Source organism: Saccharomonospora sp. NB11, assembly GCF_015910535.1.
Taxonomy (GTDB): Bacteria; Actinomycetota; Actinomycetes; order Mycobacteriales; family Pseudonocardiaceae; genus Saccharomonospora.
Map to the genome: position 1 here is coordinate 228,392 of NZ_JACBJG010000008.1, position 45,032 is coordinate 273,423.

Annotated in this window: 47 protein-coding genes (1 of these 47 cut by a window edge); 36 read left to right on the plus strand and 11 right to left on the minus strand. The window is 70.7% G+C overall.

What is annotated here, in order from left to right; all coding sequences use genetic code 11:
- Nucleotides 1-122, minus strand: partial view of a YibE/F family protein gene (locus JAV51_RS14465; protein ID WP_307845890.1) — the beginning only. Its footprint begins 1,558 nt before the window's first position; the window shows 122 of its 1,680 coding nt (coding positions 1-122); the start codon lies at nt 120-122; the stop codon falls past the left edge of the window.
- Between the two features lie 311 nt (nt 123-433).
- Here JAV51_RS14465 and JAV51_RS14470 point away from each other — a divergent pair, with 311 nt between their 5' ends.
- From JAV51_RS14470 to JAV51_RS14530, 13 genes are all read left to right on the plus strand, one after another.
- Complete coding sequence (locus tag JAV51_RS14470; protein WP_307845891.1) at nt 434-2,188, plus strand: thiamine pyrophosphate-requiring protein; 1,755 nt, start codon at nt 434-436, stop codon at nt 2,186-2,188.
- A 59-nt stretch (nt 2,189-2,247) separates the two neighbouring features.
- Complete coding sequence (locus JAV51_RS14475; protein WP_197321237.1) at nt 2,248-3,021, plus strand: IclR family transcriptional regulator; 774 nt, start codon at nt 2,248-2,250, stop codon at nt 3,019-3,021.
- A 199-nt stretch (nt 3,022-3,220) separates the two neighbouring features.
- The gene (gene aspS / locus JAV51_RS14480) at nt 3,221-4,996 is read left to right on the plus strand and encodes an aspartate--tRNA ligase (protein WP_197321238.1); all 1,776 of its coding nucleotides are present in this window, start codon (nt 3,221-3,223) and stop codon (nt 4,994-4,996) included.
- Between the two features lie 97 nt (nt 4,997-5,093).
- Complete coding sequence (locus tag JAV51_RS14485; RefSeq protein ID WP_197321239.1) at nt 5,094-6,296, plus strand: phosphotransferase; 1,203 nt, start codon at nt 5,094-5,096, stop codon at nt 6,294-6,296.
- A gap of 93 nt (nt 6,297-6,389) precedes the next feature.
- On the plus strand, nt 6,390-7,760 hold the full coding sequence (locus JAV51_RS14490; protein WP_197321240.1) for a replication-associated recombination protein A: 1,371 nt from the start codon (nt 6,390-6,392) through the stop codon (nt 7,758-7,760).
- Nucleotides 7,761-7,827: 67 nt separating this feature from the next.
- Nucleotides 7,828-8,232: a DUF948 domain-containing protein gene (locus tag JAV51_RS14495; RefSeq protein ID WP_197321241.1), complete on the plus strand. Its 405-nt coding sequence runs from the start codon at nt 7,828-7,830 to the stop codon at nt 8,230-8,232.
- A complete protein-coding gene (locus JAV51_RS14500) occupies nt 8,229-8,564 on the plus strand; it encodes a hypothetical protein (protein WP_197321242.1) in 336 nt (111 codons plus the stop codon). The genes JAV51_RS14495 and JAV51_RS14500 overlap by 4 nt, the downstream gene beginning before the upstream one ends.
- A 100-nt stretch (nt 8,565-8,664) precedes the next feature.
- On the plus strand, nt 8,665-11,331 hold the full coding sequence (gene alaS / locus JAV51_RS14505; protein WP_197321243.1) for an alanine--tRNA ligase: 2,667 nt from the start codon (nt 8,665-8,667) through the stop codon (nt 11,329-11,331).
- A complete protein-coding gene (gene ruvX, locus JAV51_RS14510; RefSeq protein ID WP_197321244.1) occupies nt 11,328-11,822 on the plus strand; it encodes a Holliday junction resolvase RuvX in 495 nt (164 codons plus the stop codon). Before alaS ends, ruvX begins: the two co-directional genes overlap by 4 nt.
- Before the next feature lie 356 nt (nt 11,823-12,178).
- A complete protein-coding gene (gene mltG / locus JAV51_RS14515) occupies nt 12,179-13,831 on the plus strand; it encodes an endolytic transglycosylase MltG (RefSeq protein WP_231642203.1) in 1,653 nt (550 codons plus the stop codon).
- Nucleotides 13,821-14,687 carry a shikimate dehydrogenase gene (locus JAV51_RS14520; protein WP_197321245.1) on the plus strand — a complete coding sequence of 289 codons (867 nt, stop codon included), beginning with the start codon at nt 13,821-13,823 and terminating at the stop codon, nt 14,685-14,687. Before mltG ends, JAV51_RS14520 begins: the two co-directional genes overlap by 11 nt.
- 80 nt (nt 14,688-14,767) lie before the next feature.
- Complete coding sequence (locus JAV51_RS14525; protein WP_197321246.1) at nt 14,768-15,955, plus strand: endonuclease/exonuclease/phosphatase family protein; 1,188 nt, start codon at nt 14,768-14,770, stop codon at nt 15,953-15,955.
- Between the two features lie 44 nt (nt 15,956-15,999).
- Nucleotides 16,000-16,944 carry a D-2-hydroxyacid dehydrogenase family protein gene (locus tag JAV51_RS14530; protein ID WP_197321247.1) on the plus strand — a complete coding sequence of 315 codons (945 nt, stop codon included), beginning with the start codon at nt 16,000-16,002 and terminating at the stop codon, nt 16,942-16,944.
- A gap of 1 nt (nt 16,945) precedes the next feature.
- Here JAV51_RS14530 and JAV51_RS14535 read toward each other — a convergent pair whose 3' ends face one another.
- From JAV51_RS14535 to JAV51_RS14565, 7 genes are all read right to left on the minus strand, one after another.
- Nucleotides 16,946-17,764, minus strand: coding sequence for a serine hydrolase (locus JAV51_RS14535; RefSeq protein WP_197321248.1), 819 nt, complete (start codon nt 17,762-17,764; stop codon nt 16,946-16,948).
- A 58-nt stretch (nt 17,765-17,822) separates the two neighbouring features.
- Nucleotides 17,823-18,467 carry a dienelactone hydrolase family protein gene (locus JAV51_RS14540; RefSeq protein WP_197321249.1) on the minus strand — a complete coding sequence of 215 codons (645 nt, stop codon included), beginning with the start codon at nt 18,465-18,467 and terminating at the stop codon, nt 17,823-17,825.
- Nucleotides 18,464-19,156: a phosphoribosyltransferase gene (locus JAV51_RS14545; protein WP_197321250.1), complete on the minus strand. Its 693-nt coding sequence runs from the start codon at nt 19,154-19,156 to the stop codon at nt 18,464-18,466. Before JAV51_RS14545 ends, JAV51_RS14540 begins: the two co-directional genes overlap by 4 nt.
- The gene (locus JAV51_RS14550) at nt 19,153-19,446 is read right to left on the minus strand and encodes a DUF6343 family protein (protein ID WP_197321251.1); all 294 of its coding nucleotides are present in this window, start codon (nt 19,444-19,446) and stop codon (nt 19,153-19,155) included. Before JAV51_RS14550 ends, JAV51_RS14545 begins: the two co-directional genes overlap by 4 nt.
- A 75-nt stretch (nt 19,447-19,521) precedes the next feature.
- On the minus strand, nt 19,522-19,788 hold the full coding sequence (locus JAV51_RS14555) for an HPr family phosphocarrier protein (RefSeq protein WP_197321252.1): 267 nt from the start codon (nt 19,786-19,788) through the stop codon (nt 19,522-19,524).
- A gap of 4 nt (nt 19,789-19,792) precedes the next feature.
- A complete protein-coding gene (locus JAV51_RS14560) occupies nt 19,793-21,088 on the minus strand; it encodes a PTS transporter subunit EIIC (protein WP_197321253.1) in 1,296 nt (431 codons plus the stop codon).
- The gene (locus JAV51_RS14565) at nt 21,085-21,909 is read right to left on the minus strand and encodes a GntR family transcriptional regulator (protein ID WP_197321254.1); all 825 of its coding nucleotides are present in this window, start codon (nt 21,907-21,909) and stop codon (nt 21,085-21,087) included. Before JAV51_RS14565 ends, JAV51_RS14560 begins: the two co-directional genes overlap by 4 nt.
- A gap of 153 nt (nt 21,910-22,062) precedes the next feature.
- Here JAV51_RS14565 and JAV51_RS14570 point away from each other — a divergent pair, with 153 nt between their 5' ends.
- Nucleotides 22,063-22,299: a glucose PTS transporter subunit EIIB gene (locus tag JAV51_RS14570; RefSeq protein ID WP_197321255.1), complete on the plus strand. Its 237-nt coding sequence runs from the start codon at nt 22,063-22,065 to the stop codon at nt 22,297-22,299.
- Nucleotides 22,296-22,751, plus strand: a complete 456-nt coding sequence (locus JAV51_RS14575; protein ID WP_197321256.1) for a PTS glucose transporter subunit IIA — start codon at nt 22,296-22,298, stop codon at nt 22,749-22,751. Before JAV51_RS14570 ends, JAV51_RS14575 begins: the two co-directional genes overlap by 4 nt.
- A gap of 10 nt (nt 22,752-22,761) precedes the next feature.
- Here the strand turns inward: JAV51_RS14575 and JAV51_RS14580 are convergent, their stop codons facing one another.
- A complete protein-coding gene (locus tag JAV51_RS14580; protein ID WP_197321257.1) occupies nt 22,762-23,193 on the minus strand; it encodes a ubiquinol-cytochrome c reductase iron-sulfur subunit in 432 nt (143 codons plus the stop codon).
- 253 nt (nt 23,194-23,446) lie between these two features.
- On the opposite strand from JAV51_RS14580, the gene JAV51_RS14585 reads away from it, so the two are divergent.
- From JAV51_RS14585 to JAV51_RS14610, 6 genes are all read left to right on the plus strand, one after another.
- Complete coding sequence (locus JAV51_RS14585; protein WP_197321258.1) at nt 23,447-24,115, plus strand: prepilin peptidase; 669 nt, start codon at nt 23,447-23,449, stop codon at nt 24,113-24,115.
- A 34-nt stretch (nt 24,116-24,149) separates the two neighbouring features.
- Nucleotides 24,150-25,349 (plus strand): chorismate synthase, encoded by a 1,200-nt coding sequence (gene aroC, locus JAV51_RS14590; protein ID WP_197321259.1) that lies wholly within the window; start codon nt 24,150-24,152, stop codon nt 25,347-25,349.
- The gene (locus tag JAV51_RS14595) at nt 25,346-25,876 is read left to right on the plus strand and encodes a shikimate kinase (protein ID WP_197321260.1); all 531 of its coding nucleotides are present in this window, start codon (nt 25,346-25,348) and stop codon (nt 25,874-25,876) included. The genes aroC and JAV51_RS14595 overlap by 4 nt, the downstream gene beginning before the upstream one ends.
- 10 nt (nt 25,877-25,886) lie before the next feature.
- On the plus strand, nt 25,887-26,990 hold the full coding sequence (gene aroB / locus JAV51_RS14600; protein WP_197321261.1) for a 3-dehydroquinate synthase: 1,104 nt from the start codon (nt 25,887-25,889) through the stop codon (nt 26,988-26,990).
- Complete coding sequence (gene aroQ, locus JAV51_RS14605; protein WP_197321262.1) at nt 26,987-27,418, plus strand: type II 3-dehydroquinate dehydratase; 432 nt, start codon at nt 26,987-26,989, stop codon at nt 27,416-27,418. The genes aroB and aroQ overlap by 4 nt, the downstream gene beginning before the upstream one ends.
- Nucleotides 27,419-27,499: 81 nt before the next feature.
- Entirely contained in the window at nt 27,500-29,026 is a 1,527-nt protein-coding gene (locus JAV51_RS14610) for a beta-xylosidase (RefSeq protein ID WP_197321263.1), read from the plus strand.
- Here JAV51_RS14610 and JAV51_RS14615 read toward each other — a convergent pair.
- The gene (locus tag JAV51_RS14615) at nt 29,020-29,475 is read right to left on the minus strand and encodes a hypothetical protein (protein ID WP_231642305.1); all 456 of its coding nucleotides are present in this window, start codon (nt 29,473-29,475) and stop codon (nt 29,020-29,022) included. The two genes, JAV51_RS14610 and JAV51_RS14615, sit on opposite strands and share 7 nt — an antisense overlap.
- Nucleotides 29,476-29,591: 116 nt before the next feature.
- Between JAV51_RS14615 and JAV51_RS14620 the strand changes: the two genes are divergently transcribed.
- Genes JAV51_RS14620 through nusB form a run of 3 tightly spaced genes read left to right on the plus strand, consistent with a single transcriptional unit; the run spans nt 29,592 to nt 31,763 of the window.
- Complete coding sequence (locus JAV51_RS14620; protein ID WP_197321265.1) at nt 29,592-30,689, plus strand: aminopeptidase P family protein; 1,098 nt, start codon at nt 29,592-29,594, stop codon at nt 30,687-30,689.
- Between the two features lie 38 nt (nt 30,690-30,727).
- Nucleotides 30,728-31,285 carry an elongation factor P gene (gene efp, locus JAV51_RS14625; RefSeq protein WP_197321266.1) on the plus strand — a complete coding sequence of 186 codons (558 nt, stop codon included), beginning with the start codon at nt 30,728-30,730 and terminating at the stop codon, nt 31,283-31,285.
- Nucleotides 31,286-31,301: 16 nt separating this feature from the next.
- Nucleotides 31,302-31,763, plus strand: a complete 462-nt coding sequence (gene nusB, locus JAV51_RS14630) for a transcription antitermination factor NusB (RefSeq protein ID WP_197321291.1) — start codon at nt 31,302-31,304, stop codon at nt 31,761-31,763.
- 115 nt (nt 31,764-31,878) lie between these two features.
- Here the strand turns inward: nusB and JAV51_RS14635 are convergent, their stop codons facing one another.
- Nucleotides 31,879-32,367, minus strand: coding sequence for a transcriptional regulator (locus tag JAV51_RS14635; protein ID WP_005437450.1), 489 nt, complete (start codon nt 32,365-32,367; stop codon nt 31,879-31,881).
- Nucleotides 32,368-32,626: 259 nt separating this feature from the next.
- Between JAV51_RS14635 and pyrR the strand changes: the two genes are divergently transcribed.
- From pyrR to metK, 12 genes are all read left to right on the plus strand, one after another.
- On the plus strand, nt 32,627-33,205 hold the full coding sequence (pyrR, locus tag JAV51_RS14640; protein WP_197321267.1) for a bifunctional pyr operon transcriptional regulator/uracil phosphoribosyltransferase PyrR: 579 nt from the start codon (nt 32,627-32,629) through the stop codon (nt 33,203-33,205).
- The gene (locus JAV51_RS14645) at nt 33,202-34,137 is read left to right on the plus strand and encodes an aspartate carbamoyltransferase catalytic subunit (RefSeq protein WP_197321268.1); all 936 of its coding nucleotides are present in this window, start codon (nt 33,202-33,204) and stop codon (nt 34,135-34,137) included. The genes pyrR and JAV51_RS14645 overlap by 4 nt, the downstream gene beginning before the upstream one ends.
- A gap of 134 nt (nt 34,138-34,271) precedes the next feature.
- Nucleotides 34,272-35,576, plus strand: a complete 1,305-nt coding sequence (locus JAV51_RS14650; protein ID WP_197321269.1) for a dihydroorotase — start codon at nt 34,272-34,274, stop codon at nt 35,574-35,576.
- Entirely contained in the window at nt 35,576-36,067 is a 492-nt protein-coding gene (locus JAV51_RS14655) for a transporter (protein WP_197321270.1), read from the plus strand. Before JAV51_RS14650 ends, JAV51_RS14655 begins: the two co-directional genes overlap by 1 nt.
- Nucleotides 36,064-37,200, plus strand: a complete 1,137-nt coding sequence (gene carA / locus JAV51_RS14660) for a glutamine-hydrolyzing carbamoyl-phosphate synthase small subunit (RefSeq protein ID WP_197321271.1) — start codon at nt 36,064-36,066, stop codon at nt 37,198-37,200. The genes JAV51_RS14655 and carA overlap by 4 nt, the downstream gene beginning before the upstream one ends.
- On the plus strand, nt 37,184-40,519 hold the full coding sequence (carB, locus tag JAV51_RS14665) for a carbamoyl-phosphate synthase large subunit (RefSeq protein WP_197321272.1): 3,336 nt from the start codon (nt 37,184-37,186) through the stop codon (nt 40,517-40,519). The genes carA and carB overlap by 17 nt, the downstream gene beginning before the upstream one ends.
- Complete coding sequence (pyrF, locus tag JAV51_RS14670) at nt 40,516-41,358, plus strand: orotidine-5'-phosphate decarboxylase (RefSeq protein ID WP_307845892.1); 843 nt, start codon at nt 40,516-40,518, stop codon at nt 41,356-41,358. Before carB ends, pyrF begins: the two co-directional genes overlap by 4 nt.
- 271 nt (nt 41,359-41,629) lie before the next feature.
- On the plus strand, nt 41,630-41,947 hold the full coding sequence (gene mihF, locus JAV51_RS14675; protein WP_005437476.1) for an integration host factor, actinobacterial type: 318 nt from the start codon (nt 41,630-41,632) through the stop codon (nt 41,945-41,947).
- The gene (gene gmk, locus JAV51_RS14680; protein WP_197321273.1) at nt 41,944-42,612 is read left to right on the plus strand and encodes a guanylate kinase; all 669 of its coding nucleotides are present in this window, start codon (nt 41,944-41,946) and stop codon (nt 42,610-42,612) included. The genes mihF and gmk overlap by 4 nt, the downstream gene beginning before the upstream one ends.
- Entirely contained in the window at nt 42,585-42,884 is a 300-nt protein-coding gene (gene rpoZ, locus JAV51_RS14685; protein ID WP_231642209.1) for a DNA-directed RNA polymerase subunit omega, read from the plus strand. The genes gmk and rpoZ overlap by 28 nt, the downstream gene beginning before the upstream one ends.
- A gap of 7 nt (nt 42,885-42,891) precedes the next feature.
- Nucleotides 42,892-44,130, plus strand: a complete 1,239-nt coding sequence (gene coaBC, locus JAV51_RS14690; protein ID WP_197321274.1) for a bifunctional phosphopantothenoylcysteine decarboxylase/phosphopantothenate--cysteine ligase CoaBC — start codon at nt 42,892-42,894, stop codon at nt 44,128-44,130.
- Nucleotides 44,131-44,176: 46 nt separating this feature from the next.
- On the plus strand, nt 44,177-45,032 hold an 856-nt coding region (metK, locus tag JAV51_RS14695), incomplete at its 3' end, for a methionine adenosyltransferase (protein ID WP_197321275.1).

Genomic DNA, 45,032 nt, shown 5'->3' on the forward strand with positions numbered 1-45,032 from the left:
GTGGTCCGGGTCGCCGCACGCGGTCCCGAGGCGGTCGGGCGGGCTCGGCGACGGGCGGGCGCGGGGTGTTCGGGTCTCACCCGGGGCAGCGGCTCGGTCGGATCGGAGTCGTCGGGGCGCACCCGGTCATCTTGCCCGGTTCGCGCTCACCCGCTGTCGACAGCCGGAGGGGCCGGATTCGGATTGGTCTGGATCTCGACGGAACCGGATGGGGGTTCTCCACGTCACAGTGAGCGAGAACGTGCAGAGGCGGCGTGCCGCTCGTCGCGGTGTCCGCACGTCCGGCTGGGGGTCGGACGTGCGGGGCCCGGGTGCGCCGCCCCGTTCTCGCCGTCACGGTGTTCCGACGGGCGAAACGTCGTCGTTGCGTTTCCGCCCGTCGCGGGTGAGGCTGCGGGGAACCGACCGGGAAGGACCGACTGTGGGTTCCGACGTGACGACATCCGAGGTCTCGCCGACCTCCCAGGCCGACACTGGCCACACGACGAGCAGGGCGTTCCTCGAGGCGCTGGCCGAGGGCGGGGTTCGCTACGTCTTCAGCAACCTCGGCAGCGACCACCCGGGTGTGCTGGAGGCGTACGCGCAGGCGCGTGTCGAGGGCCGCGAGGACACGCTGCCGGAACTGGTGATCTGCCCGCACGAGAGCGTGGCGATGGCGGCGGCGATCGGGTACGCGCAGGTCAGTGGCACTCCTCAGGCCGTACTGGTGCACGTCGAGTGCGGCACCCAGAACATCGGCGGAATGCTGCACAACGCCGCGAAGGGGCGGGTCGGCGTGCTCATGTACGCGGGCGCGTCGCCCTTCACTCAGGAGGGCGAGCTGTTCGGCAGCCGCAACGAGTTCATCCAGTGGATCCAGGACGTCCACGACCAGCGTGGCATCGTCCGTGGCTACACGAAGTACGACAACGAGATCCGCACCGGGGCCAACGTCAAGCAGCTCGTGCACCGGGCACTGCAGTTCGCGAAGAGCTCGCCGCAGGGGCCGGTGTATCTCGTGGGCCCGCGCGAGGTGATGGAGGCGGAGGCGCCGAGGGAACAGGCCGACGCGGCGCACTTCCCGGCCGTGGCGCCGGAGGCTCTGGCGCCTGCGGCGGTGGAGCGCATCGCCACCGCCCTCGCCGAGGCGCGTCGGCCGGTGGTCGTGACCTCGTACCTGGGCCGCGACCCCGAGGCGGTTCCCGCGCTCGTCGAGCTCTGCGAGGCCGCGGGCGCCGGGGTGCTCGAATCGGTGCCCTCCTACGTCAACTTCCCGGCCGACCACCCGCTGCACTGGGGCTTCCAGTGGAATGACCAGAAGCACAACCCGTTGCTCGAAGAGGCCGACGTGGTGTTGGTGCTGGGCAGCGACGTGCCGTGGATCCCGACGAAGAACCGCCCGAATGCGCAGGCCCGGATCTTCGTGGTCGACGAGGACCCGCTCAAGGAGCAGATGCCGCTGTGGCACGTGCCCGCGGAGCTGTTCGCCAAGGCCGACCTCGGCACCGCCGTACGGCAGGTGCGGCAGCGGGTGGCCGAGCTGGCCGACGCCGACGACGTCGCCCGGCGTCGGGAACGGGCCGCGGCCGAACACGACCGGCTGTTCGCCGACAAGGCGTCGCGGGAGACCCCCGACGACGACGTGATCACTCCGGAGTACCTCGTGGCGTGCGTCCGGGAGGCGATCGACGACGACACCCTCGTGCTGACCGAGGCCATCACTCAGTACCCGACGGTGAGCTGGCACCTGCGGCGCAACCGGCCGGGATCGCTGCTCGGGTCCGGCGGCGGGTCGCTCGGCTGGGCCATCGGCGCGGCGCTCGGCGCGAAGCTCGCCGAGCCGGACCGCACGGTCGTCTCGCTCGTCGGGGACGGCTCGTATCTGTTCGGGGTGCCGTCGTCGGTGTTCTGGATGGCGCGCCGCTACCAGGCGCCGTCGCTCACGGTCGTGTTCGACAACAACGGCTGGAACGCGCCCAAGGCGTCCGCGCTCAGCGTGCACCCGGACGGCACGGCGGCCCGTCGTGACGACTTCGGCGTCCACTTCGACGAGCGGCCCGACCTCCCCGGCATCGCCGAGGCGGCCGGTGGCGCGTGGGGTCGGACGGTGACGGCTCCGACGGAGCTGAAGGACAGTCTCGAAGAGGCGTTGGCCGCGGTGCGGTCGGGACGGTCGGCGGTCCTCGCCGTCCGAGTTCCCGGACTGTGACGTCCTTTTCGGCCTGAACGTGCCCGCTCGCCGCGGTGAGGCTCGTACTATCTCGCACCGTGGATGGGGAGACGAGACAGCCCGCGGAGGCGCGGTCCCGGTCGGTGCTCGCTCGTGGGTTGTCGTTGTTGGACGCGTTCGGGTCGGGCGAACCGGAGCTGACCCTCGCCGAGATCTCCGCGCGGACGGGCCTGCCCAAGCCGACGGCCCACCGGCTGCTCGGCGACCTCGTGGAGTGGGGCGCGATCGAGAAGTCCGCGCCCGGTCACTACCGGCTGGCCACGAAGTTGTTCTGGCTGGGGCAGCTCGTCCCCGTGCACCGCGTGTTGCGCGATGCGGCGTTGCCGCATCTGGAACGCCTGCACGAGGTGAGCGGCGAGAACGTGAACCTCGCCGTCCCGGACAGCGCCTACTCGCTGTTCGTCGAGCGCGTCACCGGACGTGACGCGATGCCGCTCGCGGTGCGGGTGGGCGCGCGCATGATGTCGCACTGCGCGGCGACCGGGAAGGTGTTCCTGGCCTGGGGAGGTCGGGAGCGGTTCCGGCAGCTCATGAGTCTCGGGCTGACGCGGTACACCGCCCGCACCATCGTGGCGCCGGGCCTGCTCCATCGGGAGCTGGAGCGGGTGAAGGAGCGGGGCGTCGCCATCACCTATGAGGAGGCCGAGCCCGGCGTGGCCGCCGTCGCCGCCCCCGTGTACGGCAGGGGCGGCCGGGTGGTGGCGGCGTTGTCGGTGACGGGCCGTGCCCAGACACTCGACCTCGAACGCTTCGGACACGCCGTGCGGGCCGCCGCCACCGCGGTGTCGGCCGGTCTGCCCAGCGGAGTGTGACGCCGACCCGGCTCACCCGGTGGGAGTAGGGACTCCGCGGCCGGGAAGCCTGGTGGCGACCGCACCGGTTGCATTGGCTAACCTGTGCTGTCGGTGGCTGACGCCTTCGGCGACGGGTGCCGGGCACCGTGTCCCGGCCCGCGAGAAGCACCGCCGACCACCACCGCACCCGAACCACCACTCGAGAGGATCTCGCGAAGTGCTTCGCACTCACGACGCCGGCGCGCTGCGCGCCGAGCACGTTGGCCAGACAGTCACCCTGACCGGTTGGGTGGCCCGGCGGCGCGATCACGGCGGTGTGATCTTCATCGATCTCCGGGACGCGAGCGGCGTCGCGCAGGTGGTCTTCCGCGAGGGCGAGATGGCCGAGCGGGCTCACGCACTGCGTTCCGAGTACTGCCTGAAGGTCACCGGCGAGGTCTCCCGGCGTCCCGAGGGCAACGAGAACCCGGACATTTCCACCGGCGACATCGAGGTGCTCGTCACCGAGCTGGAGGTGCTGTCGGAGTCGGCGGTCCTGCCCTTCCCGATCGACGAGCGGCTGGAGGTCGGCGAGGAGACGCGCCTGCGCTACCGCTACCTCGACCTGCGGCGCAACGGCCCGGCTCAGATCATGCGCCTGCGCAGCGAGGTCAACCGCGTCGCCCGTGAGGTGCTGCACCGGCACGGCTTCCTCGAGATCGAGACGCCGACCATGACCCGCTCGACGCCCGAGGGCGCCCGTGACTTCTTGGTGCCCGCTCGGTTGAAGCCCGGCTCCTGGTATGCCCTGCCGCAGTCGCCGCAGCTGTTCAAGCAGCTGCTCATGGTCGGCGGCATGGAGCGCTACTACCAGATCGCCCGCTGCTACCGCGACGAGGACTTCCGCGCCGACCGGCAGCCCGAGTTCACCCAGCTCGACATCGAGATGAGCTTCGTCGAGCAGGACGACGTCATCGCGCTGGCCGAGGACGTGCTGTCGTCCCTGTGGAAGCTCGCCGGGGCCGAGGTCACCACCCCGTTCCGCCGCATGACCTACGCCGAGGCGATGAGCAAGTACGGCTCCGACAAGCCCGACCTGCGGTTCGGGCTGGAGCTCGTGGAACTCACCGACTTCTTCGCCGACACGCCGTTCCGTGTCTTCCAGGCCCCGTACGTCGGTGCCGTGGTCATGCCGGGCGGCGCCGACCAGCCGCGCCGCACGCTCGACGCGTGGCAGGAGTGGGCCCGGCAGCGTGGCCACAAGGGCCTCGCGTACGTGCTCGTGGGCGAGGACGGCACGCTCGGCGGTCCGGTCGCCAAGAACCTGTCGGAGACCGAGCGCGCGAACCTCGCCGAGGCCGCGGGCGCCAAGCCGGGCGACTGCATCTTCTTCGCCGCGGGCAAGCCGAAGGACGCGCGTCAGCTCCTGGGCATGGCGCGGGTGGAGATCGCCGAGCGGCTCGGCATGATCGACGAGAACGCCTGGTCGTTCGTGTGGGTCGTCGACTTCCCCCTGTTCGAGGCGGCCGAGGACAGCGACGACGTCTCCGTCGGCGGCGGCAAGTGGACCGCGTTGCACCACGCGTTCACCTCGCCCACGCCCGAGTGGATCGACAAGTTCGAGCAGGACCCGGGCAACGCGAAGGCCTACGCCTACGACATCGTCTGCAACGGCAACGAGATCGGTGGCGGCTCGATCCGTATCCACCGGGCCGACGTGCAGAAGCGCGTGTTCGAGGTCATGGGCCTGTCCGAGGAGGAGGCGCAGGAGAAGTTCGGCTTCCTGCTCGACGCCTTCCAGTTCGGTCCTCCGCCGCACGGCGGCATCGCCTTCGGGTGGGACCGCATCGTCATGCTGCTGTCCGGAGCCGAGTCGCTGCGTGAGGTGATCGCCTTCCCGAAGACCGGCGGCGGCTACGACCCGCTGACGGGCGCTCCCGCCCCGATCACCGCGCAGCAGCGTAAGGAGGCGGGCGTCGACGCGAAGCCGCCGGCGCCGACGAAGCAGGGCTGAGCAGACCGCAGACCGCACCGCGAGTGGGCGCGACCCCGGCGTGTCAGCCGATTGCCGTGTGGTGGCGCCCACACGTCGACTAGTAGGGTCGAAGACGATGATTCTGGATGCCTCCTCCACCGACGACGCATCGCTCGGTGCAGGAGCCGAGCCGTCTCCGGTCGCGCACGCCGTGGCGACCGCCGAAGCCATTCTCGGACAACGGTTCGGCAGCGCGATCCCTCTGGCGGAGCCGGAGGACCTCGCAGGCAGCGGTCCCGCCGCGGTGGTCAGGGCGCGGGTCGCCGCCTCGGCGTTCTCGCTGCCGCGCACGGTGGTGGTGAAGCACTACCCGGGCGGGCAGGCGGACGACTCGTTCGCCCGGGAGGCGGCGAGCTATCAGCTCTTTACCGCGTTGCCGACCGAGGACCGGGTGTGCCCCGAGCTGTTGGCCCACGACGGGGACAAGCGGGTGCTCGTGATCGAGGACCTCGGGCGCGCGCCGACCCTGGAGGACAAGCTGCGGGGCTCGGACAGCCGGGCGGCCGAGACGGCGCTGCTGTCCTGGGCTCGCTCCCTCGGTCGCATCCACGCCAGCACCGCTAGCCGTGAGGCGGACTTCCACGCGTTGCTGCGGCGTCTCAGCGGCAAGCCGCGTGGCGACGGCGAGGCGGGGTATCTCGACGGCGAGGAGCTGGTGCCGCTCGCGGCGGTGGCGGAGCTGCCCGCCCTGCTGCACGACTCGTTCGGCGTGAGCACGTCCGAGGCCGTGCTGGACGCCGTCGAGCGCGCCGCCGACAACGCGAGGTCCGTCTCGTACCGGGCGTTCTCCCCCGTGGACCTGTGGCCGGACAACAACCTGATCACCGGTGCCGGGGTGCGGTTCCTCGACTTCGAACACGGCCGTATCCGCAACGCACTGGCCGACGTCGCCCACCTGCGGGTGCCGTTCGCGTCCAGTCCGCAGCCGCTCGCGCTGCCCGCCGGGCTGAGTGAGGCCATGATCGCGGCGTGGCGGGCCGAGGTCGTCGAGCTGTGGCCCTCGCTGGCCGACGACGACCTGTTGTCGGCCTACACGTTGGGTGCGCAACTGGTCCTCACGTGGTTGTCGACGTGGCGGGCGCTGCCACGGCTGGGGTCGAAGAAGGCGGGCCCGACGAGCCGGGCCGCCGCTCTCGTGACCTGGTGGCGTGACCTGGCCACTCGTGCGAGTCAGGCCGGGGACGGCGCGGTCGCCGAGCATGCCTCGGACGTGGCGGAAGCCCTCGACGCGCGCTTCGGGCCGGGTCTGCAGCTCGCGCTGTACCCGGCGTTCCGGTGAGGGTCGCTCGGTCCCGGTGACGACCTCGGGGTGCCGGCCGTCGCGCTTCGTGCTCGCTGCCGCCGTGTCCGTCCCTCCGGTTACGGTCGAGGGGTGCACCAGGACGAACTCTTCAGGGTGAATCCCACCGTCTCCGAGCCTGCTCCGGAGGCCCCTGTGGCGGACATTCCGCCGAACGCGCCGCTCGCGGCGCGGATGCGGCCCCGTTCGCTCGACGAGGTGGTCGGGCAGCAGCACCTGCTGGCGGAGGGCGCGCCACTGCGCCGACTGGTGGAGGGAGCGACCCCGGCGTCGGTTCTGCTGTACGGGCCACCCGGGACGGGTAAGACCACGCTCGCGAACCTCGTGTCCACCGCCACGGGGCGTCGGTTCGTGGCGCTGTCGGCCCTCTCGGCGGGCGTGAAGGAAGTCAGGGGCGTCATCGAAGAGGCCCGTCGGCGACGCGCCTACGCCACCGAGGACACGGTGTTGTTCATCGACGAGGTGCATCGGTTCTCCAAGACACAGCAGGACGCGTTGCTCGGCGCGGTGGAGGACCGCACCGTACTGCTCGTCGCGGCGACCACGGAGAACCCGTCCTTCTCGGTGGTGGCGCCTCTGCTGTCGCGGTCACTGGTGCTGCAACTGCGTCCGCTCACCGACGACGACGTCGCCGCGCTCATCAGGCGTGCGGTCGCCGACGAACGGGGACTCGGCGGTGCCGTGCGGGTCGCCGACGACGCGGTGGCGCACCTGGTCCGCCTCGCGGCGGGGGACGCGCGCCGGGCGTTGACCGCGCTGGAGGCGGCGGCCGAGGCCGCCACGGTGACCTCCCCGGAGAACCCCGTCGTCGACCTGGCCACCGTGGAGTCCACCGTGGACAAGGCCGCGGTGCGCTACGACCGCGACGGTGACCAGCACTACGACGTCGTGAGCGCCTTCATCAAGTCCATCCGCGGCTCCGACGTCGACGCGGCACTGCACTACCTCGCCCGCATGATCGACGCGGGGGAGGACCCCCGGTTCATCGCCCGGCGGCTCATCGTCCACGCGAGCGAGGACATCGGACTGGCCGATCCCACGGCCCTCCAGGCCGCCGTGGCCGCGGCACAGGCTGTGCAGCTCATCGGCATGCCGGAGGGGCGGCTGCCCCTCGCACAGGCGACCGTGCACCTCGCCACGGCGCCGAAGTCGAACGCCGTCATCACCGCGGTGGACGCGGCGCTGGCCGACGTCCGCAGGGGTGGGGTGGGGACCGTGCCCCCGCACCTGCGCGACGGGCACTACTCGGGCGCCGCCGCGCTGGGCAACGCCCAGGGGTACCGCTATCCGCACAACGTGCCCGAGGGCGTGCTCGCGCAGCAGTACCCGCCGGACGAGTTGGTGGGCCGCGACTACTACCAGCCGAGTCGCCACGGCGCGGAGCGCACGCTCCACGAGCGTGTGCCCAGGCTGCGGCGCACGATACGGGGAGGCGGTCGGTAGCGATCGACGACGCGCGGTAGCCTGACGGCCAATCCTGGTGGTCACACAATTCTTTCGAGGAGGGCACGTGTCGGCAGGGCAGATCGCCGCGCTGATCGCCGCAGGCGCCTTCGTGCTGCTGGTGTTGTTCCTGGCGATCGCGTTGGTCAAGCTCGGCCGCACGCTGGACGAGGCCACGATCGCGATTCGCAAGGCCCACGAGAACACCGACCCGATCCTCACCGGCGCCAACGAGACGATCACCCACGTCAACACCCAGTTGGAACGGGTGGACGGCATCACGGCCAACGCGCAGGCCGTGTCCGGCAACGTCTCCGCCCTGTCGTCGGTGTTCACGGCCACGCTCGGCGGTCCGCTGGTCAAGACGGCGGCGCTGTCGTACGGCATCAGCAAGGCGCTGCGGGCGCGGCGCCGCAAGGCCGAGGAGGGCAAGCACTCCCGCCGAGCGAGGAAGAAGGGTGGTAGGCGATGAGGCGACTGTTCTGGCTGGGCGTCGGCGTCGCCGCCGGAGTGAGCCTGGCACGCAAGGCCAGTGAGACCGCTCGTCAGGCGACCCCCGCCGGGTTAGCCTCGAACCTGGGTGACGCGGTGCGCGAGCTGGCAGGCGCGATCGGTGCGTTCGGCGCCGACGTCCGCGCCGGAATGAGCGAGCGGGAGCAGGAGCTCAACGACCTCGTGGAACGCCGCTCGGGGTTGCCGCGATCGGCTCGGCCGGGTTCGTCGGCGGTCAGGACGGAGCGGTCGTACGGGCGGCACGCGGCGGCCGAGCCTCGGACACGGCGAGCGCGTCAGGCGGAGTCCTAGGCCGCCACGCCGGTGGCGCGGGAGCTTCGCCGCCTTCGATCGCACCCATCCCGACCGCGCGCGGCACCGCGCCGGAACAGCATCACGCCAAGGACGACCAGTGGAAACTCACGAGATCAACAAGCGGTTCCTCGACTACTTCACCAAGCACGGCCACACCAAGGTGCCGAGCGCGTCGCTCATCCTGGACGACCCCACCCTGTTGTTCGTCAACGCGGGAATGGTGCAGTTCAAGCCGTACTTCCTCGGCGAGGTGTCGCCGCCCTACCCGCGCGCCACGAGTGTGCAGAAGTGCGTGCGGACCGGTGACATCGACGAGGTCGGCAAGACCACGCGCCACAACACGTTCTTCCAGATGGCGGGGAACTTCTCGTTCGGCGACTACTTCAAGCAGGGCGCCATCGAGCGGGCGTGGGAGTTGCTGACCACCTCGCGCGACGAGGGTGGTTTCGGGTTCGACCCCGACCGGCTGTGGGCCACCGTGTACGAGCACGACGCCGAGACCGCGGCGATCTGGCGGGACGTCGCCGGCCTGCCCACGGAGCGGATCCAGTTCCGGGGTGCCGACGACAACTACTGGGACATGGGTGTGCCCGGTCCGTGCGGCCCGTGCTCGGAGATCTACTACGACCGCGGTCCCGAGTACGGTCGGGAGGGCGGCCCCGCGGTGGACGAGGACCGGTACCTGGAGATCTGGAACCTGGTCTTCATGCAGGAGATGCGCGGGGAGCTGAGCCCGAAGAAGGGTCACCCGCCCATCGGTGAGCTGCCGCAGAAGAACATCGACACCGGTATGGGTGTCGAGCGGGTCGCCTACCTGTTGCAGGGCGTCGAGAACGTCTACGAGACCGATCTCGTGCGGCCTGTGATCAAGAAGGCGGAGGAGTTCTCCGGCCGCCGTTACGGCGCCGACCACACCGACGACGTGCGGTTCCGCGTGATCGCCGACCACGCCCGCTCGGGTGTGATGTTGATCGCCGACGGTGTCACGCCCGGCAACGAGGCGCGCGGCTACGTGCTGCGCCGGCTGCTGCGGCGCATCGTGCGGTCGGTGCGACTGTTGGGTGTGCACGAGCCGGTGCTGCCCGAGTTCGCCGCCGTGGTGCGCGACGCGATGGCGCCGTCGTACCCGGAGGTCGCGCGGGACTTCGACCGCATCAGCGACGTCATGCGGGTCGAGGAGGAGACCTTCCTGAGCACGCTGACGAGCGGCTCGCGCATCTTCGACCTGGCCGCGCAGGAGACCAAGCGCTCGGGCGGCACGATCCTGGCGGGCGACAAGGCCTTCCAGCTCCACGACACCTACGGCTTCCCCATCGACCTCACGCTGGAGATGGCGGCGGAGCAGGGCCTCGCTGTCGACGAGGACGGCTTCCGCACGCTCATGGAGCAGCAGCGGCAGCGGGCGAAGGCCGACGCCGCCGCCCGCAAGACCGGGCACGGCGACCTGTCGGTGTACCGCGGCCTGCTGGACCAGCACGGCGAGACCCAGTTCGTCGGCTACACCGACCTCCAGGCGACGGCGCGTGTGCTCGGCCTGCTCGTCGACGGCCAGCCCGCCCGCGCGGCGGGAGCCGGGACGAAGGCCGAGATCGTGCTCGACCGCACCCCGTTCTACGCCGAGGGCGGTGGGCAGATCGCCGACACCGGTGTGCTCGTCGGCGAGGGCGTCGAACTGAAGGTGCTCGACGTCCAGAAGGTGGTGCCCGGACTGTTCGTGCACCGCGTGGAGGTCGTCGACGGAGAGGTGGGTGTCGACACGCGACTCACCGCCTCGGTGGACGCCACCCGTCGGCAGTCCGTCGCGCGGTCGCACTCCGCAACGCACCTGGTGCACGCCGCCGTGCGCGGTGCCTACGGCAACCGCGCGGCGCAGGCCGGTTCGCTCAACACGCCCGGCCGGATGCGTTTCGACTTCACCACGCCCAAGTCCGTGTCGGCGGACGTGCTGACCGAGGTCGAGGAGGAGGTCAACGACTACCTCCAGACCAACGTCGAGGTCCAGGCGTACACCACCACGAAGGACAAGGCCCTGGAGCTGGGCGCGGTCGCGCTGTTCGGCGAGAAGTACGGCGACCAGGTCCGGGTGGTCGACATGGGCGACTACTCGCGTGAGCTGTGCGGTGGTACGCACGTCGAGCGCATCGGTCAGCTCGGTCTGGTCAAGCTCGTCAGCGACGCGTCGGTGGGCTCCGGCGTCCACCGGGTCGAGGCACTGGTGGGCACGGACGCCTTGCGGCACGTCCGCAAGGAGCAGCTCCTGGTGTCCCAGCTCGCGGGCACGTTGAAGGTGCCGACCGACGAGCTGCCCTCGCGCATCGAGGACGTCCTGACCAGGCTCCGCAACGCGGAGAAGGAGATCGAGCAGCTGAAGCTGCGCGAGGTGCTGGGCTCGGCGGACGCTCTGGCCGGTCGCGCACAGGACGTGCGCGGGGTGTCGTTGGTGGCCGAGAAGCTCGACCAGGCCGTCGACGCGGGTTCGCTGCGGGCGTTGACGGGCGAGGTGCGCAACCGCCTCGGCTCGCGGCCCGGTGTGGTGGCGCTCTTCTCGCCCGCGGGTGAGGGCAAGGTGAGCTTCGTGGTGGCCACGACGGCCGCGGCGCGGGACGCCGGTCTCGCGGCGGGCAAGCTGGTGCCGTCTTTCGCCGAGCCGATCGGCGGCCGGGGTGGCGGCAAGCCCGACATGGCTCAGGGCGGAGGAACCCGCCCCGAGGGCATCGAGCAGGCCGTGGAAGCACTGCGTGCGGCGGTGGCGGAGAGCCGGTGAACGACGTCGGACCCGACCGGCCCGGACTGAACGATCCCGGGCCGGGGCGGCGCCTCGCCGTGGACGTGGGATCGGTGCGGGTCGGGGTCGCGGTGAGCGATCCCGCGCCGATCCTTGCTACCCCACTCGTTACCCTGTCGCGTGATGTCGACACCGACACCGACCTCGACGAGCTCGTTCGCCTCGTGGCCGAGTACGAGGTGGTCGAGGTGATCGTGGGACTTCCGAGGACACTGGCCGACCGGCACGGAACCGCAGCCACCATCGCCGTGGAGTACGCGCGGCGACTGGGCGAGCGCATCGCTCCCGTCGCGGTCCGGCTGGCCGACGAAAGGCTGAGCACCGTGAGCGCGAGCCGCATGTTGTCGCAGCGAGGTGTGAAGGGACGAAAGCAGCGAGCCGTGGTGGACCAGGCCGCTGCCGTGGAAATTCTGCAGGGATGGCTTGACGGCCGCGCTGCCGCTGTCGCACGGGAGGCAGGACAGCAGTGACCTCACCCAACGACGGTCCGGACTCACGTCGACGGCGGTCCGGACCGCCCCCACCGTCCTCGCCGCGGCATCAGCGAGAGCCACAGCCGCCACCGCCGCAGGAACCTCCGCGAGGACCCCGACACCAGGCCCCGCCCGGACGGCCTCCGCGGCACGCGGTGAGTGCCGAGAACCCCCTACCGCCGCGACGGCCGACTCCGCCGTCGCGGCGCGCCCGGCCCGAGCCGGACCTTCCCCCTCGTCACTCCGCTCCGGACCCCGAGGCCCCGCCGCGTCGTGCGGAGGCTCGGCACGCGACGCCGGAGCCGGACCTTCCGCCGCGAAGCCCCGAGGCACACGCTCCGTCGCGCCGAGCGATGTCGGAACCGCCGCGGCGACGTGTCGCACCGGATGCCGAACGACCCCCGCGGCGGGCACGGCCGGACTCCGCACCCCGGCACGCCACGGGCGAACACGAACTTCCGCCGCGCCGAGGCCGCGAGCAGGGTGAACTGCTCGACGAGCGACCGGTCGCGCCACCCGTGCCCGCTCCGCAGGCGGACGGCGCGCAGGGCAGGCCGCCCGCGCGGCGCCGCAGGCCCTCGCCCAACGACGGGGTGCCGCCGGACGAGAACCCCACGCAGGTCATCGAGCTCGACGAGCCGTACGACGACCTCTACGACGAGGAGATCGAGGGCGAGTTCGGCGACTACGACGACTACGACGAGTACGAGGACCACGACGACGACCCGCGTGACGACGACCGCGACGACGCGCGCGGTGGTCGGGACCGCCGCGGCGCGACCGACGACGGGCTCGACGACGGCTTCGACGACGGCTACGACGACGACCGCGCCGAGCCCACGTACTTCCCCGACGAGCGGGACGACGACGAGGACGAGACCGAACGGGGCGGTCGTGGTCGGCGGATGCTGAAGTGGCTCGCCGCGCTGCTGCTGCTCGCGGTGGTGGCCGCGGGCGCGTGGTTCGGAGCGCGGGAGCTGTTGGGCTTCGGCTACGAGGACTACGAGGGCACCGGCGAGAAGGACGTGCTGCTGCACGTGGAGGACGGCGACGTCACCGGCGTGATCGCGGCCAAGCTCGTCGAACTCGACGTGGTGGCCAGCGCCGAGGCGTTCGTGCGCGCCGGTGAGGACGACGAACGCATCCTCGGCATCCAGCCCGGCTACTACCAGGTCAAGACCAAGATGTCGGGTGAAGCCGCCGTCAAGGCGCTCGTGGCCGAGGACTCGCGGGTCGGTCACCTGCAGATCCGGGCGGGCACCAAGCTCTTCGACGTCACCCAGCCCGACGACTCCGTGACGCCCGGCATCTTCACCCTGCTGGAGCGCGCCTCCTGCGTCGAACTCAACGGCGAGCGCGATTGCGTCTCCGCCGACGAGTTGCGCGAGACCGCCGACACCGAGGACCTCGCCGAACTCGGGGTGCCGGAGTGGGCGCTGGACAAGGCGAAGAACGCCCCCGAGGGGCGCAAGCTGGAGGGACTCATCGCGCCGGGCGTCTACGACGTGCGGCCGGGCGGCGATGCCAAGGACCTGTTGTCGCAGCTCCTGGAGGCGTCGGCGACGCGCATGGAAGCGGCGGGGCTGCCGGGCGGCGCCAAGGACTACGACCCGTACGACACGTTGGTCATCGCGTCGATCATCGAGTTGGAGAGCGTGAAGGCCGACTTCGAGAAGGTGTCGAGCGTGATCCACAACCGGCTCGACATCGACATGGCGTTGCAGATGGACTCCACGGTGAACTACCCCCTGAAGCGGCCGACGCTCACCACCAAGGAGAAGGAGCGCCAGAAGCTGACGCCGTGGAACACGTACGCGATGACCGGGCTGCCCGAGACCCCCATCGGGGCACCGAGTCCGGAGGCCATCGAGGCGGCGATGAAGCCGGCCGACACCGACTACATCTACTTCGTGGTGTGCGAGGAGAACGGCCTGTCCTGCTTCAACGTGGACTACGACGACCACATCAACGACCGCAACGACGCGAGGAAGCGCGGTGTCTACTGAGGTCGGCGCTCGCCGGGCGGGCGTGCTCGGGTCGCCGGTGCGGCACTCGCTCTCGCCGGTGCTGCACAACGCGGCCTACGCGGCTCTCGGTCTGGACGACTGGCGCTACGACACGCACGAGGTCGACGCCGCGTCGCTGCCGGGGTTCGTGCACGGTCTCGGTGCCGAGTGGGTGGGCCTGTCGGTGACCATGCCGGGCAAGCGGGCCGCGTTGGCGGTGGCCGAGGAGGCGACACCGCGTGCCGTCGCCGTGGGCGCGGCGAACACGCTGGCGCGGCTGCCGTCGGGCGGCTGGCAGGCCGACTGCACGGACGTGGACGGTGTGGTGGGCGCGTTGCGGGCGGCAGGCGGGTTCCAGCCGGGCGATGGCCGGACGGCCGTGATCCTCGGTGCCGGTGGGACGGCCGCCGCGGCCCTCGCGGCGCTGCACGATCTCGGCCTCGCGGAGGTCCGTCTCGTGGTGCGCGAGCCCGCCCGGGCTCAGGAGACCGTGGAGGCGGCGCGGCGTGTGGGCATCGCGGTGTCGGTGCGGCGGTGGGCGGACACCGACTTCGCGGCTCTCGCGGCGGAGGCGGAGGTGCTGGTGAGCACCGTGCCCACGGAGGCCGTGGCGCCGCACGCGGACGCGCTCGCGACGGTGCCGTGTGTGCTCGACGTGATCTACCACCCGTGGCCGACGCCGTTGGCGGAGGCGGTCGCGGCGCGGGACGGCCGGGTGGCCACCGGACTGGACATGCTGTTGCATCAGGCATTCGGGCAGGTGGAGCAGTTCACGGGACGGCCCGCGCCTCGTGCGGTGATGCGGGACGCGTTGCGTGAGGCGACCCGGCACGTTCTGCCCTTGCCACTGGACTGAACCGATCACTCCACCCGCAGGACTCCTGCTGTTCGCCCGCACCCAGTAGGCTTCACCCGATCGAGTGACCTGGGGGTGCGATGCGAGGGAAGGCCGCGGTGCTGGTGGCCGCGTTGATGCTGTCGGGAACCACCGCAGCGGCGTCGGCGGATCCGGGCGAGCGACACCCGGTGCGGTTCGCCACTTTCAACGCCTCGCTCAACCGGGCCGCCGAGGGTGAACTGCTCGCCGATCTGTCCACGGGCGACGACGAGCAGGCCAGGGCCGTCGCCGAGGTGATCCAGCGCAGCAGGCCGGACGTGTTGCTGCTCAACGAGTTCGACTACGTCGGCGGTGGCGCGGCGGTCGACGCGTTCCGGGAGAACTACCTGAGCGTGTCGCAGAACGGGGCGGCGCCGATCGAGTACCCGTACGCCTTCACGGCGCCCGTCAACACCGGTGTGCCGACCGGACACGACCTCAACCGCGACGGTGTCGTCGACGGCCCCGACGACGCGCACGGGTTCGGCGAGTTCCCCGGCCAGTACGGGATGGTCGTCCTCTCGCGGCACCCCATCGACACCGACGAGGTGCGCACGTTCCAGACGTTCCGCTGGAAGGACATGCCGGACGCGCTGCTTCCGGACGACGTGGACACCCCCGAACCCGGTGACTGGTACTCGCCGGAGGTGTTGGAAACCCTGCGGCTGTCGTCGAAGTCGCACTGGGACGTGCCGGTGCGGGTGGGCAAGCGCACCGTCCACGTGCTCGCCGCGCACCCGACTCCGCCGTCGTTCGACGGTCCGGAGGACCGCAACGGCACGCGCAACCACGACGAGATCCGCTTCTGGGCCGACTACGTGACGCCGGGCAAGGGCGGCTACATCTACGACGACGACGGCAACCGGGGCGGGCTGCCCGCGGGGGAGCGGTTCGTCGTGGTGGGCGACTACAACGCCGACCCGTTCGACGGGGACAGCACCGCCGACGCCGCCCGCACGCTGCTCGACGCGCCTCGCGTGCACGACACCCGACCCGCCAGTGTGGGCGCGGTCGTCGCGGGGCTGCTCCAGGGTGGAGCCAATCGCGACCACCGTGGCCCCGCCCAGCTCGACACGGCGGACTTCTCCGACGATCAGCCGGGCAATCTCCGCGTCGACTACGTGCTGCCGTCGCGCGGCATGCCCGTGATCGGCGACGGAGTGTTCTGGCCGGTGCCGGGGACGCGACTGGCCCGTCTCAACGACGCGTCCGACCACCACCTGGTGTGGGTCGACCTTCGACCGTGAGGTGTGTGGCCCACACCTCACGATGATCGCGTTAACGTGAGTCCATGCGTATCGCGATCCTCGACGACTACCAGAACGTCGCGCTGAGCCTGGCCGATTGGGACTCGCTCGACGCCGAGATCCGTGTGTTCACCGAGCACATCGCCGACCAGGACGAGCTCGTGCGCGCGCTCGCGGGTTTCGACGTCGTCGTCGCGATGCGGGAACGCACGCCGTTTCCCGCCGCGGTGTTGTCGAGGCTGCCGGACCTGCGGCTGCTCGTCAGCACGGGGCGACGCAACGCCTCCATCGACGTGGCGGCCGCGCGGCGGCAGGGTGTCGTCGTCTGCGGCACCGGCTACCTGCCGCACCCGACCGTCGAGCTGACGTGGGCGCTCATCCTCGCGGCGAGCCGTCACCTGCCCACCGAGGTGCAGGCGATGCGGAACGGGGGCTGGCAGACCACGCTCGGCACCGGTCTGCACGGGCGCACGTTGGGACTGCTCGGACTGGGACGGCTGGGGTCGCGGGTCGCGAAGATCGGCCAGGCGTTCGGCATGCGCACCATCGCGTGGAGCCAGAACCTCACGGCCGAGCGCGCCGCCGAGCACGACGTCACGGCCGTGTCGAAGGAAGAGCTGTTCGCCACCTCCGACGTCCTGTCGGTGCACCTCGTGCTCAGCGATCGCACCCGAGGACTGGTCGGTGCGACCGAGCTCGCCTCGATGAAGTCCACGGCAGTGCTGGTGAACACCTCTCGGGCACCGATCGTCGACACCGACGCCCTGCTGGCGGCGCTGCGGGACAACCGCATCGCGGGCGCGGCTCTGGACGTCTACGACGTCGAACCGCTGCCCGGCGACCATCCACTCCGGTCGGCGCCGAACGTGGTGCTCACGCCGCACATCGGGTTCGTCACCAGGGAGACCTACGAGGTGTTCTACCGGGACGCCGTCGAGGACATCGCGGCGTTCCAGCGCGGGGAACCGGTGCGGGTGTTGGAGGGCTGACTCAGTCCTGGTCGAGTTCGGCGAGCACGGCGTCGCTGAACTCGGGCCACACCTCGGCGGCCCACGGGCCGAACGGCCGATCGGTGAGCGCGACGCACGCCACGCCCGCCTCGGGGTCGACCCACAGGAAGGTCCCGGCCTGTCCGAAGTGGCCGAACGTCCTCGGCGAGTTGCGCCGACCGGTCCAGTGCGGACTCTTGTGGTTCCGCAGCTCGAAGCCGAGGCCCCAGTCGTTGGGCTTCTGGTGGCCGAAGCCGGGAAGCACTCCGTTGAGGCCGGGGAAGGCGACCTGCGTCGCGGTGTCGAGCGTGGACCGGTCGACGAGACTCGGCGTCTGGAGTTCCGTGGCGAAGCGCACGAGGTCGTCGACACAGGACTCGGCGCCCGCGCCGGGGGAGCCCTTCAACACGGTGTCCCGCATCCCGAGCGGCTGGAACAACGCCTCGTCCTGATAGGTGTCGAACGCGATGCCGGTGCGGTCGGCGAGCGCGTCGGCGAGCTGCTCGTACCCGGCACTGGAGTACAGGCGACGCTGCCCCACGGGAGCGAGCACGCGGTGTTCGTTGAAGCCGAGGCCCGCCGTGTGGGCCAGCAGGTGACGGATCGTGGAGCCCTCCGGGCCCGCGGGCTCGTCGAGTTCCACCGCTCCTTCCTCGACGGCGATGAGGGTGGTGTAGGCGGTGAACAGCTTGGTCACCGACGCGAGGGCGAACACGCGACTGGTGTCGCCGTGGGTGCCGAGCACGGTCCCGTCGGACCGGACGACTGCCACGGCCGCGTTGTCCACGGGCCACTGCTCGATCAACCGCACGCTGTCCATGGCACCACTCTAACGGGGGTCCTCCGAGCTGCCGCGGGCCCGCGCACGAGCGGGGACGTCAGGCGGAGAGCTGCTGGGCGAACCAGCTTCCGGCCAGCTCGGCCACCTGTTCCAACGCGCCCGGCTCGGGGAAGAGATGCGTCGCGTCCGGCACGACCTCCAGCCGGTGCGGTCCCCGGAGTCGAGCAGCGGCATGCTGGTTGAGTCGCAGCACCTGGGTGTCGGCGCCGCCCACGATCAGCAACGTGGGCGCCTCGACGTCGTCGAGTGCGGAACCGGCGAGATCGGGACGGCCTCCCCGCGAGACGACCGCGCGCACCAGTTCCGGTCGGCGGGAGGCCGCGATCAGGGCCGCCGCCGCACCAGTGCTCGCCCCGAAGAGCCCGATGGGCAACGTGCGCGTCGTGGCGTCGGCGTGGAGCCGGTCGACGGCCGCCACGAGGCGATCGGCGAGCAGACCGACGTCGAACCGCAGTTCGCCCGTGGCCGCGTCCCGTCGTCCCTCGTCCTCGGACAGCAGGTCGAACAGCAGCGTCGCCAACCGGTTGTCCTGGAGGCTTCGTGCCACGGCCGTATTGCGCGGGCTTCGACGGGAACTGCCGGAACCGTGCGCGAACGCCACCACGCCGATCGCGTCGGAGGGCACCGTGAGGTCGCCGGGCAGCGTGGTGGAGTCGGTGGCCACGGCGAACGGAACGGTCATCGGCCACCTCGGGAGTGCGCGGCGAGCAGCTCCACGACCTCGTCGTCGCTGGTCTGGGAGAAGTCGGCGTACCACTGGCCGACCGCTTGGAAGTGCGGCGGCTCGGAGACGCAGAACACCAGGTCGGCCTCGTCACGAAGCGCTGCCGCGGCCTGCGGCGCGCACACGGGGGAGGCGAACACGAGCCGACGCGGGTGTTCCCGACGCAGCGCGCGGAGCGCGGCCGTCGCCGTCACCCCGGTGGCCAGACCGTCGTCGATCACGATGACGTCCCGGCCCTCGAGCCGTTCGGGTTCGCGCCCACCCTGGTACACGTCGAGCCTGCGGAGCACCTCCTGGCGTTCGCGGGCGCTCGCCTCGTCGAGGTCGGCACGGGTCATGCCGAGCATCCGGACGCTGTCCTCGTCGACCACTATCGGGCCGTGCGCGGTGACCGCACCGATGCCGAACTCGGGACGTCCCGGGGCGCCGATCTTGCGTGCGACGGTGACGTCGAGTGGCGCCGACAGCTCCGCGGCGACCTCGGCGGCGACCGGAACACCACCACGGGCGAGGCCCAGCACGACCGGATCGACCCAGTCGTGCTCCCGCAGTGCGGCGGCCAACGTACGACCTGCCGCGCCGCGATCGGCGTAGACCCGAGCGGTGTTGCCGGGCGGTGGCGGCGACCCCTGACGCCGATGCCTCACCCCGGCTCACCTCGCCGCTTGCGGTGCACGACCCAGGCGAGGTCGACCAGGCTGCCGAGCCCCACGATCCCCAGGACGATCGTTCCCCACCAGGCGTCGTAGAGGGCGAACAGGATTGCGCCGCCCACGCAGAGCACCACGGCCAGCGACGCGAGCACGATCCGCAAGGTCAACGCGCTGTACGCCGGTGCCGCGCCGCCGAAACCGCCGGTGGGGTCGTGGTAATCGGGGAGGCCCCGCGCGTACTCCTCCCGACTCCGGGGGTGGTGGCGGTGTGTCCGTGCCTGCATACCGACCGGGTACCCCGATCGGGCGGCACACACACGCGGCCCGGGGCGTCGCCGGGCCGCGTGTGCGGCGACGGCTCAGCCGTCGAGATCGCTTGCGATGAGGTCCGCGATCGCGTTCACGGCCGCCTCGGCACCGTCGCCGTCGGCCGCGACGACGACGGTGTCGCCGTGCGCCGCGCCGAGTGTCATCAGGTTCAGCACGCTCGACGCCGCCACCGGGGTACCACCGTCCTTGGCGACGGTGACCGGCACGGGCTGCGCCGCGGCGGCCTTGGCGACCTGTGCCGCGGGCCGGGCGTGCAGACCCACCTTGCTCGCCACCGTCACAGTGCGTTCGGCCACGTCGTCATCCCTTCTTCGTCGAGTCGTCGGTCGTCGAGGCGGTGTCGGTCGCGCTGGTGGTCTCGGCGGTCTCGGTTTTCTCGTCCGCCGAGGCCGCGCCTGCCTCGTCCTCCTCACGGCCGGGGGTGCGGAGGTTCCACTTGGTGATCACCCAACGGAACAGCAGGTAGTAGATGGCCGCGTACACCAGGCCGATCGGGATGAGCAGCCACGCGTTGCTGGCCGCCGGGGCACCCGAGTTCAACAGGAAGTCGATCCCACCGGCGGAGAACGTGAACCCGAGGTGGATGTCGAGCGCGTTCACCAGGGCGAGCGAGATACCGGTGAGCACCGCGTGGATCAGGTACAGCGGCCACGCGACGTACATGAAGGAGAACTCGATCGGCTCGGTGATACCGGTGAGGAACGCCGTGAGCGCCGCCGAGATCATGATGCCGCCGACGACCTTCTTCTGCTTCGGCCGAGCGGTCTGCCAGATCGCCAGTGCGGCGGCGGGCAGGGCGAACATGAAGATCGGGAAGAACCCGGTCATGAACGCACCGGCTTCGGGGTCGGCCTCGACGAAGAAGTTGTTGATGTCGCCGCCGTCGAGCACGAACCACACCGGCACGTTGAGCAACTGGTGCAGGCCGATGGGGATCAACAGACGGTTCAGGACACCGTAGACGCCACCGCCGACGACGGCGTCACTGGTGGCGAGTTCGCCGAGGCTCTGGATGCCGGCGTCGATCACCGGGAACACGAGGCCGAACACCACGCCCAGCACCATGAGCACGATCGAGTTGATGATCGGTACGAACCGTCGGCCACCGAAGAACGCGAGGTACGGCGGGAGCTTCACCCGGTAGAACCGCTGCCACAGCACCGCGGTCACCAGACCGACCACCACACCGGACAGCACGCTGTACGGCCACTTGATCGGGGCGAGGTACCAACCTGGCGTGGGCTCGAAGCCCTCCAGCTCCTCGATGGGGGCGAAGACTTGGACGACCTTGGTGAAGACGACGAAGCCGACCACGGCGGCCACGCCGGTGGAGCCGTCTCCCTTGCGGGCGAACCCGACGGCGATGCCGACCGCGAACAGCAGCGGCAGCCAGTCGAACAACCCGCCGCCCGCGGCGGCGAACACCTTGGCGACGTCGGCCGTGGCGTCCCACCGGCCGAGCATGTCGTCCTGGCCGAGTCGCAGCAGCAATCCGGCGGCGGGCAGGGCCGCGATCGGCAGCATGAGGCTGCGGCCGAACCGTTGCAGCCCCGCTAACTTCTTTCCTTTTCGCTTCTTCGTGTCGGTGGTGCTCACTGGTGTCCTTTCTGCACGTCCGTCCTGGTGGAGAGGGAAGTGGGGAGATCGTGACGGCTCCGGTCGCCGTCGGACGGGTCGAGCGCCACCGAGATCTGGTAACGGTCGCCCCGGTACCACGAGGTCGAGTCCTCCGCCGTTCTGCCTCGCAGGCCCGCGACCCGGCGGAAGGCGAGCAGTGGCGCGCCCGGCCGCAGGCCGAGCAGCTCGGCGAGTTCGCCGCGCGCGGTCTCGGCCGTCACGGTCTGGCGGGCGGAGTCGAACCGTACACCGCGGTGGTCGGCGAGCTGTGCGTACAGCGAGCCCGTCAGGTCGAGGGCGAGCACGTCACCCACGACGTCGGGGTGGTACCAGCCGTCCTCCACGGCGAGGGGGACGTCGTCGGCGAGTCGCACGCGCCGCACCCGGTGGGCGGGCCGGCCGGGCGCGAGGCCCAGCACCCGCCGGGTCGCCTCGGGCGGAACCTCCGTCGCGGCACACAGCACCCGGCTGCTCGCGCGCAGGCCTCGGCGGCGCATGTCGGTGGTGAACGACAGCAGGTGGAGCGACAGGTCGAGGCGCGGCGCCGTGGTGAACGTTCCCCGGCCACGGACCCGGTGCAACAGTCCTTCGTCGACGAGCCTGCCCACCGCGGTCCGCACCGTGAGCCGTGAGACGTTGTAGCGGGCGGCCAACTCCCGTTCGGAGGGAATCGCCGAGCCCGGGGGAAGATCGCGCGTCACCAGCGCGCGGAGGATGCCCCGCAACTGCTCGTGCTTCGGCGTCGGACCGTCGACGATGCGGTCGGCGGAGCGTGACGAGGCGTCACGACCTCGGCCCATGCTCCACCTCCGTACTTCTCCGTACTCGCCCCGACGGTCCGGAATTGGTACGTTCCGGTCTAGACCACTGGGCGATGGGGCAGAATGCTCCGCGGCCCGCTCAGGTGTCAACCACCGTTACGCGTTTGTGGCTGGACAACGAAGGAGACCGCGATGGCGGACGACAAGCCCGCAAAGATCCTCGCCGCGCTCGGCGGCGCCGACAACGTCGTCGAGATCGAGGGGTGCATCACCCGGCTGCGCTGCGAGCTGGAGGACGGTTCCGTCGTCGACGAGGCGGCGCTCAAGCAGCTCGGCGTGCACGGCGTGACGCGGATGGGCGACGTGGTGCAGGTGGTCGTCGGCCCCGAGGCCGACTCCATCGCCGAGGACATCCAGGACCTGCTGTGACTCTGGACGTGCAGAGCCCGGTGGCGGGCACGACGATCCCGCTGACCGACGTCCCCGACCCGGTGTTCGCGCAGGCGATGGTCGGGCCGGGCGTCGCGGTCCGACCCGAGGGCGGGCGGGCCGACGCGGTGTCGCCGATCGACGGTGTCGTGGCGACCCTGCATCCCCACGCGTTCGTCGTGGCCGGGGACGACGGTCGTGCCGTGCTGGTGCATCTGGGCATCGACACGGTGAAGCAGAAGGGCGAGGGATTCACCCTGCATGTCGTCAAGGGTGAGGCGGTTCGCGCCGGTCAGCCGGTGATCGGCTGGGACCCGGACGCCGTGCGGGCCGCCGGGTACTCGCCGGTGGTGCCGGTGGTGGCGCTCGACGCCGCGGCCGACGCGCTGTCGGACCTCGCCACCGACCGGACGGTCGCGGCGGGAGACTCCCTTTTCACCTGGAGCGCTTGAGCAGCCTGTGTCAGGCCGTGACGATGTCGTTGCCGCGGACCTCCACGTCGATCCGGGGCAGCGGCTCGTCGGCCGGACCTCCGCGCACCTCCCCGGTGTAGGGGTCGAACAGCGAGTTGTGGCACGGGCAGTGGAGCTGCTCGCCCTCCGGCTTCACGGTGCAGCCCTGGTGGGTGCACACGGCGCTGAACATGGCCACCTCGTCCTTCGCGGGACGCGAGATGATCGCCTTGCGACCGTCCGGAGTGGTCACGGCCTTGGAGGAGCCGACGCTCAGGTCGTCCAGGCGGGCGATCCGGGTTCCCTTCGGGACACTGGTCGGCGGCGTCCCGTCGGTCCCCGGCCCGGAGCAGGCCGCGAGCGCGGCGGTTCCCAGCGCCGCACCGGCCACAGTGGCCCCGGTGGTGAGTACGGTTCGGCGGGAATGCGCGTGACCGGTCATGTGTCCTCCCGTGTCGTTCGTTGCCGTCGACTCCTCCGCTGACGGTGTGAGACGTCGATTATCCGCAGGTGACGCGGCGATCCAAGCCTTCGCTGGTCGAGGGAGACGGAAAACACGCACGGTGAGACGCCGCGGACCTGCCGTCGCCGGTGTCGCCCGGCCGAGTGGAAACCCGTCCTGTGAGGAACCGAGGGGTACCGTTCGCTGCCCGGCTCGCTTGTGTCCGAACGAGATCCGGCCGACGCTGACGGGCATGAACTGGGGGATGCTCGCCGTGGTCGGCGTCGCAATTGTCAGCATCGGAATCGTGACGGGATGGTGGGCGGCTCGCCTGCTCGACAAGGGGGTCAGGCCCGCCCCGGTGCCGGCCTGGGGTTGTGCCGTGGGAACCGGCGTGCTCTGGGCGGTGGTGTGCGCGCTGGCCCACCGTGGGACGTGGCCGCCGTGGTGGACGCCGGTGCCCCTGGCCGCCACCGCCTTCGCCGTCCCGCTGGCGCTCGCGGACCTGCGGCATCGCCGCCTGCCCGCCGTGCTCACCATCCCGTCGTACCCCCTCGGAGCCGTGGCCGTCGCTGTCGCCGCGTTCTCCGGCCCGGGGGTCACGCTGCTGGTCACCGCCGTGGTCGGCGGCGTGGCCGCGTGGGGTGTGCACGCCGTGATCCACCGGGTGGCGCCGACCTCCCTCGGCGCGGGGGACGTCACGTTGTCCGGCAGTCTCGGGCTGCTCGCCGGAGCTGCGGGGTGGCCCACGCTCGTGGTGGTCACGGTGCTCGCCTCGGCGGTCACGGCGGTGCTCGCGGGAGTCGGGCTGGCGGCCCGCGTTCTCAGGTGGCGGGACGGTGTTCCCCACGGGCCGGGGCTGCTCGCGGCCACCTGCGTGGGAGTCCTGTTCCCGGGTGGACTCCCGTCGGTGGGCAGCTGACGACACGTTTTCGGCACGTGACAACATGGGCACTGTGTTGCGTTGGATAACCGCTGGTGAATCGCATGGTCCGGCCCTCACCGCCATTCTCGAAGGCATGGTGGCGGGCGTGGAGATCACGACCGACGAGGTGAGCGCTCAGCTCGCTCGTCGTCGACTCGGCTTCGGTCGCAGCCCCCGTATGGGCTTCGAGGCGGACCGGGTGGAGTTTCTCGGCGGTGTCCGGCACGGGCTCACCCAGGGCGGGCCGATCGCGGTGAAGATCGACAACACCGAGTGGCCCAAGTGGGAGAAGGTGATGGCCGCCGATCCCGTGGACCCGGCCGAGCTCGACGGACTGGCGCGCAACGAACCGCTGACGCGGCCCCGGCCCGGCCACGCCGACCTGCCCGGGATGCTCAAGTACGGCTTCGACGAGGCCCGTCCGGTGCTGGAACGGGCCAGCGCGCGGGAGACCGCGTCCCGCACGGCGCTCGGCACGGTGGCCAAGGCGTTCCTGCGGCAGCTCCTCGACGTCGAGATCGTGAGCCACGTCGTGTCGATCGGCAGGGCGACGGCACCGGAGGGACCGCTTCCCGGGCCGGAGGACCTCGCCACGGTCGACGAGAGCCCGGTGCGGGCGTTCGGCCAGGAAGCCACCGAGGCGATGATCGACGAGGTCGACCGGGTCAAGAAGGCGGGCGACACGGTCGGCGGAGTCGTCGAGGTGATCGCGTACGGCCTGCCGCCGGGTCTCGGCTCCCACGTGCACTGGGACCGCCGTCTCGACGCGCGGCTCGCGGGCGCGCTGATGGGCGTGCAGGCGATGAAGGGCGTCGAGATCGGTGACGGTTTCACCACGGCACAGCGGTGGGGGAGCGAGGCACACGACGAGATCGACGCGGGAGGCACCTACGGCGTCACTCGCCGCAGCAACCGCGCCGGTGGGCTCGAAGGCGGCATGACGAACGGGGAACCCCTCCGCGTTCGCGTTGCCATGAAGCCCATCTCGACCGTCCCGCGTGCACTGTCCACAGTTGACGTCACGACCGGTGAGGCCGCCGTCGCCATCCACCAGCGCTCGGACGTCTGTGCCGTGCCCAGGGCCGGTGTGGTGCTGGAGTCGATGGTGGCGTTGGTCCTCGCCGACGCCGCCCTGGAGAAGTTCGGCGGGGACTCGCTGGCCGAGTCGCGACGCAATGTCGGCGCGTACCAGGACAGCATCCGGGAGTTCTGGGAGCGACCGCAGCCGTGAACGACGAGACCACCGAAGGCCCGATCGTGCTGGTCGGCCCGCCCGGCTCGGGCAAGAGCACGGTGGGTCGCCTGCTCGCCGACCGACTCGGGGTCGACTTCCACGACGCGGACGCCGACATCGAGCGGGAGCAGAACCGCACGATCTCCGACATCTTCGCCGCCGACGGCGAGGAGACGTTCCGTGCGATCGAGGAGGAGACGGTCGAGCGGGGGCTGCGTGACTACAGCGGTGTCTACGCCCTGGGCGGCGGAGCCGTGTTGTCCGAACGCACCCGAGCCCGCCTGAGCGGGCACACCGTCGTCTTCCTCAACGTGGGAATGGCCGAGGGCGTGCGGCGGACGGGCCTGTCCAGCGCCCGCCCGTTGCTGGCCGGGGTGAACCCCCGGGCCACCTACAAGGCGCTGCTGGACGCCCGGCTTCCGATCTACCGGTCGGTGGCGACGATCGAGATCGACACCAACGGCCGCACCCCCGACGACGTGGTCACCGAGCTCGCCGCCGGTCTGCGTGCGGCGACGCAGTGAGGAGAGAGCCATGACCGACCCCGTCCGTATCGCGGTGCGGGCCGCGCAGCCGTACGACGTCGTCGTGGGGCGGGGCCTGCTCGGCGACCTCACCGAGGCCGTCCGGGACGCCTCGAAGGTCGCGATCATCCATCCGCCGACGCTCACCACCACGGCCGAGGCCGTGCGGGACGAGCTGGCCCAGGCGGGGCTCGACGCACACCGCGTCGAGATCCCGGACGCCGAGGACGGCAAGGCGCTGTCCGTGGCCGACTTCTGCTGGGAGGTGCTCGGCCGGATCGGCCTCGATCGCCGGGGCGTCGTGGTGGGACTCGGCGGCGGCGCCGTCACCGACCTCGCCGGGTTCGTCGCTGGTACGTGGATGCGTGGTGTGCGCCTGGTCAACGTGCCCACCACGTTGCTGGGCATGGTCGACGCGGCCGTCGGCGGCAAGACCGGCATCAACACCGACGCGGGCAAGAACCTCGTCGGCGTCTTCCACGAACCGTCGACCGTGCTGGTGGACCTGGCCACGCTGGAGACGCTGCCCCGCAACGAGCTGGTCGCGGGCATGGCGGAGGTCGTGAAGGCGGGCTTCATCGCCGACCCGCGCATCCTGGAGCTGATCGAGGCGGACCCCGCCGCCGCGACCGACCCGACGGGCGACACCATCGCCGAACTCGTGCGCCGGTCCATCCAGGTCAAGGCTGACGTCGTCTCGGCGGACCTGCGCGAGAGCGACCTGCGCGAGATCCTCAACTACGGTCACACGCTCGGCCACGCCATCGAGCGCCGCGAGCGGTACCGGTGGAGGCACGGGGCGGCTGTGAGTGTGGGACTCGTGTTCGCCGCCGAACTCGCCCGGCTCGCGGGACGCCTCGACGACGCGACCGCCGACCGCCACGCCGCCGTACTGCGCTCGCTTGGCCTGCCCACGAGCTACGACGCCGACGCGCTGCCCCAGCTCATCGAGTCGATGCACTCCGACAAGAAGACCCGCTCGGGCACGTTACGGTTCGTCGTCCTCGACGGTCTCGCCAAGCCGAGCCGGTTGGAAGGACCCGACCCCGCGCTGCTCGCGGGTGCCTACTCCGTGATCGCGGGAGGCGCGGCCGACGGGGGAGTGCTGCTGTGATCGTGCACGTGCTCAACGGTCCCAATCTGGGCAGGTTGGGGACCCGGGAGCCGGACGTCTACGGCTCGACGACCTACGCCGACCTGGTGCGGCTGTGCACCGACACCGGAGCGGAACTCGGCCTCGACGTGACCGTGCGGCAGACCGACCACGAGGGCGAGCTGGTGGGCTGGCTGCATGAGGCCGCCGACCTGGCCGCGCCGGTGATCCTCAATGCCGGGGCATGGACGCACTACTCGATCGCCGTGCGCGACGCGGCGGCACAGTTGCGGGCGCCGTGGCTGGAACTGCACATCAGCAATGTCCACGCGCGCGAGCCGTTCCGCCACCACAGCGTGCTCTCCGACATCGCCACCGGAGTTGTCGCCGGCCTCGGGGTGGACGGCTACCGCCTCGCGCTGCGCTGGATCGCCGACAACGCCCGCTGACGCCTCGCTCGCGATCTCTAGACTGGCTGGCGTGCCGTCGGTTCGCGGTGCAGGGGGAAGTGGGAGGTTCGGCCGATCACCATGGGCACATGCCGTCGTCGCAGGTCGTCCCGCCGGACAACGCGGAGCGTGGCGCTCGCGCTCGTCGCGGTGCTCGCCGTGGCGTGCACGGCAGGTGAGGCGGCGCCGCGCAGCGACCGCCCCCTCGTCGCTCCCACCGACGCAGGGCCGTCCGGTGAGGCCACGCCACCAGCCGATCCGGTCGCGTTGGCCGTGGACTCCCAGCGCGGGGGCGAACACGTGGTGGCCCGTGGTGGCGCCGACGCGGTGTACAACTACGGCCCCACGCTGATCACCGACGGCGGCACGGTGCGGATGTGGTGGTGCAGCCAGTACGGCAGTGCCCCGCCCGCTGGCGACGACATCCTGTACGCGGAGGCCGACCGCCCCGAAGGGCCGTTCTCCGGCCCGGGCGGCGGCAGCGTTCCCGCCGTGTTCTCCGGCAACCCCGGCGGCTTCGACGCGATGCACACCTGCGACCCGTCCGTTCTGCGCGTCGACGGGACCTACTACCTCTACTACACCGGGGCGGCCGGCGACCACGCCCACCGCAACGCGATCGGAGTCGCCACCAGCCAGGACGGCCTGCACTGGAAACGGGTGACGGACGGGCCGATCGTCACGCAGGCCGGGGACACGATCCGCGACAACACCTACGGCGTCGGACAGCCCGCGGCTGTGTATCTCGACGGCTGGTTCTACCTGATGTTCACCGACACCACCGGCCAGGCCGCCGGCTGGAACGGCGCCGGGCAGTTCGTGCTGCGCTCGCCCGACCCGCTGTTCGCGACGACGGTCGAGGCGTTGGGCCCCGACGGCTTCACCGCGGTGGAGTCCACGGCCGCGCCCCGCACCCGGTCGGTCGTCGACGCCTTCAGCGCCGACCTCATGTGGGTCGACGCGTTGAGTGCGTTCGCCATCGCGCACCAGACCGCCGACGGCACGCGACTGACCTTCTGGAACCGCGACTTCACCGCCCAGCCCTACCTGCCCGTGGTCATCCCCACGACCTGGGAGGAGGGCCCCGGACTGGTACGCCAACCCGACGGGCACGCCCCCACCTCGACCGAGGACGTGTGCGGGCGCGTGCCGTTCGACGTCGTCCACGCCACGGTCATCGGTCGGGCCGACGCGCCGACCGACCTGCGGCACTACGGCCTCGACGTCCACGGCATCGACGGCTGCGGGCGACCGGACCAAGCGCTGGCGGTGCTCGACGGAGTCGCCATGCCGTCACCGGTGCGCACGATGGACCTGGTGGTCGGTGGTCGCGTCGTCCGGGTGGACCGGCGTTCGGTGGCCACCGCGCTCGCCGACCGGGTACTCGACGAGCGCGTCCCGTCGCTGGACGAGGTGCCCGTGGCCGCACGACTGGGCGCCGGGGCACGGGCCGTCAGCGCGGAGGGACGCGGTGTCGGCTTCGTCCTCGACGACACGTTGTGGCCGGTGTCGTCGGCCGAGGCCGTGGCCGCCAACGACTCGCAGGTCGAGGTCATCGGGCCGGACCAGTGGGACGCCTACCCGAAGGGCCCGACACTCGGTCAGTGAGCCGGTTCGGCCTCACGACGCGGGCGCGGGCGAGGAGAAGGCTTGCGCGGGCCGTCCTCGTCGTCCTCGGCCGAGTCGGTGTTGTGGTAGCGAGCGCGGAGCCGCCCACCCACCAGCAGTCCGAGTCCGGCGGGCACGAGCACGAGCAACGCCGTGAAGGCCGCGCCGCCCGTGAGTGCGGACGCGAGGGCGCTGACGCCCGTGCGGTCGACGAACACGGCCTTGCCCAGGACGGTGAGCACCCCGGCGCCCACGCCGGCGACCAACGCCGCGATGAACCAGGTGCGGCCCGCCTCGGAGAGTCCGGTCCAGGCGTCGATGGCACTCCACAACGCGACGGTGCCCACGAGCAGCGCCAGCGCGATCACGGTGACCAGAGTGCGGTCGGTCGGCTGGAAGACGGCGAACTTCGCGGCGGCGACAGCGGCAGCGGCATGCAGCACGGCCATGCCGAGTCCGCGGCTGATCCAGGTCGGCATCTGCGTCACTGTACTGATCGGACGTTGTCGGCGGAATCGGTTCCACCGTGATCGTGATCGGTTCACCGGCGGCCTAGACTGACTCGGTGCCCGAGATCCATGCCACGCGACGCCGCGCTCTGCGCGAACGGGTCGTCGATGCCGAACTCGATGCCCTGCTCGTCACCGACCTGCGCAACATCCGGTACCTGACCGGCTTCACGGGATCGAACGCCGCTCTGCTGGTGCACGTCGACGGCGACGAGCGCAGCGTCTTCTGCACCGACGGCCGTTACACGACCCAGGCCGAGGCGCAGGTGCCCGACCTGCGCAGGGTCATCGAACGACCGAGCGCGCTCGCGCTGGTGGCGCAGGCGGCCACCCACCTGTCCCGTGGCTCGGTGCTGGGCTTCGAGAGCCAGCACGTCAGCGTGGAGGACCACGCCGCGTTCACGGACGCGGCGGGCGAGCTGCTCCTGTCCCGGGCTCCCGGGCTGGTGGAGAGGCTGCGCGAGGTGAAGGACGAGGTCGAGATCGCCGCACTGCGCACCGCGTGCGCGGCGGCCGACCGGGCGCTGGCGGATCTGCTGGAGCACGGAGGACTGCGTCCGGGGCGAACCGAACGCGAGGTCGCCCGTGACCTGGAGAACCGGATGGTCGACCACGGCGCGGACGGCGTGGCCTTCCCGTCCATCGTCGCCGCCGGTGCGAACTCGGCGATCCCGCACCACCGGCCGACCGACGCCGTGCTCGCGGCGGGCGACTTCGTGAAGCTCGATTTCGGCGCGGTGGTGGACGGGTACCACTCCGACATGACGCGCACGCTGGTCCTCGGCGAGCCCGCGCAGTGGCAGCGCGACCTGTACGCACTCGTCGCGGCGGCGCAGGCCGCGGGGACCGACGCCGTCCGTCCCGGGTGGGAGGTGTCGGCCGTGGACGCCGCCGCGCGTGACGTGATCGTCGAGGCCGGGTACGGCGAGCAGTTCACCCACGGGCTCGGCCACGGTGTGGGACTGGACGTGCACGAGGCACCGAGTCTGGCGAAGACCGGCGTCGGTACACTGTCGGCCTGCATGGCGGTCACCGTGGAGCCGGGGGTCTACCTGGCGGGACGCGGTGGCGTCCGCATCGAGGACACGCTCGTCGTGCGGGAGGGCACTCCAGAGCTCCTCACCATGAGCACCAAGGAACTCGTGGTCGCCTAGTAGTGGCGGCCCCACCCGACACAGGAGAACGCACACTCGTGGCCACCACCAACGACCTCAAGAACGGCATGGTCCTCGTCCTGGACGGCCAGTTGTGGTCTGTCGTCAACTTCCAGCACGTGAAGCCCGGCAAGGGCGGCGCCTTCGTCCGCACGACGTTGAAGCACGTCATCAGCGGCAAGGTGGTGGACAAGACGTTCAACGCCGGCACCAAGGTGGAGACCGCCACGGTCGACCGGCGGAACATGACCTACCTCTACAACGACGGCACCGACTACGTCTTCATGGATGCGGAGACGTTCGAGCAGATGGAGCTCTCCTCCGACCTGGTCGGTGACGCGGCGAACTACCTGCTGGAGAACACCGAGGTCCAGGTCGGCCTGCACGACGGCACCCCGCTGTACGTCGAGCTGCCGACGTCGGTCGAGTTGACGATCGAGCACACCGACCCGGGTCTGCAAGGCGACCGCTCCACCGGTGGCACGAAGCCCGCGCGGCTGGAGACCGGCGCCGAGATCCAGGTGCCGCTGTTCCTCAGCAGCGGCGAGAAGGTCAAGGTCGACACCCGCGACGGTCGTTACCTCGGCCGTGCCTGAGCTGCGGACGACCACGGTGAACGACGAGTCGACACCATCGCGCCCCCGCCGTCGCGGGGGCATCAGCCGTCGCGCGTCCCGGCGACGCGCGGTGGAACTGCTGTACGAGGCGACCCAGCGCGAGACCGACCCGGTGACCTTGCTGGCGGACCGCGTCGGCTCGGTGCACGCCGACCCCATCAGCGACTACACCATCACGCTGGTCGAGGGTGCCGGTGAGCACCGCGAGCGCATCGACGAGATCCTGGAGGAGCACGCCCAGGGCTGGTCGCTGAAGCGCATGCCTCCGGTCGACCTCGCGGTTCTGCGGATCGGCCTCTACGAGCTGCTGTGGCGGGAGGACGTGCCCGACCCGGTGGCGATCGACGAAGCGGTGGGCATCGCCAAGGAGTTGTCGACGGACGACTCCCCGCGTTTCGTCAACGGCGTGCTCGGGCGGATCGGCACGATCGCCGATCGCCTGCGCGCGGTCCTCTGACGGCCGTCTCGGCCGTCCCCGGTGGTTCGGACGCGAGGACCGCGCAACCGACGCCGCGACGACTGCGGTCCGTCGCGGTGGGGTGCAGGGACACTCCGCCGCGACGGCCGAGACGTCATTCCTCGGTGGAAGGCCGGGCCTCCGGAGGCAGCACACCCCAGTCGATGAGCTGCTCGGTCAGCTCGCCCGGCGTCATGTCGTAGATGATCGCCAGCGACCGAAGGTCCTCGGTGCGGATCGACAGCACCTTGCCGTTGTAGTCACCACGCTGACTCTGGATGGTGGCGGCGTAGCGCGCGAGCGGACCGACCTTCTCAGCCGGAAGCTGCTGCAGCCTCTCCAGATTGATCACGATCTTGGTGGCGGGTTCGGCACCGGACGGCACCCTGCCCTCGGGCAGCAACTCGACCACCGGAACCCCGTAGAAGTCGGCGAGCTCGGCCAGCTTCTGCACGGTCACCGCGCGGTCGCCCCGCTCGTAGGAGCCGACGACGACGGCCTTCCAGCGGCCACCCGACTTCTGCTCGACCCCGTGCAGGGACAGACCCTGTTGCTGGCGGATACCGCGGAGCTTGGCCCCGAGCGCCTTGGCGTAATCGCCCATGTGGTGGTTCTCCGTTTCCTCGCCCCGATGCGGCCACCGCTGACCGACAGGGAACACTTCTCCCGAATACTCAGAGTAATGGTTACGCCTTGTCGTCACCAGGTCAAGCAGATCATCGCCGCCTGGGGTTACTCACCGAGACAGACCACCCGTAAGGGCGAGGTAACTAACCTGCTACCGTCGACGAGGTTCACCAGCGGAACCAGCGAAAAGACATCCTTTAAGGACCCGTCCAGCGAGGCGGGGAAGGAGACCTTCCGTGGCGTCACGCTCACGTGGCGCGACCGGATCGGCTGCTGAGCGAGAGCTGCTCTCAGCCGGGGACGTCGCGCGCACCATCGCCCGAATGGCCCATCAGGTCATCGAGAAAACCGCGCTGGGTGCTGAGGACATGCCTCCACCCGTGTTGCTCGGAATCCCGACCAGGGGAGCGCCTCTGGCCGAACGCCTCGGCGCGAAAATCACCGAATTCTCCGGCGTGACAGTGCCCACGGGCACGCTCGACGTCACGCTCTATCGCGACGATCTCCGTCGCAAGCCCGCGCGTCCGCTCGCTCAGACCCGACTGCCGAGCAGCGGGATCGACGACCGCATCGTGGTGCTTGTCGACGACGTTCTCTTCTCCGGCCGCACGATCAGGGCCGCCCTCGACGCGTTGCGCGATCACGGCAGGCCCCGGGCCGTCCAGCTCGCGGTGCTGGTCGATCGCGGGCACCGGGAACTGCCCATCCGCGCCGACTACGTCGGCAAGAACGTCCCGACCTCGCGGTCGGAGGACGTGTCGGTGCTGCTCGACGAGACGGACGGCCGCGACGCGGTCCTGTTGGGGGCACGATGAGGCACCTGCTCTCCACCGACGGCCTCGACGCCGACACGGCGAAGGCCGTGCTCGACACGGCCGACGAGCTGAAACGGACGTTGCTGGGCCGGGAGGTCCGCAAGTTGCCGACGCTGCGCGGGCGCACCGTCGTCACGTTGTTCTACGAGAACTCCACGCGCACCCGGGTGTCGTTCGAGATCGCGGGCAAGTGGATGAGCGCCGACGTGATCAATGTGTCGGCGAGTTCGTCGTCGGTCGGCAAGGGCGAGTCGCTGCGGGACACCGCGCTGACGCTCGCCGCGGCCGGGGCGGACTGCGTGGTGGTGCGGCACCCGGCGTCCGGGGCGGCTCACCGGCTCGCCGACTGGTTGCGCGAGACGGGCACGAGCGTGGTCAACGCCGGTGACGGCACCCACGAGCACCCGACGCAGGCGTTGCTCGACGCGGCGACGCTGCGGGAGCGGCTCGGCGACCTCGCGGGGCGGCGGGTGACGATCGTCGGTGACGTCCTGCACAGCCGGGTCGCGCGGTCGAACGTGCACCTGCTGGCGACCCTGGGTGCGGAGGTGACGCTCGTCGCGCCGCCGACCCTGCTGCCGGTCGGTGTGGAGGCGTGGCCGGTCACGGTGTCGCACGACCTCGACTCCGCTCTCCCCGCTGCCGACGCGGTGATGATGTTGCGGGTGCAGGCGGAGCGCATGCACGGAGGTTTCTTCCCGACGGCACGCGAGTACTCGATCGCGTACGGCCTGAATGAGACACGAGCGCGGTTGCTGCCGGAACACGCCGTGGTGTTGCACCCCGGGCCGATGCTGCGCGGTATGGAGATCGCGTCGGCGGTAGCGGACGCGCCGAGTGCGGCGATTACGGAACAGGTACGCAACGGCGTGCACGTGAGGATGGCGGTGCTGTATCACCTGCTGGCGGGAGACGGAGGCGACCGTGACTGAGGTTCGGTGGGCAGTCAGGGGCGCCGACCGGGTGCGGGTGTCCCGCGGGGAATGGAGGCGACCGTGACTGAGGATCGGTGGGCAGTCAGGGGCGCCGACCGGGTGCGGGTGTCCCGCAGGGAACGGAGGCGACCGTGACTGAGGATCGGACTGGGAGCGTCCTGCTGCGGCAGGTGCGGCCGTACGGCGAGGGCGAGCCGGTCGACGTGCTCGTCTCCGACGGTGTCGTCGCCGAGGTCGGCCGGATCGATCCGCCGTCCGGCGTCGAGGTGATCGAGGGGGCGGGACACGTCCTGCTCCCCGGGTTCGTGGATCTCCACACCCACCTGCGGGAGCCGGGGCGGGAGGACACCGAGACGATCGACACCGGCTCCGCCGCGGCCGCGTTGGGTGGCTACACCGCCGTCTTCGCCATGGCGAACACCGACCCGGTGGCGGACAACGCGGTGGTGACCGACCACGTGTGGCGTCGGGGGCGTGAGGTCGGGCTCGTGGACGTGCACCCGGTGGGTGCGGTCACCGTGGGGCTCGCCGGGGAACGCCTGGCCGAGATGGGCACGATGGCGAACTCGGCCGCGGGTGTGCGGATGTTCTCCGACGACGGACACTGCGTCGCGGACCCGCTGGTGATGCGGAGGGCGCTGGAGTACTCGACGGCGCTCGGCGTGGTGGTGGCCCAGCACGCGGAGGAGCCTCGGCTCACGGTCGGCGCGCAGGCGCACGAGGGCGAGCGCGCGGCGCGACTCGGATATCCGGGGTGGCCCGCGTCGGCGGAGGAGTCGATCGTCGCCCGGGACTGTGTGCTGGCTCGGCACGCGCGAGCGCGCCTGCACGTGTGCCACGTCTCGACCGCGGGCACCGTCGAGGTGTTGCGGTGGGCGAAGGAGCAGGGCACCGACGTGTCGGCGGAGGTCACACCGCACCACCTGTTCCTCACCGACGAACGCCTCGCGACGTTCGACCCGGTGAACAAGGTCAACCCGCCGCTGCGCACCGAGCAGGACGCCCAGCGGATGCGCCAGGCCCTCGCCGACGGCGTGATCGACTGTGTGGCGACCGACCACGCTCCTCACGCGGCTCAGGACAAGGACACCGAGTGGGCTGCCGCGAGGCCGGGCATGTTGGGCCTGCAGACGGCGCTGTCGGTGGTCGTGGAGACCATGGTGCGCCCCGGCCTCCTCGACTGGCGCGGGGTGGCGCGAGTGATGAGTGAGCGACCCGCCGAGATCGTCGGTCTGCCCGACCAGGGCAGGCCACTGGCGGTGGGGGAACCCGCCAATCTCGTCCTTGTGGACGAGGACGCGGAGTGGACGGTTCGCGGAGCCGAGTTGGCGAGTCGCGCGACCAACACGCCGTACGAAGGGCTGCGGCTGCCTGCCGTGGTGAGCGCCACGCTGCTGCGCGGGCGTGTGACGTCGCGCGAAGGGAAGATTGTGTAATGGAACGGCTTCTGCTGACACTGCTGTGCTTCGCGTTCTTCGCACTCTGCCTCTTCGGTATGTGGCGTGGGTGGCGACGAAAGGCCCGCGCTCAGAGCGTGCTGGTTCCGCCGTTCCCCGCCGTGCCCGACGAACCGGGCGAGGTGGTGCTGGAGACGCGGGGACTGTACGTCAGCACGACGATGGCGGGGCACTGGCAGGACCGCATCGTCACGCGGGGCGCCGGAATGCGCGGCCCCGCCGAATTGCGCCTGTATGAGGGCGGGGTCGAGGTCGACCGCGCCGGTGCGCCGAGTTTCTGGATCCCGCGTGACAGTGTCGTCCGCGTCGGTACGGCCAAAGGAATGGCGGGCAAGGTCATGGGCACGGAGAGCCTGTTGGTGGTCACATGGCGTCTGGGAGACGTCGAGCTCGACACCGGACTGCGAGGTGACGACCTTTCCGTCTACCCGCAGTGGATCGAGCAGGTCAAGGGAGGTGCCCAGGTATGACCGGCCCGCACACCGCCGCCGCACTCGTGTTGGAGGACGGGCGAATCTTCAGAGGAGTCGCCTACGGCGCTCGGGGACGCACGCTCGGTGAGGCGGTCTTCTGCACCGGGATGACCGGGTACCAGGAGACGCTGACCGACCCGTCGTACCACCGGCAGATCGTGGTGCAGACGGCGCCGCACATCGGCAACACCGGGTGGAACGACGAGGACGACGAGTCGCAGCGGATCTGGGTCGCGGGCTACGTCGTGCGGGACCCGGCCCGGGTTCCGTCGAGCTGGCGTGCCACGCAGTCGCTGGACGACGTTCTCGCCGACCAGGGTGTGGTGGGAATCGCCGAGATCGACACGCGCTCCCTGACCAGGCACCTGCGGGAGCACGGGTCCATGCGTGCGGGAATCTTCTCCGGGGACGCCGTGACCACGGACGACGAGATGGTCGCCCAGGTGCTCGCGAGCCCAAGGATGAAGGGCTCGGATCTCGCCCGCGAGGTGACCACCGCGCAGCCGTACGTGGTGCCCGCGGTCGGTGAGGCCCGGTTCCGGGTCGCGGCTCTGGACCTCGGGATCAAGGCCAACACGCCGCGGCAGATGGCGCAGCGGGGCATCGAGCTGCACGTGCTGCCCGCGAACAGCACGCTCGACGACCTCCTCGCGATCGAGCCCGACGGGGTGTTCCTCTCGAACGGGCCCGGTGACCCGGAGACCCAGCGCGACGCCATCGAGCTGACGCGGAGCGTGCTGGAGCGGAGGCTGCCGCTGTTCGGCATCTGCTTCGGCAACCAGATCCTGGGCCGCGCACTCGGCCTGTCGACCTACAAGATGCGGTTCGGTCACCGCGGCATCAACGTCCCGGTGCTCGACACGGCGACCGGTCGGGTCGCCATCACCTCGCAGAACCACGGCTTCGCGCTGGAGGGCGAGCCGGGGCAGCGGTTCGACTCGCCGTTCGGCAAGGCGCACGTGAGCCACTACTGCGCCAACGACGGCACCGTCGAAGGGCTGCGGTGCGAGGAGGTCCCGGCGTTCTCCGTGCAGTACCACCCCGAGGCCGCCGCGGGCCCGCACGACGCGGCGCCGCTGTTCGACGACTTCGTGACCCTGATGGAGGCCCGCCATGCCCAAGCGCACTGACATCGAGCACGTGCTCGTCATCGGGTCCGGGCCGATCGTCATCGGCCAGGCCGCCGAGTTCGACTACTCCGGCACCCAGGCCTGCCGGGTGCTGCGGTCCGAGGGGCTGCGGGTGAGCCTGGTCAACTCCAACCCGGCCACGATCATGACCGACCCCGAGTTCGCCGACTCGACGTACGTCGAGCCCGTGACCCCGGAGTTCGTCGAGAAGGTCATCGTCGCCGAGCAGGAGAAGGGCAGGCCGATCGACTCGCTGCTGGCCACCCTCGGCGGTCAGACGGCGTTGAACTGCGCGGTCGCACTCCACGATCGCGGGGTGCTGGAGAAGTACGGCATCGAGTTGATCGGTGCCGACATCGACGCCATCCAACGCGGTGAGGACCGGCAGAAGTTCAAGGACATCGTGCGCGCCGTCGGCGGTGAGGTGCCGCGCAGCGCCGTGTGCCACTCCATGGAGGAGGTCCGCGAGACCGTCGCGGAGGTCGGGCTCCCGGTGGTGATCCGCCCGTCGTTCACCATGGGCGGCCTCGGTTCCGGTATGGCGCACACGACCGAGGAACTGGAGCGCATGGCCTCGATCGGGCTGGAGGAGAGCCCGGTCACCGAGGTGCTCATCGAGGAGAGCGTGCTCGGCTGGAAGGAGTACGAGCTCGAACTCATGCGCGACCGCCACGACAACGTGGTGATCGTGTGCTCGATCGAGAATGTCGACCCGATGGGCGTGCACACCGGTGACTCGGTGACCGTGGCGCCGGCGATGACCCTTACCGACCGCGAGTACCAGCGGATGCGGGACCTCGGCATCGCGGTGCTGCGTGAGGTCGGTGTCGACACGGGCGGCTGCAACATCCAGTTCGCCGTCAACCCGAAGGACGGCCGCATGGTCGTCATCGAGATGAACCCCCGTGTGTCGCGGTCGTCGGCGTTGGCGTCGAAGGCCACCGGCTTCCCCATCGCCAAGATCGCCGCGAAGCTGGCCATCGGCTACACGCTCGACGAGATCAGCAACGACATCACCGGCGAGACGCCCGCGTCGTTCGAACCGACGCTCGACTACGTCGTCGTCAAGATGCCGCGCTTCGCGTTCGAGAAGTTCCCGGGCGCCGACCCCGAGCTGACCACGACGATGAAGAGTGTCGGCGAGGCGATGTCCCTGGGGCGCAACTTCCCCGAAGCTCTGGGCAAGGCCATGCGGTCGCTGGAGACGAAGGCCGTCGGGTTCTGGACCAGGCCCGACCCCGAGGGCGCGACGGTGGAGTCGACGCTGGAGGAACTGCGCACACCCCACGAGGGGCGTATCTACACGGTGGAGCGGGCCCTGCGGCTCGGCGCCACGGTGGAGCAGGTGCACGAGGCCAGCGGCGTGGACCCGTGGTTCCTCGACCAGATCCAGTTGATCGGCGAGGTCGGCGCGCAGCTACGGGACGCTCCCGTGCTGGACGAGGGGCTGCTGCGTCGGGCCAAGCGCATCGGGCTGTCCGACCGGCAGATCGCGGCCCTGCGGCCGGAGCTGGCCGGTGAGGACGGCGTCCGGGCGCTGCGGCACCGGCTCGGGGTACGGCCCGTCTTCAAGACGGTGGACACGTGCGCCGCCGAGTTCGAGGCGAGGACGCCGTACCACTACTCGGCCTACGAGACCGATCCCGGCGCGGAGTCCGAGGTCGCCCCCCAGCGCGAGAAGCCCAAGGTGCTGATCCTGGGCTCGGGTCCGAACCGGATCGGCCAGGGCATCGAGTTCGACTACTCGTGCGTGCACGCCGCGCTGGCGCTGCGGGAGGCCGGGTTCGAGGCCGTGATGGTCAACTGCAACCCGGAGACGGTCTCGACCGACTACGACACCTCCGACCGCCTGTACTTCGAGCCGCTCACGTTCGAGGACGTGCTGGAGATCGTGCACGCGGAGCAGGAGTCCGGCGACGTCGTCGGGGTCATCGTGCAGCTCGGTGGTCAGACGCCACTGGGTCTCGCTCAGCGGCTCGCGGACGCGGGCGTGCCCGTGGTGGGGACGCCGCCCGAGGCCATCCACCTCGCGGAGGAGCGTGGCGCGTTCGGTGACGTGCTGACCGCCGCCGGGCTGCCCGCCCCGAAGTACGGCATGGCGACGTCGTTCGACGGCGCCCGCGCGATCGCCGACGAGATCGGCTACCCGGTGCTGGTGCGGCCGTCGTACGTGCTGGGCGGCCGGGGCATGGAGATCGTCTACGACGAGGAGTCGTTGCGCGGCTACATCGAGCGCGCCACGGAGGTCACCCCCGAACACCCGGTGCTGGTCGACCGGTTCCTCGACGACGCCATCGAGATCGACGTCGACGCGCTCTACGACGGTGAGGAGCTCTTCCTCGGCGGCGTGATGGAGCACATCGAGGAGGCCGGCGTGCACTCCGGCGACTCGGCGTGCGCCCTGCCGCCGATCACCCTGGGGCAGACCGACCTGGAGGCCGTCCGCCGGTCGACCGAGGCCATCGCCAAGGGAATCGGCGTGCGCGGGTTGCTCAACGTCCAGTACGCCCTCAAGGACGACGTGCTGTACGTGCTGGAGGCCAACCCGAGGGCCTCGCGCACCGTGCCGTTCGTGTCGAAGGCCACCGCGGTGCCGCTGGCGAAGGCGGCGGCGCTGCTCATGACGGGCTCGTCGATCGCGGACCTGCGGGCGCGCGGCGTGTTGCCCGCGGAGGGCGACGGCGGCCTGCTGCCGGTGGGATCGCCGGTGGCGGTGAAGGAGGCCGTCCTGCCCTTCCACCGCTTCCGCACGCCCGAGGGACACGGCGTGGACTCCCTGCTCGGCCCGGAGATGAAGTCGACGGGCGAGGTCATGGGTGTCGACGTCTCGTTCGGCGAGGCATTCGCGAAGTCACAGGCGGGTGCGTACGGCTCGCTGCCCACGCACGGCACCGTGTTCGTGTCGGTGGCGAACCGCGACAAGCGGTCGTTGGTCTTCCCCGTGAAGCGTCTGGCCGACCTGGGTTTCCGGGTCGTGGCGACGGCGGGCACGGCCGAGGTGTTGCGGCGCAACGGCATCGAGTGCGCGGTGGTGCGCAAGCACTACGAGGGCAGCACGCCGGAGGAGCCGAACATCGTCGAGGTCATCCTCGACGGCGGGGTCGACATGGTGATCAACACGCCGTACGGCAACAGCGGCCCGCGCGTGGACGGCTACGAGATACGGACCGCGGCGGTGTCCCGGGGCATCCCGTGCATCACCACGGTGCAGGGGGCCGCGGCGGCCGTGCACGGCATCGAGGCCCTGATCCGCGGTGACATCGTCGCGCGCTCGTTGCAGGAGTTGCAGGCCACGGTGCGCCGGGTGACCCGCGCGTGAGCGGCGACGCGAACCGGTCCTTCGGTGCTCGCCTGTCCGAGGCGATGGCCGAGCGGGGACCGCTGTGCGTGGGGGTGGACCCGCATCCGGCGTTGTTGGAGGCCTGGGGACTGCCCACGGACGTCGGCGGGCTCGAACGCTTCGCTCTGACGGCCACGGAGGCCCTCGCGGGCTCCGTGGCCGTCCTGAAGCCCCAGTCGGCGTTCTTCGAGGCGTACGGGGCCGCAGGTGTCGCGGTGCTCGAACGGGTGCTCGCCACGGCCAGGGACGGGGGAGCGCTCGTCCTGTTGGACGTCAAGCGCGGCGACATCGGGTCGACCATGGCGGCGTACACGGCCGCGTACCTCGCCGACGGCGCGCCGTTGGCGGCGGACGCGATCACGGTGTCGCCGTATCTCGGCTTCGGCGCGTTGAACGTCGCGGTGGAGCAGGCACGCCGTAGCGGGCGCGGGGTCTTCGTCCTCGCGCGCACGTCCAATCCGGAGGGTTTCCCCGTCCAGCGGGCGATCGCCGACGGGACGACGGTCGCTCAGTCCATTGTGGACGAGGCGGCCGCGTGCAACGAAGGCGCGGACCCGCTCGGTGACGTGGGAGTGGTCGTGGGTGCCACCGTGGAGCCGGGTGAGGTGGTCCTCGATCGCCTCAACGGCCCGATCCTCGCGCCGGGTTTCGGGGCTCAGGGTGCCACCGTCGAGGACCTGCGTCGGGTCTTCGGTGCGAACGCCCGGGGACTGCTGCCCACGTCGTCGCGGGAGATCCTGCGGCACGGCCCCGACGTCGCCGCGCTGACCGCCGCCGCCGAGCGGACGCGGGACGCTCTCGCTTCCATCTTGCCGTAAACGCCTGTGGCGCCGGAACAAGCCCTGGTCCGACCGTATTTTGATCTTGCACTACGCTACGCGTCGTGGCGTCAGGCGGGGTGTTCCGGCGCAACAGGAAATGCTTCGGATTCCGACCTTGCGGCCCATGTCTGCGAGCGTTTCCGTGAGTAGGGTCGTTCGTGACCGTGTCCTGGCGCGGTCGGCATCACCCCCGCATTGAGAGACCAGGTCGAGGGTGGGTACGGTCGCCACACCCACCCAGAATTTTTGAGTAACACCGGAGGAAAACGTGGCACTTCCCCAGCTCACCGAGGAACAGCGTGCTGCGGCGCTGGAGAAGGCCGCCGCCGCCCGTCGCGCTCGCGCGGAGCTCAAGGAGAGGCTCAAGCGTGGCGGTACCACCCTCGCCGACGTGCTGAAGCAGGCCGACGAGGACGAGGTCCTCGGCAAGATGAAGGTCTCCGCTCTGCTGGAGGCTTTGCCGGGCGTGGGCAAGGTGCGTGCGCAGCAGACGATGGAGCGGCTGGAGATCGCCACCAGCCGTCGTCTGCGTGGTCTCGGCGACCGGCAGCGCAAGGCGCTGCTGGCCGAGTTCAGCGGCGAGTGAGTGAGCAGGTTCACGGCTCGAGCGCGGCCGGCTCCCCGGCCGGCCGCGCGGTGAACGGTGAGTCGGTGCCCGGCGAAAGCCCCCGGCGCCGACTCACCGTCGTGTCGGGCCCGTCCGGCGTCGGTAAGTCGAGTGTCGTGGCCGAGTTGCGACGACTGTGTCCCGACATCTATTTCAGCGTGTCGGTGACCACCCGACCCCCGCGCGCGGGCGAAGTCGACGGGGAGCACTACCACTTCGTCGACCGGGAGACCTTCGAGGCGATGGAACGCGGCGGCGAGCTGCTCGAACACGCCGAGTTCGCGGGCAATCGGTACGGCACGCCCCGGGCTCCCGTGGAGCGGATGCTGGCCGAGGGCCGGCCCGCCGTGTTGGAGATCGAGCTCAAGGGCGCCCGGCAGGTGCGTCGGGCCATGCCCGAGGCGCAGCTCGTGATGCTGTTGCCGCCCTCGTGGGACGAACTGGTCGACCGGCTCACCGGCCGGGGCACGGAACACGACGACGCCGTGAAGGCCCGGTTGCGGGAAGCCGAACGTGAACTCGCGGCGGCGGACGAGTTCGACGAACGCATCGTCAACGCCGACGTGCGAACCGCCGCACGCCAGTTGCTAAGCTTGGTGACTGGCCGAACCACCGCATGCGACGAGACGGAGCACAGTCAGTGACCGCGATTACGCTGGGCGCGCAGGGTGAGCAGCTCGAAGGCATCACCAACCCGCCCATCGACGACCTGCTCGAAAAGGTCAGCTCCAAGTACGCCCTCGTGATCTACGCCGCCAAGCGCGCCCGTCAGATCAACGACTACTACGCGCAGCTCGGCGAGGGCCTGCTGGAGTACGTGGGACCGCTCGTGGAGCCGGGTCCCCGCGAGAAGCCGCTGTCGATCGCTCTGCGCGAGATCCACGCGGGTCTGCTGGAGCACACCGAGGGCGAGTAGTCCGCCGGTGGGAACCCGACCCCGCGTCGTTCTCGGCGTCGGTGGCGGCATCGCCGCCTACAAGGCGTGCGAGGTGCTGCGCGGACTCACCGAGACCGGCCACGACGTTCGCGTCGTCCCCACCGCCTCCGCCCTGAACTTCGTCGGGGCTGCCACCTTCGAGGCGTTGTCGGGGCATCCGGTCAACACCGGCGTGTTCACCCAGGTGCCCGAGGTGCAGCACGTGCGCGTCGGCCAGGAGGCCGATCTCGTGCTGGTGGTTCCCGCGACGGCGGACCTCCTGGCGCGCGCGGCACACGGGCTGGCCGACGACCTGCTCACCAACACGCTGCTCACCGCCCGGTGTCCCGTGGCGTTCTTCCCCGCCATGCACACCGAGATGTGGGAACACCCGGCGACGCAGGCCAATGTGGCGTTGCTGCGGTCGCGCGGGGCCGTGGTGACCGAGCCCGACTCGGGACGGCTCACCGGCAAGGACACGGGCAAGGGGCGGTTGGCGCACCCGCAGGAGATCGTCGATCTGGCACGCCTGCTGCTCGCTCGGCCCGACGCGTTGCGCCGCGACCTCGAAGGTCTGCGTGTGGTGGTGTCGGCGGGCGGGACGCGGGAGCCGTTGGACCCGGTGCGTTTCCTCGGCAACCGGTCGTCGGGCAAGCAGGGCTACGCCCTCGCCAGGGTCGCCGCGCAACGCGGGGCCGAGGTGACGCTCGTGGCAGCACACACCGCGGCGTTGCCCGATCCGGCCGGGGTGCACCTGGAGCGTGTCTCGACGGCGGCGGAGCTGGAGGGTGCCGTGAACGCGGCTGCCGCCAAGGCAGACGTCGTCGTCATGGCGGCGGCGGTGGCGGACTTCCGTCCCACCGAGCGCGCCGAACACAAGATCAAGAAGAAGGACGACGGCTCGGCGCCGACGGTGACGTTGGCTCGCAACCCCGACGTCCTGGCGGGCCTCGTGGAGCGCAGACGGCCCGGTCAACTCCTGGTCGGCTTCGCGGCCGAGACCGGCGACGAGCACGGCAGTGTGCTCGACCACGCGCACAAGAAGCTCAAGCGCAAGGGTGTCGACCTGCTGGTGGTCAACGCCGTCGGCGAAGGCCGCGCGTTCGAGGTCGACGAGAACACCGGGTGGCTGCTGTCCGCCGACGGTGCCGAACGGCGTATCCCGATGGGCGCCAAGAGCGAACTCGCGACCACGGTGTGGGACGCCGTGTCGGAGTTGCTGCGTGACGGAGAACGGCGCCAGTAGGCTGACGTCCCAGCGACACGTCGAGTGAGGTTGGGGCGAAAATCCGTTGGGTGCGTCGAACCGTAGGTTGTTCACGTCGGAGTCGGTGACCGAGGGACATCCGGACAAGGTCTGCGACTCGATCAGCGACTCGATCCTGGACGCGTTGTTGAGCAAGGACGCGAACAGTCGGGTCGCCGTCGAGACCATGATCACCACCGGTCAGGTGCACGTGGTCGGCGAGGTGACCACGGAGGCGTACGCCGACATCCCGACGATCGTGCGCGACCGGGTGCTGGACATCGGTTACGACTCGTCGGTGAAGGGATTCGACGGCGCGTCGTGCGGGGTCAACGTGGCCATCGGTTCGCAGTCGCCGGACATCGCGCAGGGTGTGGACACTGCCTACGAGACGCGGCTCGACCAGGCCCTCGACGAGTTGGACCGGCAGGGTGCCGGTGACCAGGGGTTGATGTTCGGGTACGCGTGCTCGGACACCCCCGAGTTGATGCCGCTGCCGATCGCGCTGGCCCACCGGTTGGCCCGGCGACTCACAGCCGTCAGGAAGGACGGCACGCTGCCGTACCTGCGGCCGGACGGCAAGACGCAGGTCACCATCGAGTACGAGGGCGACCGCCCGGTGCGGCTGGACACGGTGGTGGTGTCCAGCCAGCACGCGGAGGGCATCGACCTCGACAAACTCCTCGCGGTCGACGTCGCGGAACACGTGGTCGGCCCGGTGCTGCGCGAGATGGACTGGGAGCAGGAGGACACCCGACTGCTCGTGAACCCCACGGGTCGGTTCGTGGTCGGTGGTCCGATGGGTGACGCGGGGTTGACCGGTCGCAAGATCATCGTGGACACCTACGGCGGGATGGCGCGGCATGGTGGTGGCGCGTTCTCGGGCAAGGACCCGTCGAAGG

What these genes read in the sequence shown, in the direction of transcription:
- JAV51_RS14485 (WP_197321239.1), top strand. Translation starts at nt 5,094, where the DNA reads ATGATTCTGGATGCCTCCTCCACCGACGACGCATCGCTCGGTGCAGGA.
- JAV51_RS14500 (WP_197321242.1), top strand. Translation starts at nt 8,229, where the DNA reads ATGAGGCGACTGTTCTGGCTGGGCGTCGGCGTCGCCGCCGGAGTGAGC.
- mltG (WP_231642203.1), top strand. Translation starts at nt 12,179, where the DNA reads ATGTCGGAACCGCCGCGGCGACGTGTCGCACCGGATGCCGAACGACCC.
- JAV51_RS14525 (WP_197321246.1), top strand. Translation starts at nt 14,768, where the DNA reads ATGCGAGGGAAGGCCGCGGTGCTGGTGGCCGCGTTGATGCTGTCGGGA.
- JAV51_RS14530 (WP_197321247.1), top strand. Translation starts at nt 16,000, where the DNA reads ATGCGTATCGCGATCCTCGACGACTACCAGAACGTCGCGCTGAGCCTG.
- JAV51_RS14535 (WP_197321248.1), bottom strand. Translation starts at nt 17,764, where the DNA reads ATGGACAGCGTGCGGTTGATCGAGCAGTGGCCCGTGGACAACGCGGCC.
- JAV51_RS14540 (WP_197321249.1), bottom strand. Translation starts at nt 18,467, where the DNA reads ATGACCGTTCCGTTCGCCGTGGCCACCGACTCCACCACGCTGCCCGGC.
- JAV51_RS14550 (WP_197321251.1), bottom strand. Translation starts at nt 19,446, where the DNA reads ATGCAGGCACGGACACACCGCCACCACCCCCGGAGTCGGGAGGAGTAC.
- JAV51_RS14565 (WP_197321254.1), bottom strand. Translation starts at nt 21,909, where the DNA reads ATGGGCCGAGGTCGTGACGCCTCGTCACGCTCCGCCGACCGCATCGTC.
- JAV51_RS14570 (WP_197321255.1), top strand. Translation starts at nt 22,063, where the DNA reads ATGGCGGACGACAAGCCCGCAAAGATCCTCGCCGCGCTCGGCGGCGCC.
- JAV51_RS14580 (WP_197321257.1), bottom strand. Translation starts at nt 23,193, where the DNA reads ATGACCGGTCACGCGCATTCCCGCCGAACCGTACTCACCACCGGGGCC.
- JAV51_RS14585 (WP_197321258.1), top strand. Translation starts at nt 23,447, where the DNA reads ATGAACTGGGGGATGCTCGCCGTGGTCGGCGTCGCAATTGTCAGCATC.
- aroB (WP_197321261.1), top strand. Translation starts at nt 25,887, where the DNA reads ATGACCGACCCCGTCCGTATCGCGGTGCGGGCCGCGCAGCCGTACGAC.
- JAV51_RS14610 (WP_197321263.1), top strand. Translation starts at nt 27,500, where the DNA reads ATGGGCACATGCCGTCGTCGCAGGTCGTCCCGCCGGACAACGCGGAGC.
- JAV51_RS14615 (WP_231642305.1), bottom strand. Translation starts at nt 29,475, where the DNA reads ATGGCCGTGCTGCATGCCGCTGCCGCTGTCGCCGCCGCGAAGTTCGCC.
- JAV51_RS14635 (WP_005437450.1), bottom strand. Translation starts at nt 32,367, where the DNA reads ATGGGCGATTACGCCAAGGCGCTCGGGGCCAAGCTCCGCGGTATCCGC.
- JAV51_RS14645 (WP_197321268.1), top strand. Translation starts at nt 33,202, where the DNA reads ATGAGGCACCTGCTCTCCACCGACGGCCTCGACGCCGACACGGCGAAG.
- JAV51_RS14655 (WP_197321270.1), top strand. Translation starts at nt 35,576, where the DNA reads ATGGAACGGCTTCTGCTGACACTGCTGTGCTTCGCGTTCTTCGCACTC.
- carA (WP_197321271.1), top strand. Translation starts at nt 36,064, where the DNA reads ATGACCGGCCCGCACACCGCCGCCGCACTCGTGTTGGAGGACGGGCGA.
- carB (WP_197321272.1), top strand. Translation starts at nt 37,184, where the DNA reads ATGCCCAAGCGCACTGACATCGAGCACGTGCTCGTCATCGGGTCCGGG.
- rpoZ (WP_231642209.1), top strand. Translation starts at nt 42,585, where the DNA reads ATGCGACGAGACGGAGCACAGTCAGTGACCGCGATTACGCTGGGCGCG.